We start from the raw sequence: 57,671 nt of genomic DNA on the forward strand, positions 1-57,671 counted from the left end.
CATCCACAGCGCGATCATTCCGCGGCCGAGCAGCGCCAGCGGGTTGAACCCGCCCCCGGCGGAGGTCCGCCGGCGCGGCGCCACCCGACGGGCCGGTGCGGTCTTCCGCGTGGTCTGCCGGGTCGGTTGGCGGGTGCGCTGGGTCGGCCGTCGAGCCGGTGTGGCCTTGGTGGCCGGGGCACGGCGACGGCTCGGCTGAGAGGTCCTGCCCGCCATAGGTCCCCACGGTAGCGGCGGATCTACAGCGAGACAGTTTCGACTCGCCGCCGCAGGTGCCGCCGGTAGAGATAGGCACCCACCCATGACCCGACCACGGTGACGCCGGCGAGCACCTGCAGCACCAGCGTGAACCGCTCCGGGTACAGCACGCCCTCGATGTACCGGTCGATGAACCCGGCCGACTGCTCCGTCTGCCCCGCCTGCCGGCGCGCCCAGTTCTCCGCCGTGGTGAGCGGACAGGTCAACGGAATCCCGACGACGGCGAGTCCCCAGGCGGCGGCCGCGAGGTGCACCCAGAACACCCGCGGCCACCGCCACACCAGAAACCCGCCGAACACGACAAACGCCAGGTAACCGAAGTGCACGACGAGAATCACACTGACGAGCGCCTCGTACCCCATGCCTATAACTGTCGCAGCCCGCTGGTATGACCTGGATTGTGATCGCGACCGAAGACGGACTGCGCAGGTCGATGTTTACGCACCTCGACCGGTTGGCGGCCGCACATCCCGATGGCATCCCGTCGAGCCTGATCAACTCGTTCATCTATGCGGGCCAACCGCAGCGGCTGATCGTGCAGCCAGGAATCTGGAAGCCGAAGCACCTCTCGGCAGCCCTGAGCATTCGTACGACGTTCGCCCGCTCTCCTGCCGACCGCCCGTACCAAGACGAGGTCGGCGCAGACGGGCTCATGCGATACAAGTACCGGGGCACCGACCCCAACCATGCCGACAACCGAGCGTTGCGGTCGGCCCTGCAGCAGGGTGCGCCGCTCGTCTACTTTGTCGGTGTTGCGAAGAGCGTCTACCAGGCGATTTACCCAGTCTTCTTGTTGACCGAAGAGGCGGCAGAACACCAGTTCGTGGTGGGCATCGACGAACAGCAGGCCCTCCTGCCGGCTCTACGGGGACCCGAACCGGCTGCCGCCCGCAAATATGCACAGCGGTTGTTGAAACTTCGGCTCCATCAGCCGATCTTTCGGGCGCGAGTGCTGCGGGCCTACGGCTCGTCCTGCGCGATGTGCGGCCTGCATCTGCCACAACTGGTCGAGGCCGCGCACATCTTGAGCGACAGCCATCCTCGCGGCGAACCCGTCGTTCCCAACGGCCTGGCGCTCTGCAAGATCCATCACGCCGCCTTTGACGCCAATATCCTCGGAGTCCGGCCGGACCTCATCATTGAGGTCCGGCCAGACATCCTCAGCCAGACCGGCGGCCCGATGTTCAAATACGGCCTTCAGGAGACGCACGGTACGCGTCTTCAGGTGCCGCATCAGGTCTCCGCACGGCCTGACCCCGCTCGGCTTGAAGAGCGCTATCTCGAATTTCGCCGTCAGCCGAGTGTTACGACAGCAGTTGCTCGATGGGGTCCCGCAGGAAGTAGATGACGAAGAGCGCCGCCGCGCCCCACATCAGCGGGCTCACCCGGCGTGCCTTGCCCCGTACCGCCTGGAGCAGGACGTACGCGATGAACCCGGCGCCGATGCCGGTGGAGATGGAGTACGTGAACGGCATGAGCACGATCGCCAGGAACGCGGGGATGGCGATCTCGTAGTCGGTCCAGTCGATGGAGCGGACGGCCGTCATCATCAGGAAGCCGACGACGACCAGCGCGACCGACGCGGCCTCGAACGGCACGATCTCGACGATCGGCGCGAAGAACATCGCCACCAGGAACAGCCCGCCGGTGACGAGGTTGGCCACGCCGGTGCGGGCGCCCTCGGCGACGCCGGACGCCGACTCGATGTACGACGTGTTCGACGAGGTGCTCGCCGCTCCGCCGGCCGCCGCCGCGATCGAGTCGACCAGCAGGATCTCCCGCGTGCGGGGCGGGGTGCCGTCCTCGTTCAGGAGCCCACCCTGCGGACCCGCCTCGTAGCCGACCGCGACCATCGTGCCCATCGTGTCGAAGAAGTCGGTCACCAGCAGGGTGAACACGAACATGATCGCGACCAGCGTCACACCCGAGTCCCAGGCGCCGAGCACGCTGAAGTGCCCGAGCAGCCCCAGGTCGGGCAGGTCGAAGATCTTGTCGGGCAGTTCGGGGACGTTGAGGTTCCACCCGTGCGGGTTGGTCTTCTCCGGTGAGATGAACGTCGGGCCGATCTTGACGATCGCCTCGACGATCACCGCGAGCACCGTGCCGAACGCGATCCCGAGCAGGATCGCGCCCTTCACCCGGCGCACCACGAGGACCAGCGTGACCAGCAGCGCGATCACGAACACCAGCGACGGCCAGCCCACCAGCCGGTTGCCGAGGCCGAGCTGCACGGGTGGCGCACCGGTGCCGGTCGAGCGGACGAACCCGGCGTCGACCAGCCCGATCATCGTCAGGAACAGGCCGATGCCCACCCCGATCGCGATCTTCAACTGGGCCGGCACGGCCCGGAACAGCGCCTCGCGCAGCCCGGTGAGCACGAAGATCGTGATGAGCACGCCCTCGATGACCACGAGGCCCATCGCGTCGGCCCAGGTCATCGTCGGCGCGATCTCGTACGCGACGAGCGCGTTGACGCCGAGGCCGGCCGCCAGCGCGAGCGGGAACCGGGCGACGACGCCCATCAGGATGGTCATGACGCCGGCCACCAGGGCGGTGGCGGCCGCGACCTGCGTCATGTTCAGGTGCGCGCCGTTCTTGTCGGCGCCGCCGCCCAGAATCAACGGGTTGAGGACCACGATGTAACTCATCGTGAAGAAGGTGGCCAGGCCACCCCGGATCTCACGACCCAGGGTGGAGCGGCGCGCGCTGATCTCGAAGTAGCGGTCGAAACCGTTGCGTGGGGGTGCGGGGGGTTCCGGGTCGGGGCCCGGGGGCAGGTCGGAGGCTGCCTCGGTGTGCGCCATGGATTGAAGTTAAGGAACCCCTGTTACAGCCGGATCTCAGACCTCGACGACATTCGGCACGATCATCGGCCGGCGGCGGTACTTCTCGTTCACCCACCGGCCCACCGTGCGCCGCACGAGTTGCTGCAACTGGTGCGGATCGTGGGTACCCTCCTCGGCCGCCCGCAGCAGCGTCTCGGTGATCAGCGGTAACACCGCGTCGAACGCCGCCGGGTCCTCCGAGAAGCCCTTCGCCGAGATCGCCGGCCCGCCGACGACCTTGCCGGTGACCGAGTCGATCACCACCGTGGCCGCGATGAACCCGCCGTCGCCGAGGATCCGCCGCTCGGTGAGCAGCGACTCGCTGACGTCACCCACGGCGAGCCCGTCGACGTACACGTACCGCGAGCGGATGTGCCCCACCAGCCGGGCCACGCCGTCGACCAGGTCGACCACGTCGCCGTCCTCGCACAGCACCACCTGCTCGCGCGGCACGCCCGACTCCACCGCGAGTTCGGCGTGCGCCCGCAGGTGCCGCCACTCCCCGTGCACCGGCATGAAGTTGCGCGGCTTCACCACGTTGAGCAGGTACCGCAGTTCGCCGGCCGGCGAGTGCCCGCTGACGTGCACCTTCGCCACGTCCTTGTGCACCACCACGGCACCGGCGCGGGACAGCCGGTTGATCACCCGGTAGACCGCCGACTCGTTGCCCGGCACCAGCGACGACGCCAGCACCACGGTGTCGCCGGGTGCGATCGTGACGTGCCGGTGGTCGCCGTTGGCCATGCGGCCCAGCGCGCTCATCGGCTCGCCCTGGGAGCCGGTGGACATCATCACGATGCGCTCCGGCGGCAGGTTCAGCGCCTCGTCCATGCCGACGACCAGCCCGGCGGGGATGCGCAGCAGGCCGAGGTCGCGGGCGATGCCCATGTTGCGCACCATCGAGCGTCCGATGAGCGCGACGTGCCGGCCGTGCGCGTGTGCCGCGTCGAGCACCTGCTGCACGCGGTGCACGTGCGACGCGAACGACGCCACGATCACCCGGCCGGAGGCGCCGGCGAAGATGCGGTCGAGCACCGGGCCGATCTCCCGCTCGGGGGTGACGAACCCGGGGATCTCGGCGTTGGTGGAGTCGCTGAGCAGCAGGTCGACGCCCTGCGCACCGAGCCGGGCGAACCCGGCCAGGTCGGTGAGCCGCCCGTCGAGGGGCAACTGGTCCATCTTGAAGTCGCCGGTGTGCAGCACCGTGCCGGCCGGGGTGGTGATCGCCACCGCCAGCGCGTCGGGGATCGAGTGGTTGACCGCGAAGAACTCGCACGTGAACGGGCCCAGCCGCTCGGTCTGCCCCTCGCGCACCGTGAGCGAGTACGGGGTGATCCGCCGCTCGGCCAGCTTCGCCTCGACCAGCGCCAGCGTGAACTGCGAGCCGACCAGCGGGATGTCGGGCTTGTGCGCCAGCAGGTACGGGACGGCACCGATGTGGTCTTCGTGGCCGTGGGTGAGCACGATCGCGTCGACCGCGTCGAGCCGGTCGAGGATCGACTCGAAGTCGGGCAGGATCAGGTCGACCCCGGGCTGGTCGACGTCGGGGAACAGGACCCCGCAGTCGACCACGAGCAGGCGCCCGCCGAACTCGAACAGCGTCATGTTGCGGCCGATGGCGCCCAGTCCGCCCAGCGGGGTGACCCGCAGCCCGGTGGCGGGCAGCGGTGGTGGTCCGTCGAGCTCGACGTGTGCCGCCGTCACCGATCCGCACCCGGGTGCAGATGGGCCATCTGGTCGGCGTCACCGAGAGTCAGCCCGGACGCCGCGCAGTCCTCCCGGATCCGCGCGATCTCCGCCGGGGTCGCCTGGCACAGCGGCAGGCGCACCGGCCCGGCCGGCTTCCCGGCGAGCCGCAGGGCCGCCTTCGTCATGATGACGCCCTGCGTGCGGAAGAACCCGCAGTACGCCGGCAGCAGCTTGTGGTGAAGCGCGAGCGCGCCGGCGACGTCGCCGCTCTCGTACGCCTCGATCATCCGCTTGGTGGGCGGACCGAACAGGTGGGTGGGCACGCCCACCACGCCGACCGCGCCGATCGCCAGCAGCGGCATGGTGACCTTGTCGTCGCCGGAGTAGACGGCGAGGTCGGTGCGGCGGGTGACCCACGCCGTCCCCTCGAAGTCGCCCTTGGCGTCCTTCAGCGCGACGATGCGCGGATGCTCCGCGACCCGGACCAGGGTTTCGGTGGTGATGTCCATGCCGGTGCGACCCGGGATGTCGTAGAGCATCACCGGCAGCCCGGTGGCGTCGGCGGCCTCCGTGAAGTGGTGGATCAGGCCGGCCTGCGGCGGCTTGTTGTAGTACGGGGTCACCACGAGGGTGCCGTGCGCGCCCGCCTTCTCGGCCGCCTTCGCCAGCTCCACCGTGTGGCGGGTGTCGTAGGTACCCACACCGGCGATCACGAACGCCCGGTCGCCGACCGCCTCGAGGACCGCCCGCAGCACGGTGTCCTTCTCGGCGTCGGTGGTGGTGGCCGACTCACCGGTGGTGCCGTTGATGACCAGGCCGTCGTGGCCCTGCTTGTCGACCAACCAGGTGGCGAGCGTTGCGGCGCCGTCGGCGTCGAGAGAGCCGTCGGCGCGGAACGGCGTGACCATCGCGGTGATCAGCCGGCCGAAAGGCCGCCGCGGGTCGGAACTCGTGCGCGTCATACAGACAACCTATCGCCCGCCGATAGCGGTTACGGTCACGACTCCCAGGCGAAGGCGCTGGCCGCGATCTCGGTGCCGTCGGCGAGGGTGGATATCGTGAAGTCGGCGAACACGTTTCCGGCGACCTTCTGCAGTTGCCGCAACGTTTCCACCGCCAGCGCCCGGATCTCGACATCGGCGTGCTCGGTGGCCCGCATCGCGATGAAGTGCCGCCACGCACGGTAATTTCCGGTGACGACGATGCGCGTCTCGGTCGCGTTCGGCAACACGGCACGGGCGGCCTGGCGGGCCTGCTTGCGACGCAGCGTGGCGCTGCCCGCGCCGGCGAACTTCTCCTCCAGCTTCGCGAGCAGGTCGGTGTACGCGTCGACGCTGGCCTGGGTCGCCTGCACGAACAGCTCGTGCAGCTCCGGGTCGGCCGCGATCACGTCGGGCTCGACCATCGCGGCGTCGCGCTCGGGCACGTACCGCTGCGACAGCTGCGAGTACGAGAAGTGCCGGTGCCGGATCAGCTCGTGCGTGAGCGAGCGGGAGATGCCGGAGATGTAGAAGCTGACGGTGCCGTGCTCGAGCACCGACAGGTGCCCGACCTCCAGGATGTGCTTGAGGTACCCGGCGTTCGTGGCCGTCGCCGGGTTCGGCTTGTTCCACGACTGGTAGCAGGCGCGGCCGGCGAACTCGGCGAGCGCCTCGCCACCCTCGGCGTCGGTCGTCCAGGGGACGTCTTCCGGCGGCGCGAAGTGCGTCCATCCGATCATCTGAACCTTGGGGGGCACGATCTCTGGCATGGCGTCACTCTAACCAACCGGCGACCCGTCGCTGAGCAGGTGCTACGGGCGCAACACTTCCAGCTGCAGGTCGGGCTTGAGCCGCCTGATCTCGTCGACCACGGGGTCCGACTTCGGCGACAGGACGATGAGGCGGATCGGCACACCCGGACGGGCCAGCGAATCGGCGATGTTCTGCGTCTCGTCGCTGAACAGGCCCGCGCCGTAGTACATGACCTTGTCGGTGGTGCCGGAGGTCCGCTGGAGCATCGAGAAGAACAGCGAGCTGGTGTACGTCACGTAGAAGTTGTCGGAGAGCACGATCGTCGTGGCGCCCGGGGTGGGCGGGTACTTGCGGTTGAGGTCCATGAGCGTCTTCGCCCACGGCCCGGCCGTGGTCTTCGGCGCACCGGAGTGCCACAGCCGGGCATGCTTCTCGGCCGTTCCCGGCCGCGACGGCATGTCGTCGAGAACCACACCGGCACCGACCGCGATCGCGGCCGACACGAGGACCGCCGGCACCGAGGCCGCGATCAGCTGCCGTCCCCGGAGCCGGGCCGTGTGCCTGCCGACGACCAGGGCGACGGCCCCGAGGCCGACCAGCGCCACGATCAGAACGGAGTGCAGCGCCTTCTCGAAGTAGTAGGGCGACTTACCGCCCGTGGCGGCAACGTATGCCCGCAGGGCGATGGGCAACGCGAGCACGGCGCCCATGAACAGGACGTACGACCGCCACACCCGCAGCCGCCGGACCAGCATCAGGAGGGCGGCGGCCAGCACCAGGCCGAGCGTCAGCAGCATCGCGCGGCTCGCCGCGGACACCGGACCCGGCGCTGAGATGAGGGCGCCGTGCCGGCCGTAGAGCGTGCCGAGGGTGATCGGCACGATGGCCAGCCCGCCGGCGACGACGCCCACGACGAGCGCGAACACCAGATGCGGACGCACCAGCCGGCGCCGGTAGAGCAGCCACCCGCCGGCGGCCAGCGCGGCGGAGGGAAGGAACAACTCGTAGCTGAACCCGATTCCGACCAACAGCGCGCCGATCAGCACCATCTGCTCACGCGGCCGCGACGGGCGCCGGACGATCACGGCGGCGAGGAGCGCCAGCAGGGCCAACCCGAAGATCTCGCTCGGGAAGCCGAAGATCACCATGACCGGGATGTCGCTGTAGATGAGCTCGGTGCCGAGGAACGCGATCAGCGGCAGCCGCCAGGGGCCGAGCAGCGGGCCGGCGATCCATTGGGCGGCCCAGATGATCGCCAGCGCGAGGAAACCGTATGCGGCCAGGAAGAACCAGACGAAGTGGTCCATGGAGCTGACCATGTCGCCGGTACCGGACGACGAGCGGACGAAGCTGTCGAGGACGCCCGCGCTCAGGTGCCACCCGGACGGGTAGTAGCGGAGCAGTTCGAAGAGGTCGGGCACGTCCTGCGGCGTCTGCCAGTACGCGAATCCGCCGATCCGGCGCAGCGTGTCGAAGATCGAGACGTGCCGGGAGACGTCCTCTCCACCGGCTACCAGCATCGCGAGCCGGCCGGTGGAATCGGTGCGGATGTACGGTATCGCCACGTACGCGGCGACACCCAGGGCCGCCACCACGGTGATGCCGTCGGTGAGCGCGGGGCGGGGCAGCCGCGGCCGGCGGCCGGTGAGCACGCTGATCGCGCCGAGCACCGTCAACCCGGTGCCGGCGATCGGGATCGGCTGGAACCCGAACGGCCACGCGGTGAAGAGCAGGCCGGCCGCGCACAACGTGCCGATCAGCAGGGCGGACGCCAGCATGAGCCGGTCGAGCAGGGTGCGCCCGCCGCGCAGCAGGCTCGCGGTGGTGACCAGGACCAGCGGGGGCAGCAGCCAGTCCACCGACAGCAGGTGGGTGACGACCGGAAGCAACCACGCGACGGCGAGCCAGGCACCGACGTGCCGCACGTCGATCCGTCGGCCCTTCGGCGACTCCTGCACGTCGGTTGCGACCTCCGGCGGTCCATCGACCGGTGACCCGACCTGCCGTGACGTAGTCGTCAACTGAACCTTCCTTCGCCCGGATGAGTCCCGTCAACGGCCAACGGTCCAAAGCCAGTACGGGGTCGCAGTTCGCGGATACCGTACACCCCGCGCGCGGGCGCGATCGGCCGCTCCCGGTGCCATGTAGCGTGACCCGGTGCAGCGCCAGATCATCCACCCGTTCTCCCGGGACGAATTCGACGCCATCTACGCGCGGGTGCCACGGCTGACCGTCGAGGTCCTGCTGGAGCTACCCGACGGGCTGGTGCTGGTCCGCCGCGACATCGAGCCGTGCGCCGGGCAATGGCACATTCCGGGCGGCACGGTCCATTTCGGCGAGTCGATGGTTGCGGCCGTCCGCCGGGTCGCGGCGGTCGAGCTCGGCCTCGATGTGACGCCGGGAGAGCTGGTCGGCTACATCGAGTACCCGCAGATGCACGCGAACGGCTACCCCGGCTGGCCGGTGGGGATGGCGTTCACCGCCACGCGTGTCGGCGGCGACCTCCACGGCAGCGACATGGGCGCCGAGGTCGCCTGTTTCCGCCCCGAGCCCGCTTCCGTCCCCGACGACATCATCGCCGAGCAGGGCATATTCCTCCGGCAGTGGTTCGCGCAGCGCGGCTGACATCATTTCGACTTGACGCGACGTCACCATGACGCCATGATGGTGTCATGGACCTCACGCCGTACCTGGAATCGCTTCGCCGCGATCTCGCTGCCGCGGCCGCACCCGCGGGTGAAGCGGCGGCCCGCAGCGCCGAACTGCTGTCGTCCGCGTTGGAGTCGGCGGCCCGGCTGAGCCTGCTCGAGGCGCTGTCCGACGCCGCGGCGGAGATCACCACGAAGCTCGACGGGTCGAGTGTCGAGGTACGGCTCCGCGGTCGCGACGCCGAACTGGTGGTCACCGACGGCGCGCCGGCACAGAGCTCGGCGCCACCGCCGCCACTCGCCGACAGCGGCGGCGACGTCGCCCGCATCACCCTCCGGTTGCCGGAGGTGCTCAAGGAACAGGCCGAACGCGCGGCCACCGAGGAGGGCATCTCGGTGAACGCCTGGCTGGTTCGCGCGGTCGCCGCTGCCCTCCAGGGCTACGGCGGCTGGCCCGGCCCGCCCGGTGCGCCGCCGCCCCCTGGCCCGCCGATGCCACCCGGTCCCGGGTTCTTTCCCGGTCCGGGCGGTCGCGGCCGGCGGCCCCGTCGGATGACGGGCTTCGCACAGGCCTGAGGTCCCACGGCGTTTGTTTCCAGGCCGTCGGCGCGCTCCGGCGTGACGGCCCGACTTTCCGACCCCGAAGGAGCAACCATGCACGAGTTCCAGACCAAGGGCCCGATCGCGCTCTCGCTGCGGCTGAGCGGCGGCGCCGCCACCGTGACGGCCGAGGAGCGCGACACCGCCGTCGTCACGGTCGAGCCCAACGACAACTCCGAAGCGTCTCGGAAGCAGGCCGAAGAAACCCGGGTCGCGCTGGAGGGCGACCGGCTGATCATCCACACGCCCGAGGGCGGCTGGATCTGGCGGCGGGGCAGCGTACGGGTCACCGCGCAGGTGCCCGTCGACAGCGCCTTCCAGTGCACCGTCGCGTCGGCCGACGCGATCCTGGGCGGGCGCTGGCGGGAGGGCAACGCCAACAGCGCGTCCGGCGACCTGGAGATCGGCGCGGTCACCGGGAGCCTCTCGGTGGTCACCGCCAGCGGCGACGTGCGCATCGAGGCGGTCGGCCGCGACCTGAACGTGAAGAGCGCGTCGGGCGACGTCGAGATCGGCTCGATCGGCGGCGACGCGTCACTCACCAGCGCCAGCGGTGACCTGACCGTTCACGACACCGGCGGTTCGGCCACGGCGCGCACCGCGTCGGGCGACATCGAGCTGTCGCGGGCCCGCACCGGCGAGGTCCGGGCTCAGACCGCGTCGGGCGACGTGCAGATCTCGGTGCTGCCCGGCACCGGCGTCTACATGGACGTGAACACGCTGTCCGGCGGCACCCACAGCGACCTCCACGTGGGCGACGCCCCGTCGCCGACCGGCACGTCGAAGACCACGCTGTCGGTGCGGGTGCACACGGCGAGCGGCGACGTGTCGGTGCTACGCGCCCACGCGGCGAACGGCGATGCCCAAATGACCGCGTAGGTCAGACGTAGAACCAGTTGAACGGCTCGAACGGCAGGTTGCGCAGCACCGAGAACGCGGCCCACACGGCCAGCGCGATGCCGAGGGCCCGGAACGACAGGCGCAGCTTCGGCAGTTGCTTGTTGAAGAGCGCGCCGGCCGCCCAGGTCGCGTACGCGTAGAGCAGGAACGGCAGCGCGAACACGAACAGCAAGTGGTGCTGCGCGGCGGCCGCGACGTCGCCGTGCAGCAGGTACCAGGCGGCCCGGGTGCCCCCGCAGCCGGGGCAGTCGAACCCGGTGGTGAGCCGCACCAGGCAGCTCGGCATGTCGCCGGCCCCGCCGTCGGTGGGATTGCTCCACAGCACGTACGCCGACGCGGCGGCGCAGCACCCGGCCAGCACCACCGGCGCGATCCACTTCGGCGTGCGCCGGTTCACCTTCCCGAAGAACGCGGTGACCTTGTCGGGCTCGGCGTAGTACGCCTGGTACGGCCCGTACGGGCTGCCGGGCTGACCCGCGGGCGGGTAGGCGGGAGCCTCGATCGGAGCGCTGCCGATGTTCTCGGGTGCCGCCGGAGCGGGCGGAACTGCGGAGGTCACGGCATTCACGGTACACGGATCTCGGTACCGGGTTGAGCCGCCAACGCGCGGTCGAGATCTGCGGCGAGGTCGCCGGCCACCGGGGTCTCGACGGCGGACAGGCCGAGCCAGCCGGCCAGCCGGCGCAGTTCGGCGGCGAGGGCCTCGGCGACCGCACCGGGTGACGGGTCGGTGCGGGCCGTCGCCGGTTCCAGCCAGGCGGCCGGCACCCGCAGCACGCCGGCCTTGCGGTCGGCCTTCAGGTCGACGCGCGCGGCGAACCGGTCGCCCAGGAGGAACGGGAGCACGTAGTACCCGTGCACCCGCTGCGGCGCCGGCACGTAGATCTCGATGCGGTAGGTGAACCCGAACAGCCGCTCGACCCGGTTGCGCTCCCAGATCAACGGATCGAACGGGCTGAGCAGCGTGGCCGTCGTGACCCGGCGCGGGATCTTCGCCGCCTCGTGCAGGTAGGCCGGCGCCTTCCAGCCCTCCACCCGCACCGGGCGCAGTTCGCCGGCCTCCACCAGTTCGGCGACCGCCGTGCGGGCGGCGGCCAGCGGCAGGCGGAAGTAGTCACGCAGTTCCGGCTCGGCCGCCACGCCCAAACTGGCCGCCGCGCTGCGCACCAGGTCGCGGAACGCCTCGTCGTCGGAGGGCGTGGGCGCGTTGAGCACCGCCGCCGGCAACACCCGCTCGGTGACGTCGTACAGCCGGGCCCACGCCGAGTTGCGCGACGCGGCGGCGACCTCACCCGCGAAGAACAGGTACTCCAGGGCGGTCTTGACCTCGTTCCAGTTCCAGCCCCAGCCGAAGGGCTTCACCCGCTGGGTCGGGTCTTCGATCTCCGCGGCCGCGATCGGGCCGCGTTCGCGGACCTCCTCGAGCACCCGCTTGATCAGCTCCGGCTTCTCCTTCGCCAACCGCGCCGGCGGCCCCCACGAGTGCCCGCGCGCCATCCGCCACCGCATCACCGGATGCAGCGCGACCGGCAGCAGCGACGCCTCGTGCCCCCAGTACTCGAACAACTCGCGCGGTGCCCGGTAGGCCGCCCGATCGAGGAGCGCGACGGGATACGGCCCGAGCCGGCTGTAGAGCGGCATGTAGTGCGCCCGCATGAGGACGCTCACCGAGTCCATCTGCAGCAGCCCCACGCGCCGCAGCACCCGGCGCAGGTGCCGCACGTCGGGCACCCCGCCGGGAGCCGGATCGGTGAACCCTTGCGCGGCCAGGGCGATACGGCGGGCCTGCCGTAGAGAGATCGTGTCCATCGCGAAACACCTTATGACCCGGGTACGACAATTCCCCGGGTCACAAGGTCACGATGACTGTGCCTCGACCGTTACGCCTCAACCAGGCGACGGTCTTCCTGGGCCGGAACCCGGACCGACTTGGTGACGTCGGCCAGCTCCCGGTCGAGCCCGGTGAGTTCGGGCTCCTCGGCCTTCGCCGTGGCCGGCACGGGTGCCAGCGGCACCGCGACCAGCATGATCAGGCTCAGCCACACGTAGGCGTTGCTGCCCAGCCAGCCGTACCACGTCTCGAACTTGCCGTTGAAGGCCCACACCAGCCGGCTGCACATCACCGCGTAGGTGACCGCGGCGAGGCCGAGCAGCCAGTTGCGGCGCCGCTTCGACAGGCCCTTCACCAGCCCCCGGTCGACCAGCAGGATCATCGCCGGCAGCACCCACACGAGGTGGTGCACCCAGGTGATCGGGCTGATCAGCACGCCGACGATGCCGGTGAGCGCCAGGCCCATCGCCTCGTCGCCGCGCCGGGCGGCCTGCCGCGACCGCCACGCCCACACCGCGAGCGTCGCGAGCACCAGCAGCCCCCACGTCGCCGTGGACGGCTGGACGGAGTCCCACCGGTGCACGACACCGTTGAGCGACTGGTTCGACACGAACGAGTTCTCACCGACCCGGCTGGTGTTCCACAGCGCGTCGGTCCAGAAGATCCGGGACGCGTCGGGCGCCACCGCACCGGCGAGCACGGTGGCCGCCATCATGGTGCCGCTGGCGACGGCCGCGGCGCGGAACCGCTTCGTGATCACCAGGTAGATGATGAAGATGCCCGGCGTGAGCTTGATCGCGGTGGCCAGACCGATGCCGACGCCCGCGACGCTGCGGTTGTACCGCACCAGGAACAGCACGTCGGCCGCGACGAGCACCAGCAGGATCGCGTTGACCTGGCCGAAGAGGAACGTCTCGCGCATCGGCTCGAACGCGACCGCGAGCGCCGCCGCGATGCCCAGCACGAACCACGGCGACCAGCCGTTGCGGCGCGCCATCGGCTCGACCAGCCAGTAGATCACCGCGAGCGCGGCGCCGACCGTGAGCAGCAGGCTGATGACGATCGCGACGTGCCAGCCGACGTAGGCCATCGGCAGCATGGTGAGCGCGGCGAACGGCGGGTACGTGAAGCCGTACTTGGTGCCCGGCAGCAGGTAGTCGTAGATCTCGCCGTTGCCGGCGACCCAGTGGTTCATCGCGCCGAAGTAGACCCGAAGGTCGAAGAAGCCGTGCCGCACCGCGAACGCGGCGTCGAACGCCACCGCGGCGACGAACAGCCCGAAGACGATCGCCGCCTGACGCGTGCCCCGGCGCCTCGTCCACTCAGGCAGCCGGGCAGGCAGCTGCCGCAGCCGTGCCGGCATCGGAGCCGACCGCTGTGCAACCTGTTCCCGCGTTGACACGCCTGTGCCCTCCTCGTTGCGACCGTCTCTGACTGCCCACAAAAACAACGACCGAATCACATTCGTCGCCGTCCGCGTCAAGGGTGGGGCGCGGCGCGCCACCCTGCACGTCTCGTTACGAAACCGGTACGTACCCTTTGCTTTGTGGTGCTGTGTTACGTCCGGGTTGCGACACCCGAAGATTCGGGCGAAATTGCCCGTATCCAACTAACGACCTGGCAGGTCGCCTACAACCGTTTCATACCACGCACAGTGATCGATGAACTTGAACTGGACTGGATCACACGGCAATGGGAAGCCGCAGTGACATCTCCTCCAACATCACAGCATCGTGTGCTGGTCGCGGTTGAGCAGGCGGAAAAGCCTGGCACGAAACCGGGAACAGCCTACCGTGCGGGGTTTGCCGCGTCAGGCCCGGCGGACCCGTCGGCCCTCGCCCCTGACGAGAATCACAACGCGCTGAGTGACGGAACAGTTGCGGTCACCGAGTTGATGGTCGAGCCGCGATGGGGGCGCCGGGGGCACGGCAGCCGGTTACTCAGCGCATCTGTGGATCACTGGCGGCAGGACGGATACGACACCGCCGTGGCCTGGGTGTTCAGGGACGACGCGGCCACGGTGAGCTTTCTCACCGCGGCCGGTTGGGCACCCGACGGGGCGGCCCGTGCGCTGGACGTGGACGACCTTCTCGTCCCCCAGATTCGATATCGAACCCGTCTCTAATGGCTCCGAAAATTCACAGGAGAGAATTCAGCCCCACCGTCAGTCCGGGGCGGTTGCGGACGGCGCGCACCGCCAGCAGAACCCCGGGCATGAATGAGACCCGATCGTAAGAATCGTGCCGCAGGGTCAGCGTCTCGCCGGTGCCGCCGAACAGCACCTCCTGGTGCGCCACGAGGCCCGCTGAGCGCACCGAGTGCACCCGCACCCCGCCGACGCTCGCCCCGCGGGCGCCGTCGAGCTCGTCGGTGGTGGCGTCCGGGATCGGGTCGCACCCGGCGGCCTCCCGGGCGGCCGCGATCAGTTCGGCGGTGCGCACCGCGGTGCCGCTGGGCGCGTCGACCTTCTTCGGGTGGTGCAGCTCGACGATCTCCACCGAGTCGAAGTAGCGCGCGGCCCGCTCGGCGAACTCCATCATCAGCACCGCGCCGACGGCGAAGTTCGGCGCGACCACCACGCCGAGGCCGGGCTTGTGCGCCAGCCACGACGCGACCCGGTCGAGCCGGGCCTGCGAGAAGCCGCTCGTGCCGACGACCGCGTGCACGCCCTGCTCGACGCACCAGTGCAGGTTGTCCATCACGATGTCGGGGGTGGTGAAGTCGACGACCACCTCGGCACCGGCGTCGGTGACGATCGACAGCCCGTCGCCCTGGTCGACCATCGCGACCAGTTCCATGTCGGGCGCGGCGTCGACGGCCCGGCACGCCTCGGTGCCCATCCGTCCGCGCGCGCCCAGTACCCCGACCCGCAGTGGTTCAGTAGTCACCGCAGTAATTTACCGGTCAGGCAACGGCGGAGCTGAAGTCCCGGTCGTCGAAGGGACCGATGACCGCCAACGACGGCCGGCAGTCCAGCAGTTCGGCGGCGATCACGGCGACCTCCTCGGTGGTGACCCCGTCGACGCGCGTCAGGATCTCGTCGACCGACAGCAGGTCGGGGTGCAGCAGTTCGCCCTTGCCCAGCCGGCTCATCCGGGACCCGGTGTCCTCCAGCCCGAGCACCAGCGAGCCCTTCAACATCCCCTTGCCGCGGGCGACCTCGGACTCGGTGAGACCGCTCGCCGCCACCTTCGCCAACTCGTCGCGGGTGATCGCGAGCACCTCGTCGACCTTGCCCGGGGCGCAGCCCGCGTAGACGCCGAAGAGCCCGGCGTCGGCGTACAGCGACGTGAACGAGTAGACCGAGTACGCGAGCCCGCGCTTCTCCCGGATCTCCTGGAACAGCCGGCTCGACATGCCGCCGCCGAGCACGTTGTTCAGCACGCCGAGCGCGAACCGCCGCTCGTCACGGCGCGCCAGACCGGCACAGCCGAGCACCAGGTGCGCCTGTTCGGTGTCCTTGTCGAGCAGCACGACCTGCCCCGTACGGGCCACGACGAGCGGGGAGTCCGCCCGGGTGGGTGCCGCTGCGCCCGTCCCCTCGAACCCGCGACGGCCCGACAGCCCCGCGACCACGCCGGCCACGACGGTGTCGTGGTCGAGATTCCCGGCGGCGGCGATGACGATCGACGGCCCGGTGTAGCGGGCCCGGTAGAAGTCGTTGATCTCGTCGCGGGTGAGCGCGCCGATGGTGCGGGCCGACCCGCTGATGCGCTGGCCGAGCGGGTGGTCGGCGAACACGGCCTCGGTGAACAGGTCGTGGACCTCGTCACCGGGCTCGTCGTCCTGCATCGCGATCTCTTCGAGGATCACGCCGCGCTCGGTCTCGACGTCGCCGGCCGCGAGCACCGAGTTGGCCACCACGTCGCACATGACGTCGACCGCGAGCGGCAGGTCGGCGTCGAGGATGCGCGCGTAGTAGCAGGTGTACTCCTTGGTGGTGAACGCGTTGGTCTCGCCGCCCACCGCCTCGATCTGGCTGGAGATGTCCATCGCCGAGCGCTTCTCGGTGCCCTTGAAGAGCAGGTGCTCCAGGAAATGCGAGACGCCCGACTGCGCCGGCCCCTCGTCGCGGGCGCCGACACCCACCCAGACCCCGACCGCCGCGCTGCGCATCGTCGGGATCGCCTCGGTGAGGACCCGCACGCCGTTCGGAAGGACGGTGCGGCGCATGGAATCAGTCTCGTTCAATGTTCCTGCTCGGGGGTGAAGGGGATGGGAGACGCCGGGGCGCCCCGAATGTAGTCGAGGCGCCCCGGGTCGTGCCTGTCGTGCCTGTCTTGCCTGGCTCGCGGGGCTTCCGCGAGCAGGACGGTCAGTCGCGGCGCTGACGCCGACGGCGGAACTCGCCGCCCTCGTCGCCGCTGCCGCCTTCGCCGCCGGCCTCACCACCGGTGGGGGCAGCGGTGGGGCCGCCGCCCTCGCCGGCCGGCGCGTCCGTGGCGGCGGCGCGCGGAGCACCGTCACCCCGGTCGCTGCGCTCGCGGCGCGGACCACGGTCGCCGCCGCGGTCGCCACGGTCGCGCGGGCCACGGTCGCCACGGTCGCGGCGCGGGCCACGGTCGCCGCCGCGGTCACCGCCCCGGTCGCCGCCGCCACCCTCGGCCGCCGGAGCGACCTCGCCGTCGGCGCGCACCTTGTCGAGGTAGACCTTGCCGCGGGCGTCGATGTCGGCGATCTGGACCTCGACCTTGTCGCCGACGTTCAGGAAGTCCTCGACCCGCTCGACCCGCTTGCCCTCGCCCACCTTGGAGATGTGCAGCAGGCCGTCGCGGCCGGGCAGCAGCGAGACGAACGCGCCGAACGCGGCCGTCTTCACCACTGTGCCGAGGAAGCGGTCGCCCACCTTCGGCAGGGTCGGGTTGGCGATCGCGTTGATCCGCTCGACCGCCGCCTGCGCCGACGGGCCGTCGGTGGCGCCGACGTAGATCGTGCCGTCGTCCTCGATGGTGATGTCGGCGCCGGTCTCGTCCTGGATCGCGTTGATCATCTGACCCTTCGGGCCGATGACCGCGCCGATCTTGTCGACCGGAATCTTGACGGTGGTGACGCGCGGCGCGTAGTCGGACATCTCCGCCGGCGCCGCGATCGCCTCCTCCATCACGTCGAGGATGGTCTGGCGCGCCTCGTGTGCCTGCTGCAGCGCGGCGGCGAGCACGTCGGACGGGATGCCGTCGAGCTTGGTGTCGAGCTGCAGCGCGGTGACGTACTCCCGCGTGCCGGCGACCTTGAAGTCCATGTCGCCGAACGCGTCCTCGGCACCGAGGATGTCGGTGAGGGTGACGTACTGCGTCTTGCCCTCGACCTCGTCGGAGATCAGGCCCATCGCGATGCCGGCGACGGCCGCCTTCAGCGGGACACCCGCCGACAGCAGCGCCATCGACGACGCGCAGACCGAACCCATCGAGGTGGACCCGTTGGAGCCGAACGCCTCCGACACCTGCCGGATCGCGTACGGGAACTCCTCGCGGCTCGGCAGCACCGGGATCAGGGCCCGCTCGGCGAGCGCGCCGTGCCCGATCTCGCGCCGCTTCGGCGCGCCGACCCGGCCGGTCTCGCCGACCGAGTAGGGCGGGAAGTTGTAGTTGTGCATGTACCGCTTGGACTTCGCCAGGCCGAGCGTGTCGAGCGTCTGCTCGAGGCGGAGCATGTTCAGCGTGGTGACGCCCATGATCTGGGTCTCGCCGCGCTCGAACAGCGCCGAACCGTGCACCCGCGGCAGCACGCCGATCTCCGCGGTGAGCGGACGGATGTCGCGCGGGCCACGCCCGTCGATGCGGACCTGCTCGCGCAGGACGCGGGCGCGCACCTCGTTCTTGGTGAGCGACCTGATCGCCGCGGAGAGCTCCTTCTCGCGCCCCTCGAACTGGGCGCCGAGCTGCTCGATGGCGGCGGCCTTGACCTTGTCGAGGGCCTCCTCGCGCTCGGCCTTCGGGGCGATCTTCAGCGCCTCGGCGACCTGCGCCCGGACGGCGCCGGCGACGGCCTCGTAGGCGTCGTCGGCGTACTCGTGGAAGGTCGGGTACTCCTGCACCGGCTTCGCCGCGACCTCGGCCAGCTCGCTCTGCGCGCGGCACAACTCGCGGATGGCCGGCTTCGCGGCCTCCAGGCCGGCGGCCACCACGTCTTCGGTGGGTGCCGCGGCACCGGCGGCGACCAGAGCGATGGTGTGCTCGGTGGCCTCGGCCTCGACCATCATGATCGCCACGTCACCGTCGGGCAGCGCGCGCCCGGCGACGACCATGTCGAACGTGGCCTTGGCGATCTCGTCGTTGGTGGGGAACGCGACCCACTGGCCCTCGACGTGCGCCATGCGGGTGGCACCGACCGGGCCGCTGAACGGCAGGCCGGACAGCTTCGTCGACATCGACGCGGCGTTGATCGCCACGACGTCGTACGGGTGCTGCGGGTCGAGCGCCAGCACCGTCTCGACGACCTGGACCTCGTTGCGCAGGCCCTTCACGAACGTGGGCCGCAGCGGGCGGTCGATGAGCCGGCAGGTGAGGATCGCGTCTTCGCTCGGCCGGCCCTCGCGGCGGAAGAACGAGCCGGGGATCCGCCCGGCCGCGTACATCCGCTCCTCGACGTCGACGGTGAGCGGGAAGAAGTCGAACTGCTCCTTCGGCGCCTTGCTGGCCGTGGTGGCCGAAAGCACCACGGTGTCGCCCAGCTGGGCGAGCACCGAACCGGCGGCCTGACGAGCCAGGCGACCGGTCGAGAAGATCACTTCGCGGGTGCCGCGCGCACCGTTGTCGATCACTGCGCGGGATTGGTGGGTGCCGAGAGTGGTCGGCTGGGTCATGTGGGTGTGTACTCCTTCGATCAGTTCTTCGAAAGGTGCCCCACCCAGAGCGACCGGCCGCCGGTCTTCGATCGAAGCTCGCGGGTCCTACGTTTCAAGGTCCGAAAGCCACTACCGAGGACCGGTGCACCGTCGCTCACGGGGCGTAAAGCACCAGTGTTACAGAAAACAAGAGGGAGCGGCGAGTTACGCCGCTCCCTCGAGGCCTATCGACGCAGGCCAAGCCGCTCGATGAGCGACCGGTACCGGGCGATGTCGGTCTTCTGAAGGTAGTTCAGCAGCCGGCGACGGCGGCCGACCAACAGGAGCAGGCCGCGGCGGCTGTGGTGGTCGTGCTTGTGCTCCCGGAGGTGGTCGGTGAGGTCGCGGATCCGCTTGCTCAGCATCGCGACCTGAACCTCCGGCGAGCCGGTGTCGCTTTCGCCGGTCTTGTACTCCGAGATGATCTCGGTCTTCTGGGCGGTGTCGAGCGCCATGTTCTCCCTTAAATCTGTTTACCGGGTGTGCCCGGGCCCGCGGCGTCGGGCAGGCATCCGGGCTTCGCGCCATCTCAGAAGGCACGACGAACCGCCGGATCAGCCGGCGGACTCCTCCACGGTACCAGGTTCACTGAGGAGACTTCTGGTGCGGGCGACGTCGTCGTTGATCTGTTCCACCAGCGGCGGCAGCGAGGTGTAGGTGCGCTGCTCGCGGAGCCGTTCGACGAAGTCGAGCGCGATCCGTTCGCCGTAGATGTCGGCGTCGAAGTCGAGGATGAACGCCTCCACGCGCCGCTCCCGGCCGGAAAAGGTGGGGTTCGTCCCGATCGACACGGCACCCACCCGGTTGGTGTCGCTGGGCGTGGGGTGCCCGATCGCGACCCGCGCGGCGTAGACGCCGTCGGCCGGCACGGCCGCGTACTGGCTGCTCATGAGGTTCGCGGTCGGGAAGCCGAGTTGGCGCCCCCGCTGGTCGCCGCGGACCACCACGCCCTCCAGGCGATGGGGGCGCCCGAGCGCGGCGGCCGCCGCGCCCACGTCACCCGCCGCGATCAGCGAGCGGATGTAGGTGGACGAGAAGACGGTGTCACCGGCCGCCACCAGCGGCGCCTCCTCGACCCCGAACCCGAACGTCCGGCCGAGCCGGCGCAGCAGGTCGACGTCGCCGGCGGCCTTGTGGCCGAAGCGGAAGTTCTCCCCCACCACCACGAAGCCGGCGTGCAGGGTGTCGACGAGCACGTCGTGCACGAAGCCCTCGGCCGACAGCTTGGAGAAGTCCAGCGTGAACGGGATGACGCAGAGGGCGTCGACGCCCAGCCCGGCGATCAGTTCGGCCTTACGGCTGGGCTCGGTGAGCACCGCCGGATGCGACCCGGGCCGCACGACCTCGGCCGGGTGCGGGTCGAACGTCATCACGACGGCCGGCACGCCGGTCTCCCTGGCCCGCTTCACGGCGTGCCCGATGATCTGCTGGTGCCCGCGATGGACACCGTCGAACACGCCGATGGTGACGACCGACCGGCCCCACCCGCCCGGCACCGAGTCCAGACCCCGCCACCTGAGCATCAGTCTCCTCCCACGAGCACGACCTCGGGACGGGCCCGCCCGTCCCGCTCGGACACCACGGCCAGCACCTCGCCGGCCGGATCGAACACGGCGTACGGGCCGGCGATGCCGACCGTCGCCAGCGGACCGCCATGTCGCAGCGTGCGCGTCTCCGCCTCGGTGGCGTCGCGGCGCGGCAGGAGCCGGGCGGCGGCGGCCGAGATGTCGAGGTTGATCGGATTCTCGGCCAGCTCCTCGAGCGTGGCCGCCTCGGCCAGCGTGAAGCCGCCGACGGCGGTGCGCCGCAACGCCGTGAGGTGCCCGCCGGTCTTGAGGTCGGCGCCCAGGTCGCGGGCGAGCGCCCGGATGTAGGTGCCGGACGAGCACTCGACGTCGACGTCGAGGTCGATCACGCCGTCACCCCGGCGGGTCGCCAGGAGGTCGAACCGCGACACCGTGACCGGCCGCGCGGCCAGTTCGACCGCCTCGCCCTTGCGCACCTTGGCGTAGGCCCGCACGCCCTTGATCTTGATCGCGCTCACGGCGCTGGGCACCTGCTCGATCGCGCCGGTCAGGGCGGCGATCCCCTGCGCGACAAGATCATCGGTGACGCCCGAAGCGTCGGCGCTCGACGTGACCTCGCCCTCGGCGTCGTCGGTGATCGTCGACTGGCCCAGCCGGATCGTTCCGAGGTACCGCTTGGTGCTGCCGACCACGTAGGTGAGCAGGCGGGTCGCCCGCTCGACCCCGAGCACGAGCACGCCGGTGGCCATCGGATCGAGCGTGCCGCCGTGCCCGACCCGGCGGGTACGGGCCAGCCGCCGAACCCGGGCGACCACGTCGTGCGACGTCATTCCGGCCGGCTTGTCGACGACGACGATGCCCCCTCTGCTCACGGGGTCACAGCGTGCCACACGGGGTTACACCGTCGCGCCCACCCTGGCCCAGCGACCGCTTCGCACCCGCAGCAGCATGCCGGCCAGGCGGGCCAGGATGAACAGGGTCAGCGCGGCCCACACCCCGCCCAGGCCGAGGTCGAGCCGGCCGGCCAGCAGCGCACCCGGCATGAACACCCCGAAACCGGCCACGATCGTCAGGTTGCGCAGGAACCGGGTGTCGCCGGCGCCGAGCAGCACGCCGTCGAGCGCGAACAGGAGGCCCGCGAACGGCTGCATGGCCACGAACCACGGCCAGGCCAGCAGCGCCTGGTCGATCACCGCCTGGTCGTCGGTGAACAGGCCGGGCAGCACCGCGGCGCCGGCGCCGATCACCACGGCGAAGCCCACGCCGGTGACGATGCCGACCAGCGCGACCCGTCGGGCCAGCCAGCGCGCGCCGTCGGCCCGGCCGCCGCCGAGCTCCGCGCCGACCAGCGACTGCGCGGCGATCGCCACCGCGTCCTGGGCCAACGTGCAGAACATCCACAACTGCAGCGCGATCTGGTGCCCGGCCACCGCCGCCGACCCGAAGCTCGCCGCGACCGCGGTGGCGCTGAAGAACGACCCCTGCATGGCGGCGCCGCGCAGCAGCAGGTCACGGCCCATCACGAGCTGGCCGCGCAGCACCGCGAGGTCGGGCCGCAGCGGCGCGCGCTCGCGCATCAGCGCCCGCAGGAACAGCAGGCCGCTGAGCGTCTGCGCGACGGCGTTCGCGATCGCCGAACCCACCAGGCCGAGCCCCGCCGGGTAGACCAGGATCGGGCAGAGCACCGCCGAGAGCAGGCTCGCCGAGAGCACGTAGTAGAGGGGACGCCGCATGTCCTGCACGCCGCGCATCCAGCCGTTGCCGGCGGTGGCCAGGAGCAGGCCGGGCGCGCCGAGCGCGGCGACCCGGAGCCAGGTGGTGGCGGCGTCGGCCACCTCGGCGTCCCCGCCGGCCATGGCCCTGCCCAGCGGACCCGCACCGATCTGCGCGACGAGCGCGACCAGCACGCCGAACCCGAACGCCAGCCACGATCCCTGCACGCCCTCGGCGATGGCCTCGGCCCGCTGGCCGGCGCCGAAGCGGCGGGCCACCCGGGCGGTGGTGCCGTACGAGACGACCGTGCCGAGCCAGGCCGCGATCGTGAGCGCGCTGCCGCCGATGGCCAGCCCGGCCAGCGGCACCCGGCCCAGGTGACCGACGACGGCGGTGTCGACCAGCACGTACGTCGGCTCGATGGCCAGCACCACGAGCGCCGGCAGGGCGAGCGCGGCCACCCGGCGCATGGTGGGCTCGGTGGTCATGCCCCCGATCCTGCCGGCACCCCGTAAGGCCTCACAACCCTTACAGCACTTACTGGGACGTGGCACCGGACACGCCTGTGGACGCCCACCGGCGGTGGGCGTCCACGATCAGGCAGATGTGTGTCTAGTAGCGGCGGTCCATCGAGGCCTGCAGCGCGGCGCGGGCACTCTCGCGCTCGGTGGGCTCGGGCTTGGGCTGCGGCTTCGGCTTTTCAGACATGGCGAAGTCTCCTTGGACGTCTCCGGTGACACGGGCGGTCGCGCGGCCGGCGCTGAAGGACGGCCGCTGAACACGGTGCGTGGTGACCGGGATCGCCGGTGCACTCACGGCGGGAGCGGGCCAGCCTGGTGGGCCGGCCATGGAGACCGAGATAGCGGTTGTGCACACCCTCGACTTGCTCCCCCTCGCGGCCAGCAGTGCATCCCGCGGCGGGGAGCTGGCCTGCTATGGGGAGCAGATCCCGCCGCGACGGCGAAGGATAAGTACGACGGTGCGCATGCGATCTAAACTATCGTTTAGTTCCACCATGTGCGCGCTGTTCCCGGCAACTGAGACACCGAAAGGGCGTCGGTTTCCCGACGCCCCCTCGATTTGACAGCTGGATCAGCCCTCGCGGGCGGCCGTCACCTCGTCGTCTTCCGACTCTTCGGTCTTGTAGGGGTTCGCGCCGGCCGCGTACTGCTTGCCGGCCGCGAGGCGCTGCACCTCGGCGTCGGCGGTGCGGGCGGCCGCGAGCAGCTCGTCGATCTCCTTGACGTGCTCCTGCACGTCGTCGTGCACGAACGCCAGCGACGGCGAGTGCCGCAGCCCCATCGCCTTGCCCACCGTGCTGCGCAGCAGCCCCTTCGCGCTCTCCAGGGCGGCTGCGGTGCCGGCCTGCGCGGCCGCGTCGCCGAACACCGTGTAGAAGACGGTGGCTTCGCGCAGGTCGGCGGTGATCCGGGCATCGGTGATCGTGATCATCCCGAGGCGGGGGTCCTTGATCTGGGTGCGAACGACCGAAGCAACCAGTTCGCGCACACGCTCCGCGTGGCGACGCACCTTGGCAGGGTCAGACATCTCCCTCACCTCCTGATCAGACGACAATCCGTACGGTTTACGAGCGTACCCAGCCCGGCGGATTAGTCATCGTCGCCGTGCAGGCGGCGTCGCACCGACAGCATTTCCACTTCCGGGCGCGCGGCCACCAACCGCTCACACCGGTCCAATACGTCACGAACGTGGGCAGGCTCGGCCGCGACCACCGCGACCCCGATGGCGGCCCGGCCGTGCAGGTCGAGCGAGTCGACCTCCGCGACCGCCACCTCGAACTTCCGCAGCGCGGCGATGATCGGCCGCACGTAGCCGCGCTTCTCCTTCAACGACCGGCTGTCACCCGGGAGCAGCAGGTCGAACTCGGCAGTACCGGTGAACAATCAATTCCCTCCGTGAGAGGCGACAAAGGCCCGGCCGAATGTACCGGCCGGGCCCTGTCACATCGATGTTATGCCCGAGGCTTCTCGCGCATCTCGAACGTGTCGATCACGTCGCCGACCTGGATGTCGTTGTAGTTACCCAGGTTGATACCGCACTCGAAGCCCTCGCGGACCTCGGTGGCGTCCTCGGTGAACCGCCGCAGCCCCACGACCGTGAGGTTGTCGGCGACCACCGCGCCGTCGCGGAGCAGGCGCGCCTTGCCGTTACGGCGGATGAGGCCGTTGCGCACCATACAACCGGCGATCGTGCCGAACCGCGACGAACGGTAGATCTCGCGCACCTCGGCACTGCCCAGCTCGACCTCTTCGAACTCGGGCTTGAGCATGCCCTTGAGGGCCGACTCGATCTCCTCGATGGCCTGGTAGATGACCGTGTAGTACCGGATCTCCACGCCTTCGCGCTGGGCGAGGTCCTTCGTACGGCCTTCCGCCCGCACGTTGAACCCGATGATGATCGCGTCGGACGCGCTGGCCAGGTTGACGTCGTCCTGAGTGACCGAACCGACGCCGCGGTGGATGATCCGCAGCGACACCTCGTTGGAGATCTCCAGCTTGACGAGCGCATCCTCCAGCGCCTCGACCGAACCCGAACCATCGCCCTTGAGGATGAGGTTGAGGCTGGTCTTCTCGCCGGCCTTGTAGTCGTCGAAGATCTCTTCCAGGGTGCGGCGACGTCCGCTGATCGCCATCTCGGCCGCGCGGCGGCGAGCCTGCCGCTGCTCGGCGATCTGGCGGGCGGTGCGGTCGTCGTCGGCGGCCAGGAACGTGTCACCCGCGCCGGGCACGGCCGTGAGGCCGAGCACCAGCACCGGCTGCGACGGAACCGCCGTCTCCATCGGACGCATGTTGTCGTCGAGCATCGCGCGGACGCGCCCGTGGGCCCGGCCGGCGACGATCGAGTCACCGATGTTGAGCGTGCCCTTCTGCACCAGCACCGTGGCCACCGGACCGCGACCGCGGTCGAGGTGGGCCTCGATCGCGATGCCCTGTGCCGGCCCGTCGATCGGTGCCCGCATGTCGAGCGCCGCGTCGGCGGTGAGCAGCACCGCTTCGAGCAGGCCGTCGATGTTGATCCGGCTCTTCGCCGAGATGTTCACGAACATCGTCTCGCCGCCGTACTCCTCGGCGACCAGGCCGTACTCGGTGAGTTGCTGCCGCACCTTGTCGGGGTTGGCGCCATCCTTGTCGATCTTGTTCACCGCGACCACGATCGGCACCTCGGCCGCCTGGGCGTGGTTGAGCGCCTCGATCGTCTGCGGCATGACGCCGTCGTCGGCCGCGACCACCAGGACCACGATGTCGGTGGCCTGGGCACCACGGGCACGCATGGCGGTGAACGCCTCGTGACCCGGGGTGTCGATGAACGTGATCGCGCGGTCTTCACCCTCGTGCTCGACGTGCACCTGGTACGCGCCGATGTGCTGGGTGATGCCGCCGGCCTCGCCCTCGACCACGTTGCTCGACCGGATCGCGTCGAGCAGCTTGGTCTTACCGTGGTCGACGTGACCCATGACGGTCACCACGGGCGGCCGGCTGACCAGCCGCTCCTCGTTGACCTCCGCGTCGAGGTCGATGTCGAAGCGGGCGAGGATCTCGCGGTCCTCGTCCTCCGGGCTGACGATCTGCACCACGAACCCGAGGTGCTCGCCGAGCAGCTGGAGCGTCTCGTCGGTGCACGACTGGGTGGCCGTCACCATCTCGCCGAGGTTGAACATCTCCTGGACGAGCGAGCCGGGGTTCGCCGCGATGCGGTCGGCGAAGTCGGACAACGACGCGCCGCGCGGCAGCCGGACCGTCTGGCCCTGGCCGCGGGGCGCACCCGAACCCATCGTGGGCGCGGAGAGGTTGTCGAACTCTTGACGCCTCTGCTTCTTCGACTTGCGACCGCGGGTGGGCCGGCCACCGGGACGCCCGAAGGCACCCGCGGCACCGCCGCCACGACCACGACCGCCACCACCCGGACGACCGGGAGCGCCGCCACCGGGGGCACCGCCACCGGGACGGAAGCCGCCGCCGGCACCAGCACCGCCACCGCCGCCGGGGCCGCCGCGGAAGCCACCGCCACCGCCGCCACCACCGGGACCGCCACGGAAGCCACCGCCACCGCCGCCACCGCCGGGACGACCGGCACCGCCGCCGCCACCACCGGGACCGCCGCGGAAACCACCGCCACCGCCACCGGGACGACCGGCACCGCCGCCGCCACCACCGGGACCACCGCCGGGACGCGCGGGCCGCTGGCTCGGCATCTGCGACGGGTTCGGCCGGGGGCCGCCCATCGACGCCGGGCTGGGCCGCGGCGGCATGGACCCCGGGTTGGGCCTGGGAATGGAGTTCGGCGTCGGCCGACCGCCACTGGCAGCCGGGTTGATGCCGAACGGGTTGTTGCCGCCCCGCGCCGGCGGACGCGGCGCGCCGCCGCCGGGACGCGGTGCGCCACCGGGTGCGGGTGTGCCACTGGCCGGACCCGGACGCGGGCCGGGCCGCGGAGCACCGGTGCCGGGCTGGCCACCGGACGGACGACGGGTCGTCTCGTGCTGCCGGGCCGCCTGCGCGGCACGGACAGCGGCCTCCTGCTCGGCCTTCAACGCCGCGGCGCGCGCCTCTGCGGCCGCCACCTCGATGTCGTGGGCACTCGCCGGCTTGACCACGGGTGCGGCCGGCGTGACCGGACGCGGCGGGCCGGGAACCGGGCCCCGACGGTCGCCGCCACCGCTGGGCCGGTCGGCCGGCCGATCGGTAGGACGCTCGCTGGGACGCTCGGCACCGTTGCCGGCCGGGCGCTTCGGTGGCGGCGGACCGGGACGCGCCGAGGTACGCGGCGGAGCCGGTGCGGCCTTGCCGTCGGCCCGGGGCGGACCCGGCTGTGCCGACTTGGCCGGCGGCGGTGCCGACGCGGCGGCCGGAGCCGCCGATCCCGCCACGAATGACGCACGCAGACGGCGCGCCACCGGCGCCTCTACCGTGCTGGAAGCTGATTTGACGTACTCACCGAGCTCTTGGAGCTTCGCCAGTACGGTCTTGCTTTCGACCCCGAGCTCTTTCGCAAGCTCGTGAACGCGGGCCTTCCCTGCCACTGCACTCCTCATCTCGAGGTCAGCAGCAGCTCCGTTTCCGGGCCCGCGCCGACCTCACTCGTGCACTTGAAGCCTTGTCATTTCAGGGACTTCATCGTGTGCTCATGTTGGTCGTCCTACCTTGCTTCTGCGGGTGGGCCGGTTGACCCACCGCCGACGGTGCCGACCCCGACTCGTCCTGGGACAGAGCCTCGGCCAGCTCACCCGTGTCGACGACACCGGTGACGCGCAACGAACGCCCGAAGGCGCGCCGCCGCTGCGCTAGTGCGAAACAACTCGGACCGGGATGCAGATGCGCCCCACGGCCGGGTCGTCTACGTGGCGGATCGGGAACCAGGCTGAACTGACCAGCGCCGGTCTCCACCGCCACGAAACGCAACAACTCGGATGCTGGTACGCGCTTCCGGCAGCCGATACAGGTGCGGACGGGATGAGCCGAAAGCACCGGCGGGGCGGCCGGTCGTGCGCGACGTACCACGGAAAGTCTACCCCGCGCTCTCCGCGCGTGCGCCGCCCGGTGCGGCCGGAGATCCGCCCGAGGCCTCGGTATCTGGACGGATATCGATGCGCCAACCGGTCAATCGGGCAGCAAGCCGGGCATTCTGCCCCTCCCGCCCGATTGCGAGCGAAAGCTGGAAGTCGGGCACGATCACCCGAGCGGTGCGGTTCGCGGCGTCGACAACATCGACGCGCAGTGCCTTCGCGGGCGACAGAGCGTTGCCGACGAACGCCGCCGGGTCGTCCGACCAGTCGATAATGTCGATCTTCTCACCATGGAGCTCGCTCATCACCGCGCGGACCCGCTGGCCCATCGGACCGATGCACGCGCCCTTGGCGTTGACCCCGGCCGCCGTCGACCGGACCGCGATCTTGGTGCGGTGGCCGGCCTCGCGGGCGATCGCGGCGATCTCGACGGTGCCGTCGGCGATCTCCGGGACCTCCAGCGCGAACAGCTTCTTCACCAGGCTGGGGTGCGACCGGGAGAGCGTGATCTGCGGCCCGCGGAACCCCTTCACCACGTGCACCACGATGCACCGCAGCCGGTGCCCGTGCAGATACTCCTCGCCGGGCACCTGTTCCGCCGGGGGCAGCATGGCCTCGACCTTGCCCAGGTCGACCGTGACGATGCCCTTCTCGGCCCGCGCCTCGTGCGCCTGCACCACGCCGGTGACCAGGTCACCGTCGCGCCCGGCGTACTCGCCGAAGTGCGCCTCGTCGGTGGCCTCCCGGAGCCGCTGCAGGATGACCTGCTTCGCGGTCATCGCGGCGATGCGGCCGAAGTCGTGCGGGGTGTCGTCGAACTCGCGCGCCACCGTGCCGTCCTCGGCCATCTCCTGCGCGAAAACGGCGGCGAACCCGGTCTTGCGATCGATCTCCACCCGGGCGTGCGAATGCGCGCCATCGGTATGGCGGTACGCGGTGAGTAGGGCGGTCTCGATGGCCGAGAGGATGGTCTCGAACGGGATCTCCCGTTCTCGCTCCAGGGCCCGGAGGGCCGCGAGGTCGATGTTCACTCCTCGTCCTCCTCGAAGTCATCGTCAGCGTCTTCGTCGTCGTACTCCTCGGCACCGGCGATCTCGTCGAGATCGTCGTCCGAGACGGTCTCCAGCCGGCTGAACTCCAGCTGGATCTTCCCCGTACCCAACTCCCCGTAGGCGAACGTGTGCTCGGTTCCGTCGACCGACAGTGTGACGCCGTGGTCGTCGGCCGCGGTCACCCGTCCGGTGATCTGCTTGTCGCCGGCCTTGACCTGCACCAACCGGCCGGTGTTGCGCCGCCAGTGCCGGGGCAGGCTGAGCGGCCGGTCGACGCCGGGCGAGCTGACCTGCAACTCGTACTCGCCCACGAAAAGCGTCTCGCCGCCGGCCTCCGCCGCGTCGAGCGCCGCCGATACCAGGCGCGACACGTCGGCGACCGCGTCGAGGTTCACCCCGCCGTCGCGGTCGACGGTCAGCCGGACGAGGTGGCGGCGCCCGGCCCGCGAGAGGGACAGCCCGTCGAGGTCGTACCCGGCCGCGGTGACGACCGGTTCGATCACCTCACGCACCCGCGCCCGGTTCGGGCTCGGACCGGCGGGAAACTCGCGCTGCGGCGGCGGCCCGCTGCGGTTCTGCGACCCCCCGCGGTTCTGGGCACCCGAGCGCGACCCACCAGCGCCGCGGCCTCCGCCACGCCCGTGCCGCTGCGCCATCCCGATGCCCTTCCCGCTGGTGATCCCGACAAGATCCCGCTCACGCCGATACGCCGCTCGCAAGACTGGCACGAGCGGCTTGCCCTGAAGCCTACGCGCCGTAACGGCGCTCGCCGGCACGGCGCTCCGAGTACGGGCGCGTTGCGCCGATGGTGTTGACTGTGGCGATGCCTTGGGGGTGGGGACGAACCGGGCGCCGTACCTTTATGGCCGCCGCGGCCGGCGCTGTCGGCGTCGCCCTGGTCGGCTGTGAATCGAACGACGACGGGGCCTCGGCCATTCCCGCGGCCGACGCCGCCGCGCTGCGCCAGGTCGCCGGCGAGGCGCTCGACCTGGCCAACCGCTACGACGCGGCGATCTCCCAGAACCCCGACCAGGCCGCCAAGCTCACCCCGATCCGCGACGCCCACCGCGAGCACGCCGCGGCGATCGGGCGGTCGCTCGACGCCTCGGTCTCGGCGGCGGCGCCCACTTCGTCCGGGAGCACGGGATCGGGCGGCGCGGGGTCGGGCGGCGCGTTGAAGGCGCTCGCCACGGCCGAGAAGGCCGCCGCCGAGCGCGCGGTCGCGGCCTGCGTCGCCGTCGCGTCCCATTACGCGCCGCTGTTGGGCGCGGTCGCGGCGGCCCGCGCGAGTCACGCCGAGGTCCTGCAGTGAAAGGCTCCGGGGTGAGAAGCGGGGAGACGCCGTGAGCACGGCCGAAGAGGCGTTCGCCGCTGCGCTGGTGGCCGAGCACGCGGCGGTGTTCGGGTACGGGCTGGTCGGCGCCCGGCTCGACAACAGCACCCTGGCCCTGGCCACGCAGGCCGAACTGGCCCACCGGGCCCGCCGCGACGTGCTGGTCGCGCGGCTCACCGAACGGGGCGCCAAGGCGCCGGCGGCCGAACCCGCGTACAGCCTGCCCGAACCGGTCACCGACCTGGCCGGCGCGTTGAAGTTGGCGATCGGCATCGAGGAGCGCACCGCCGCCGTGTGGCGGGCCGCGCTGCTGTCGACCGACGGCGACGACCGCCGCGTCGCCGTCGACGCCCTCACCGACTGCGCCGTCCGCGCGACCCGCCTCCGCCGCGCCGCGTCCATCACGCCGGCGACCGTCCCGTTCCCCGGCCGCCTCGGCTGAGGGATCAGGCGGCCCGTTCCACGGGTAGGCGGGCCCGCGTGAACAGGGCCGCGCCCAGCATCGCCGCCGCCGGGACCACCACCAGCGACACCAGGACGTTCAGCCACGGGACGACGTACGGCATCGGTGCCTCGAACGCGGGCCACGTGGAGGCCAGCGCCCGGTTCTGTCCGGTGATCACGGCGGCCGCCGCGCCGAGGCCGGCCAGCAGGCCGAGCAGTGAGCCGAGACCGGCCACGATTCCGGTGCGGCTCAGCGACAGCATCCGGCGCACCCCGGGCGAGGCGCCGACCGCGGCGAGCGTCGTCAGGTCGGCCCGGCCCTCGGCCGCGGCCAGCCCGGTGGCGATCCCGGCGGCGCCGATCGTCACGACGCCGGCGACGATCGCCAGCACCACCAGGAACGGCTCCTGCTCCGGTGTCGGCGGCTTCTGCGTGGTGATCTGCCAACTGCCGTCGACCTTGGCGGCGGCGGCCAGGAACGCGTCCTCCTCGGCCTGCGTCGGCCGGTGGTCGGTGACGCCGATGTAGCCGGCCGGCCGGCTGGTGAGGCCCAGCTTGGCGATGCCCTCGGGCGAGACGACGACGACCGGCGAGTCGGTCGGCGGCAGCACGAGCGCCGGCAGTTCGACCTTCCGGGGGTCGCCCTCCCGACCGCTGATGGCGATGGTCGTCCGGCCGCCGGCGACGGCGAACCGGTCGGCGACGAGCACGCCGCCCGCCCGCAGCATGGCGGTGGCCGCGTCGAGCGTCGCCGCGTCGAGGTCGACGAGCGTCCCGAGATCCTTCGAGTCGATCACGACCTCGTTGAACGACGGCCCGTACGACTCGCGCAGCGTCGTCTCGCAGCGCGGATCGTTGCGGGCGGCCCGCTGCTTCTCCCGGCTCAGGTTGCCCTGATTGATGTACGGGCACTCCTGGGCGGCGGGCCGTTCGGTGGCGAGATAGCAGACGGACCCGCCGGCGCAGACCGGGCGACCGATCGGCACCGTGGTGGTCACCGGCATCGTGGCCGTCATCGCGGCCGCGAGCGCGGGGAACGCGGCGGCCGGCGGTGGTGGCGGCGGCTCCTGGTTGGGGCCGGACGGCCACTCGTTCGCCTCCGCGGCCACCCACCCGGCCGGCATGACCAGCGGTCGGTCCGACTGGATGTAGCGGCCGGTGCCGCTGGCGATCGTCACCCCGGCCAGCGTGCTGACCGCCACCGCCGCGAGCACGGCGCTGATCGCGGGTGCGGCCGCGGCCCGGTTGCGTCCGACGTCGCGCAGCGCGATCCGGGCCGACAACGGGAACCGGCCGCCGAGCCGCGCGACGAGCCCGACCAGCGCCGGCGTGCACAGCACCAGGCCGATCTCGCCGATCACCATGCCGGCCATCGAGATCGTGTCGTCGGCCCGCGAGGCGCCGAACGCCGTTGCCGCGATGCCGAGCACGAGCGTCACCAGACCGAGCACCGCCCAGCGGCGGCGCAACCGGGTGACGGCGTACAGGCCGCGCAGCGCGGCGACCACCGGTTGGCGGGCCGCCGTCCACGCCGGCACGATCGCGGCGAGCACACCGGAGCCGATCGCCAGCAGCACGAGGCCGGCCAGCGCCGACGGGAACACGCGGAACGCGCCGGGCGTCTGGTTCATGACGTTGTCGTCGAGCAGGGGGCGCGTGGTGTAGGCCACGACGATCCCCAGCACCACGCCCAGCGCGGCGGCGAGCGCGCCCAGCACCACGCCGTCGGCCAGCACGATCCGGCGCAGGTGGGCCGGGCTGCCGCCGGCCGCCGCGACGAGCGCCAGTTCCCGCCGCCGGCGCCGGGCACCGACCGCGAACGCCGGCGCCGCCAGCAGCACCACCTCCAGGATCAGCGCACCCGCGAAGATCGTGCCGATCCGGAACGCCTCGCCGTTGTTCCCGTTCGGCGGCGGCATCGTGGCCGGGTCGTACGGCGGCGGGTCGATCATGACCACGCGCGAGTACCCCACCGCGCCGCGCTTGTTCAGCGCCACGACGTCGGCCCAGGTCATCGGCGCCGGCGTGTCGGCCAGCCACTCGCTGTACCGCTCGTTCGCCGCGATCGGCGCGGCGTCGGGCCGGAACACCACCTTCTGCCCGCGCAGGTCCATCGGGTCCTCGACCAGCCCGACGACCTTCCACGTGCGGGATCCCTCGGGGTTCGAGACCGTGCCGCCGACGCCGGCACCGAGGCGCTTGCCGGCCTCCCGGGTCAGCACCACCTCGTCGGCGTTCGCGGGCGCCCGCCCGGACACCTGCCGCAGCATGCCTCTGGCCAGCGGATCGGTGTAGTCGAGCTCCCAGATGACCAACCGGCCGCGGCCGGCCTTCGTCCGGAACCCGGTGACGCCCTCGGTGACCGGGATGATCCGGCTGCCGGCGGGCAGCAGCGACCTTGCGACGTCGCCCGTCAGCGGGACCGGCCCGCCGGTCTCGATCTGCGTGCCGATGCCGGTCGGTTCCTGCTTGACCGGCCCGTCGTACATCTGGGTGAGCTTGATGTCGGCCGTGCCGATCTCGCGGTCGACCTTCTCGGCCGCCGTGAGGTCGAACGTGTCGTAGGTGACCGCGAAGAACGTGAACGCCAGCACCGGCAACCCGATCAGCGCGAGCACCAACGCGCTGCGTCCCTTCGACCGCCGGGCCTCCCGCCGGGCGATCCGCAGCGCGACGAGCCAGGCCCTCACCGCGGCGCTCCGGAGAGGAGCTGGTCGGCCTCGCCGATCGGCCCGCTGGTGTCGACGATCACGCCGTCCTTGAGGAACACCACGCGATCGGCCCAGGCCGCGTGTCGGGCCTCGTGGGTGACCAGGATCGCGGCCGCGCCGGCGTCGACGCGGGCCCGCAGGACCCGCAGCACCGCCTCGCCGGTCTCCGAGTCGAGGGCACCGGTGGGCTCGTCGGCCAGCACGAGGCGGCGCTCACCGACCAGGGCGCGGGCGATCGCCACCCGCTGCTGCTGGCCGCCGGACAGCTGCTCCGGGAACCGCTTCGCGAGGTCACCGAGGCCGAGATCGGCCAGCGCCGCGAGGGCGAGCCGGCGGGCGGCGCGGATCGACCTGCCGTCGAGTTCGAGCGGCAGCGCCACGTTCTCCACTGCGGTGAGGCTCGGCAGCAGGTTCAGCTCCTGGAAGACGTAGCCGACCCGGCGCCGGCGCACCGCCGCGAGCTTGCGCCGGGACAGCGTGCCGAGCACCTGGCCCTCCACCGCGACCTCGCCCCGGGTCGGCGCGTCGAGCCCGCCGCACAGGTTGAGCAGGGTCGACTTGCCCGAGCCGGAAGGCCCCATGACGGCCACCAGCTCGCCGGCGCCGACGGAGATCGAGACCCCGCGCAGGGCGTGCACGGCCGTCTCGCCGGACCCGTGCACGCGGTGCACGTCACGCAGTTCGATGATGGTCATCGCGCCTGCTCCTTCTCGGTTTCGGCCACCGCGTCGCCGGTCGGCCGCGGCGCCGGAGCGTGCCGGACGATCGTGACCTCGCAGTGGTCGAGCCAGCGCACCTCGGCCTCCGCCTGGAAGATCATCGCGTCGAGAACCAGCAGCCAGGACAGGTCGGTCGGCGTCGCCGTGCGGGCCTTGAGCCGCGTGTACTCCTGCAGCGCGCGCATGGTGGCGGTCCGCTGGGCCTGGATGACCCGGGGCACGTCGACACCCGCGGTGGTGAGGGCGAGCGCGAGCTTGATCGCGAGTTCGTCGCGGGGACGCTCACCGCGCCGCACCGGCGTGGTGAACCACGCGTCGAGATCGGCCCGGCCGGCCTCGGTGATCGAGTACGGCCGTTGCCCGTTCTCGCTCTCCGGCAGGCCCACCGCCAGGCCGTCGCGCTCCAGCCGGGCCAGGGTCGTGTAGACCTGCCCGATGTTGAGCGGCCACGTTCCGCCGGTGGTCTCCTCGAACGCGACGCGTAGCTGGTAGCCGTACATCGGACCCCGCCGCAGCAGCGCCAGCAACCCGTACCTGATCGACATGGATACCGAGTATGCATACTCCGTATGCCCGTGACAAGAAAAAATCCCGGACGCCGTCGACGTCCGGGATCCGCTGTTCCGGTTACGGCAGGGTCAGGATCTCCACGCCGTCGTCGGTGACGAGGACCGTGTGCTCGAACTGGGCCGTCCACTTCCGGTCCTTCGTGACGACGGTCCAGCCGTCCTTCCACATCTCGTACCGGTGGGTGCCGATCGTGATCATCGGCTCGATCGTGAACGTCATGCCCGGTTCCATGATCGTGGTGAGGTCGGGCTTGTCGTAGTGCGGCACGTAGAGGCCGGAGTGGAACGTCTCACCGATGCCGTGACCGGTGAAGTCGCGCACCACGCCGTAGCCGAAGCGGCGGGCGTACGCCTCGATCACCCGGCCGACGGCGTTCAGCGGCCGCCCGGGCGCGACGGCGCGGATGCCACGCATCATCGCCTCGTGGGTCCGCTCGACGAGCAGCCGGTTCTCCTCGGTGACGTTGCCGACGCAGAACGTGGCGTCGGTGTCGCCGTGCACGCCGTGGATGAACGCGGTGACGTCGACGTTGATGATGTCGCCGTCCTCGATCACCGTCGTGTCGGGGATGCCGTGGCAGATGATCTCGTTGAGCGACGTGCAGCACGACTTCGGGAAGCCCTTGTACCCGAGCGTCGACGGGTAGGCGCCGTGATCGCACAGGAACTCGTGGACGACCGCGTCGACCTCGTCGGTGGTGACGCCGGGCTGGCAGTGCTCGCCGGCGAGCTGGGTGGCCTGCGCGGCCAGCCGGCTGGCGATGCGCATCTTCTCGATGATCTCCGGCGTCTGCACGTCGGAGCCGCGGTGCCTCTTGGGCCCCGGCCTGCCGACATACTCCGGACGGACGATGTTCGCCGGCACCTCCCGCCACGGGGACAGCGTGCCGGGCCGGAGTGGGGCGCGGGTCTGCATGAGGACGAGCCTAGCCGGTGGCCGGTACCGGTCAGGCGGCCTCCACCAGGGCACGGAACGGACGGGGGTCGCCGGCCATCTCCGGATGCCACTGCACGCCGAACACGAACCGGCGGCCCGGGTCCTCCACCGCCTCGATCACGCCGTCGTCGGCCCAGCCGGTGACGGTCAGCTTGCCGGGGTCGCTGACCGCCTGGTGGTGGTACGAGTTGACCTCGGCCGCCGGGCCGAACACGGCGGCGGCGATGCTGCCCGGCGCGAACGTCGCCCGGTGGCTGCCGTACACGCCGGGCGCCGGGGCATGTTTGTTCGCTCCACCGAGCACGTCGGGGAGGTGCTGGTGCAACTGCCCGTCGTAGGCCACCGCGAGCAGTTCCATGCCGCGGCACACCCCGAGCACCGGCAGGTCCACGTCGAGCGCGGCGCCGAGCACGGCCACCTCGCCCGCGTCGCGGTCGGGCCGGGTCACGGTGAGTTCGTGCGGCTCGGCGCCGTACCGCGCCGGCTCGATGTCGGCCCCGCCGGCGAGCACCAGCCCGTCGAGCCGGCGCACAAGGTCGGCAGCGCCAGCTGCGCCGCCGATGGAGTCGGGGGGCAGCACCACGGCGCGGCCGCCGGCTTCGGTCACCATGAGCACATAGGACTCCGGGACGAGCACCGCGCGCATTTCCCACACGCCCCACGCCGCGGGTTCGACGTACGCGGTGATCCCGATCAGCGGCCGCGTCACAGCGGTGTGACGTAGGCGCCGGTGATGCCACCGTCGACCACGAACGTGTTGGCGGTCATGAAGCTGGAGTCGTCGCTGGCGAGGAACGCCACCGCCGCGGCGATCTCGGCCGGGTCGCCGAACCGGCCCATCGGGACGTGCACCAGCCGCCGCGCCGCGCGCTCCGGGTCCTTGGCGAACAGCTCCATCAGCATCGGCGTGGCGATCGGCCCGGGGCACAACGCGTTGACCCGGATGCCCTCCCGCGCGAACTGCACGCCGAGTTCCCGGGTCATCGACAGCACGGCGCCCTTGCTGGCGGTGTAGGCGATCTGCGACGTCGCCGCGCCGAGCAGCGCCACGAAGCTCGCGGTGTTGATGATCGAGCCCTTGCCCTGCCGGCGCATGTGCGGCAGCACGTACTTGCAGCAGTAGTAGACGCTCGTCGCGTTCACCGACATGACGCGCTCCCACGCGTTGATGTCGGTGTCGAGGATCGAGTCGTCCTCCGGCGGCGAGATGCCCGCGTTGTTGAACGCGATGTCGACCCGGCCGTGCCGCTCGGCCACGCCGTCGAACAGCTCGCGCACCTGCTCCTCGTCGGCCACGTCGACCGTGACCGCTTCGCCGCCCACCTCCTCCGCGGCGGCCTTCGCGGCCGCGGGGTTCAGGTCGGCGGCGACCACGACGGCGCCCTCCGCCGCGAACCGCCGCGCCGTCGCCAGCCCGATGCCGCTGCCGGCGCCGGTGATCACGGCGACGCGTCCTTCCAACCGGTTCATGGTTCTCCTACTCGCTGCTGAAGAAGATGTTCTTGACCTCGGTGAAGGCCGCCACCGCGTCCGGGCCGAGCTCGCGGCCGAGGCCGCTCTGCTTGACGCCGCCGAACGGCGTCCAGTACCGCACGCTGGAGTTCGAGTTGACGCTCAGGTTGCCGGTCTCCACCCCCCGGGAAACGCGGATCGCCCGGCCGAGGTCGCTGGTCCAGATCGAGCCGCTGAGACCGTACTCGGTGTCGTTGGCCAGTTCGACCGCCGCCGCCTCGTCGTCGAACGGCAGCACCGACACGACCGGGCCGAAGATCTCCTCGCGCCAGTGCCGGTCGTTCTCGTCGTGGGCGAGCAGCACGGTGGGCGGGAACCAGAAGCCCTTTCCGGACGGCGCGCTACCGCGGAACGCGACGTCCGCACCGTCCACATAGGACGCGACGGACTCCCGTTGCGCGGCCGAGATGAGCGGGCCCATCTCAGCGTCGGAGTCGGCGGGATCGGTGCAGCGGAACGCCGTCACCGAGGTTTCGAGCAGTTCGAGGAAGCGGTCGAACACCGGGCGCTGCACGAGGATCCGCGATCGGGCGCAGCAGTCCTGCCCGGCGTTGTCGAACGCCGCCGACGGCGCGGCGGCCGCGGCCTTTTCGAGGTCGGCGTCGGCGAACACGATGTTGGCGCTCTTGCCGCCGAGTTCGAGCGTGAGCCGCTTCACCTGGTCGGCACAGCCGGCCATGATGCGCTTGCCCACCTCGGTGGACCCGGTGAAGCACACCTTGCGCACCAGGGGATGCGTGACGAACCGCTCCCCCACGACCGAGCCCTTGCCGGGCAGCACGGTGAACACACCCTCCGGGATGCCGGCCGCCAGCGCCAGTTCGGCGAGCCGCATCGCGGTGAGCGGCGTGACCTCCGCCGGCTTGAGCACGACCGTGTTGCCGGCCGCGAGTGCGGGCGCGAAGCCCCAGCCGGCGATCGGCATCGGGAAGTTCCACGGCACGATGACGCCCACCACGCCGAGCGGTTCGTGGAACGTGACGTTCATCCCGCCCGGCACCGGAATCTGGTGGCCCAGCAGGCGTTCCGGCGCGGCCGAGTAGTACGCGAGGACGTCGCGCACGTTGCCGGCCTCCCACCGGGCGTTGCCGATGGTGTGCCCGGAGTTGCGCACCTCCAGCCGCGCCAGCTCCTCGATGTGATCGTCCACGATGGACGCGAACCGCCGCAGCAACCGGCCCCGGTCACCCGGCGACATGGCCTTCCACGCCGGGAACGCCTCGTGCGCCCGGGCGATGGCGGCGTCGGTCTCCTCCATGGACGCGGCCGGAACGGACGCGACCACCTCTTCGGTGACCGGGCTCAGAACCTCTGTCATTACAGCCTCTCGAAGCCTCGTACCAGTTCCCAGTCGGTGACCGCCGCGTCGAACGCGGTGAGTTCCACCTTCGCGTTGTTGGCGTAGTGGGCGACCACGTCCTCCCCGAACGCGTTCCGCGCGATCTCGCTGCCCTCCCACAGGGCCAGGGCGTCGCGCAGCGTGGCCGGCACGTGCGGCGCCGTCTCGTCGACGTAGGCGTTGCCGACGTACTCGTCCTCGAGCGCCAGGTCGTTCTCGATGCCGTGCAGGGCACCGGCGACGAGGCCGGCGACGGCGAGGTACGGGTTGACGTCGGCGCCGGGAACCCGGTTCTCCACCCGCATCGAGGCGGGGCCGTGGCCGACGAGGCGCAGCGAGCAGGTGCGGTTGTCGGTCCCCCAGCGCACGGCCGTCGGCGCGAACGAGCCGGCCACGTACCGCTTGTAGGAGTTGATGTTCGGCGCGAACAGCAACGTGAACTCGCGCATCGTGGCGAGCATTCCGGCCATCGCGGCACCCATCACCGGTGACGTATGACCGGGCCCGTCGCCGTACGCCACCGGCTTGCCGTCGCGAACGCCGCGCAGCGAGAAGTGGATGTGGCACGAGTTGCCCTCGCGCGCGTTCGGCTTGGCCATGAACGTGACCGACATGCCCTCCTGCGCGGCGATCTCCTTCGCGCCGTTCTTGTAGATGACGTGGTTGTCGCAGGCGGCCTGCGCCTCGTCGTACTTGAACGCCACCTCGTGCTGGCCGAGGTTGCACTCGCCCTTGGCGCTCTCCGGGGTGAGCCCGGCGCCGAACATGTCGTTGCGCAGCCGGCGGAGGAACGGTTCGACGCGGGCGGTCTGCAGCAGCGAGTAGTCGGCGTTGAAGATGTTGCCGGGCGTGAGGTCGCGGTAGCCGCGGGCGTACGCGTCCTCGTAGGAGTTCTTGTAGAGCACGAACTCCAGTTCCGTGCCGGCGTAGGCGCGGTAGCCGGCGTCGGCGAGGCGGGCCAGCTGCTTCTGCAGGATCTGCCGCGGCGACGCGGGCACCGGGGTGTGGTCGTGGTCGAGCCAGTTCAGGTCGGCGATCACGAGCGCGGTGCCGGGGTGCCACGGCATCGGGCGCAGCGTCGAGAAGTCGGGCGTCATCGCGAAGTCGCCGTAGCCGCGCGACCAGCTCGACATTTCGTAGCCCTCGACGGTGTTCATCTCCACGTCGACGGCGAGCAGGTAGTTGCAACCCTCGGTGCCGTTGGCCACCACCTCGTCCATGAAGTGCCGGGCGTGGAACCGCTTGCCCTGCAGGCGCCCCTGCATGTCGGTGATCGCCACGACCACGGTGTCGATATCCCCGCGGTCGACCTGCGTCGCCAGCTCCTCGAGCGTCAACATCTGACCTCCGCCGTAATGGTCTAACAATAGCCCTTTTTCATCCCAGCAGACCGCGCAGCAGTTCCGCCGTGCCGTCGCAGTGCTCCTCCATACCCACCCGGGCGACCTCGGGATCGCCGGCCAGGATCGCGTCGACGATCATCGTGTGCTGGGCGTCGGAGTGGTCGAGATTGCGGCGGATCACCGGGATCGCGGCGAGCAACTGGTCGAGCCGCAGTTGCACGTCGGCGACCGCCGCGGCCACCGACTCGCTGCCGCTGGCCGCCGCGATCGCGAGGTGCAACCGGGAGTCGTTGACCCGCCGGGTGGTGGGGTCGCGGTCGCGCGACGCGGTGAGGCAGGCCACCAGCCGCGACCGCTGCGCGGCCGACAGCGGCCGGCCGGCGGCCAGCGCGGCGGCGCCCGGTTCCAGCACCCGACGGAAGTCGAGCGCGTCGTGCAACTGGTCGCCCATCTCGCGGGCGAGCGTGCCGGCGTCGAGCGCCGGCCCGGAGTTCGGTCCCGAGTGGACGACGAACGTGCCGCCCGCCCGGCCCCGGCGCGACTCCAGGTACCCCGCCTCCCGGAGCGCCGCGATCGCCTCCCGCAGCGTCACCCGGGACACCCGCAACTGCTCCGCCAGTTCCCGCTCGGGTGGCAACCGCTCGCCGACCGCGACCAGGCCGAGCCGGATGGCCTGGGCCAGCCGCGCGACCGTGATCTCGAAGGCGTTGCCGCCCCGGACCGGTCGCCACACTGGCACTTCCGTCAGATCGGCCGCCACCGTCTGCCTCTCATAGGCGGCCGCCGGCGCTGAACGCCGGCGGCCGACACTTGTCTACTTGTTCAGCACCGGGTCGTCGATCGTACGGCGCATGCCGGTGAAGTGCTTCCGCCCGTCGACGAACCACATGACGACGATGACCACACCCGCGAGCAGCAGCACCAGCGGGGCGTAGTTGACCGCCTTCCAGTCGAAGCCGTCGTTGCCGGGAACGCCGGCCGGGCTGATCGGCAGGATGAAGTAGATCGAGATGATGACGATCTCGACCGCCGCGATCCAGCCGATCACCTTGTACTTGCGGCCGAGCGTCCACGGGCCCGGCACGAACCGGTCGCCCATCCGCAACCGGAGCACGATCGGGATGAGGAACGCCACGTACAGCCCGATCACCGCCACCGAGACCACCGCGTAGAACGCGACCGGAACGCCGTTGGGCGCCTCGTAGAGGGCCGGCAGGGTGAGGATCAGGCCGGCGACCGTGCCGAAGATGATGCCGGCGACGGGCGTGCCGTTACGGTCCACCTTGGACAGTGTGCGCCAGGCCGGCAGGCCGCGGTCGCGGGCGAACGCGTACGTCATGCGCGACATGCTCGTCACGCAACTCATCCCGCAGAAGAACTGGCCGATCGTGGAGATGATGATGACGGCCTTGAAGAAGCCCGACGACAACGCGCCGTCGAGTAGCACGGACACCGCGCCGCCGCCCTCGGTGACGGCCGCCGGGTCCTGGACGGCGAACAGGAACGCCAGCAACAGGATCCAGCCGCCGATCGCCGAGTACGCGATCGACTGCCACAACCCGTTCGCCGCCGCCCGGGACGCGCCCTTGGTCTCTTCCGAGACGTGCGCGCACGCGTCGAACCCGGTGATCGTGTACTGCGTCAGCAGGAAGCCCAGCGGCAGGATGTAGAGCCAGTACATGCCGCCGCTGTCGGAGCCGTCGGCGAACCCGGAGTTGTTCAGCCGCTCGCCGAACACCCATCCGGCGCCCTGGTGCGTGTCGGGCACGAAGATCAGGATGCCGACGATGACGGCCGCGCCGAACACGTGCCACCACACCGAGACGTTCTGCAGGTGGTTGATGATCGACTGGCCGAACACGTTGATGAGCGCGTGCAGCGCCAGGATGACCACGAACAGCAGGAACACCTGGGTCAGCGTGCCTTCCCAGCCGTCGACCATGTTCACCAGCACGATGTTGAGGAACGTCGCGCAGCCGTAGTCGACCGACGCGGTCACGGCGATCAGACCGATCAGGTTCAGCCAGCCGGTGACGTATCCGGACAGCGGGCCGCCCATCTTCGACGCCCACCAGTAGATGCCACCGGCTGTCGGGTACGCCGACACCAACTCCGACATCGCGAAGCCGATGAGCAGGATGAAGATGGAGATGAGGGGCCAGCCCCAGGAGATCGCGACCGGTCCGCCGTTGTTCCAGGCCTGGCCGAACGTCGTGAAACAGCCGGCCAGGATCGAGATGATGCTGAAGGAGATGGCGAAGTTGGAGAACGCGCTCCATTTCCGCCTGAGCTCCTGCTTGTATCCGAGTTCGGCGAGCAGCCTTTCGTCGTCGCCAGGATCGTGTACCCGCTGCGATGCCGTTGCCATGGCACCTCTTTTCGGTTCAGGGGCGATGCGCGGGCCGTCGACCCGCTGCGGTGTCGAGCAACCGGCCGAAGTCGGTGGCGGTCAGGTCGCGCACGGCCTGCCCCCACTTGTCGGCCGCTTCCCCGGCATAGTCGAATCCACTGTCCCCCTTGGTGATCAATCCACAGTGGACGGCGAACCACAGCGTCCACGTCACGTTGGACGCGATGAGGTTCAGCCGAACGCGGGCCAGGAGCGCTGCGTTGTGCTCCGGCCCGAAATAAGCCGCTGCCAGCCGACCCGCCTGATCGGGGTCGAGATCGGCCTCCGCCGCTATGTCACCCAGCTCGAAAGCCGGGTCGTTGTTGCCGGACAATTGATAATCGATGATCCTGACGCGGCCGTCGGGCGCCTGGATGAAGTTCTCGGGTAACAGGTCGTTGTGGCACGGCACGGTCGGCAGCGGAGCCGCCGCCAACGTCGCCCGCAACCGGCCGACCGCGTCGTCGTGGTCGTGGTAACCGGCGGGCACCGGCAGGTCGTGCCGCGCGCACAGGTCCAGCAGTTCGTCGCGTTTGGCGAAGATGTCGAAGTCGTTGCCGAACCGCTCGCCGGAGTGCAACGCGCGGCAGGCGGTCGCGATCGGTTCGGCCCGGTCCGGGTCACGCACGTCGGCCGCACCGAGGGTGCGGCCGGGCAGGAATTCGAGCAGAAGCGCGGGGACGTCGGGCAGCACCTCGACCACCCGGGCGCCGATGCCGGTTCGCGCCGCGGCGAGCGTGTTCTCCACCTCCGCCGCGGGCGGCACCCCGAGCCCGGCGGCGGAGACGGCGGGCTCCAGGACCCGGAGCACGTACCGGTCGGCGTCGGCGGTGACGAGGTAGATGTGGTGACTCAGCCCGCCGGCGAGCGGCTCATACGTCACCTCGCGCCCGGCCACGGACGCAACCCGTCCCAACAGGGCGTCGACCGCCGGCACACCGCTCATCCCGCGAGCCCTCCGCCTTACTTGACGGGGTTGATCAGCGCAGTTTGGGCCGGGCCGACGCCAGCCGTCAATACCCACTCACGGAAATATTGGAATGCGGGCAGACCTTTATCTCGACGTCCGGCGGTGCTATGAACCCCCCGTGGAGATCACTGTTCCCGATCGGGCCCGCGCGGTCGTCGTCGGCGGTGGCGTCGCGGGCTGCAGCATCGCCTACCACCTCGCCCGGCTCGGCTGGACCGACATCGTGCTCATCGAGCAGCACGGGCTCACCGAGGGCACGACGTGGCACTCGGCCGGCTTCGTGGGCCAACTCCGGTCCACGATCACCCAGACCAAGATGATCATGTACTCGTCGGCGCTCTACGCCGAGCTCCGGGAGCGCACCGGCCTCGATCCGGGCTGGCGTGGCGTCGGCGGCCTGCGGCTGGCCACCACGCCGGATCGGGTGGACGAGCTGCGCCGGCAGGTCAGCTCCGCGACCACGTACGGGCTCGACCTGCACCTGCTCGACCGGGCCGAGACGGCCGCCATGGCACCGGCGCTCGACGTCGACGACGTGCTGGCGGCCGGCTGGCTGCCCGGCGACGGCTTCCTCGAACCGGCTCGCCTCGCCGAGGCGCTCGCCGCCGGTGCGCGCGGGCTCGGGGCGACGCTGCTCACGGCCGTCCGCTTGGAAGCCGTCGAAACGGTGGACGGTGCGGTGCGCGCGGCCGTGACCACGCACGGACGCATCGAAACCGATGTCATCGTGAACGCCGCCGGCGCCGCCGCGGGTACCGTCGGGCGGCTCGCCGGGGTCGCGATCCCGGTGGTGCCGATCAAGCACCAGTACGTGGTGTCGTCCGGGGGTCCTTTCGCCGACCTGCCGACGGTGCGCGACCCCGACCACATCGTGTACTTCCGCCCGGACGGCGACGGGCTGCTCGTCGGCGGCTACATCCGCGACACCGAAACCTGTTGGGACGCTTCGTCTCTTTCCAGCCCCCGGCAGCTCTTCGAGCCTGATCTCTCTCGATTCGCGGAATCCTGGACCAACGCGCGGCGCCGGGTTCCCTCCCTCCGGTCGGCTTCCATCGCCAAGGTCGTGCACGGGCCGGAGGCGTTCACCCCCGACGGCGAGTTCCTGCTCGGCGAGACGGCCGTGCGGGGTTTCTGGGTGGCGGCGGGCTTCTGCGTACACGGCCTGGCCGCAGCCGGCGGCGTGGGCAAGGTGATCGCCGAGTGGATCGTCGACGGGCTCCCGGAGTGGGACATGTCCACAATGGACGTCCGCCGGTTCGGCGCTCATGCCGCTTCGCGGTCGTGGGCCACCGAGAGGGCGCTCGACGCCTACTCCCGCTACTACGACATCGTGTACCCGTACCAGGAGTGGACGGCCGCCCGTCCGCTGCGCCGCTCACCCGTGTGGCCGAGACTGTCCACATTGGACGCGTCACTCGGCGAGAAGGCCGGCTGGGAACGCGTCAACTGGTTCGGCTGGGGTTCTTCCTTTGCCGCTCCCCGGCCACGCGGCTGGGCCGGGCACAACTGGTCGCCGTCCATCGCCGCCGAGTGCCGGGCCACCACCGAGGCGGCCGGCCTGTTCGACCAGTCGTCGTTCGCGAAACTCGACGTACGCGGCCCGGACGCGGCGCGCTTCCTCTCCTGGGTCTGCGCCGGCCGCGTCGACCGCGCTCCGGGCACCGTGACGTACACCCAGTTGCTGAACGAGCGGGCGGGAATCGAGGCCGACCTGACGGCGACCCGCCTTGCGTCCGACCACTACCGCCTGGTGACCAGCACGGCCAGCGGCGTACGCGACGCACAGTGGCTGCGCTCCCGTTCCGACGGCTTCGACGTGTCCATTGTGGACGTGACGGGTGCCTACGGATGCCTGTGCCTGTGGGGCCCGCAGGCCCGGGACGTGCTGGCCCCGCTGACCGACGACCCCCTCGACTTCGGCTTCATGACGGCCCGGTCGTTCCTGGTGGGCGCCGTTCCGGTGCTGGCTCAGCGCGTGACGTTCGTCGGAGAATTCGGCTGGGAGCTCTACGCCGGCGCCGAGTACACCCTCACCCTGTGGGACCTGCTCCTCGACTCGGGGGTGGCAAAGCCCGCCGGCTACCGGGCCATCGACTCGATGCGCCTGGAAAAGGGCTACCGCGTCTGGGGCTCCGACATCACCCCCGAAACCACCCCCACCGAGGCCGGCCTGTCGTTCGCCGTCCGTCGCGACGGCGACTTCCTGGGTCGCGATGCCCTCCTCGCCGCGGGTCCGCCCAGCCGCCGCCTGCGCTGCCTGACCCTGTCCGACCCCCTGACCGTCTGCCTGGGTTCCGAACCGGTGCGGGTGGACGGCGAACCGGTCGGCCGGGTGACGTCGGGTGGCATCGGCTACCGGGTGGGAGCGTCGATCGCGTACGCGTACCTGCCCGCGGACGTCGAGGTGGGCGCCGAGGTGGAGGTGGGAGTCTTCGGCGAATGGGAGCGGGCCACGGTCGTCGACGAGCCTCTCTACGACCCGGACAACACCCGCGTCCGCGGTGCGGCGGGGACCACCCGATCGCGTCCGGTCCGCTTCGCCTCGTAGAGGCCCGTGTCGGCCGCGTCGAGCAGGTCGCGGTAGTTGTCGCCGGACCCCCGGCCGGCGACGCCCATGCTGATCGTGACCGTCAGCCCCGCGCACACCGAGGCCCAGTCGTACGCGCTCACGAGGGTCCGCAGGGTGTCGCACCGGGCGAGCGCGGCGTCCGGTTCGGCACCGGGCAGCACGATGACGAACTCCTCACCGCCGAGGCGGGCCACGAACGCCGGCTCCGCCAGGCCGGCGCGCAGCACCGCGGCGACGTGACGCAGCACCTCGTCGCCGATCAGGTGCCCGAAGTCGTCGTTGACCCCCTTGAACCGGTCGATGTCGGCGATCGCGATGGTGAACGGCGCGTCCGCCTGCTCGGCCGCGGCCAGCAACTGCGGCACGGTGAGGTCGGCCCAGCGCCGGTTGGCGAGGCCGGTCAGGGAGTCCTCGTGCGCGTACCGGTCGAGCTCCACCGTGCGCAGTTCGAGCTCGTGACTGCGGACGCGGTGCAGCTCGGCCTCCAACCGGGCGTTGTCCGCTTCGAGGCGGGCATGGTCCAGCTCGAAGTGATGCGTCATCAGACGCGCCCGGGCCGCCGCCACGTCGCTGCGCGCCTCCTGTTCCATCTCGTGGTAGCTCCGGTAGTGCTCCAGGGCACGGCGGAAGTCGCCGTTCTGCTCGTAGGCGTCACACAGCTCCTTGTGCGCGGTCATCATCAGGGGCTTCTCCCCGACCGCGCCGACCCGGGCCAACACCTCGACCAGGCCGTCGATCGCCTTCTCGGCGTCGCCGGCCAGCCGGTGCACCCGCGCGACGTTCAACAACGCCGACAGCTCCAACGACCGGTAACCCCGCTCGACCGACAGCTGCCGCGACTGCTCGACGGCGGCGAACGCCTCCGGAAAACGACCGGCCAGGCCGAGCACCATGGCAAGGTTGTCGAGGCTCATCGCGGTGCGAAACGGGTGCGACGCGGCCCGGGCCAGCTCCAGTGCCTGTTCGGCGTGTCCGAGCGCGGCCATCAGGATCGGCTCGGCTTTGTTCTGCGCGGTGCTGCCCTGCGCGCGCAGCAGCCCGACCGCGTTGTCGGCCAGATTGTTGAGGATGCAGAAGCGTGCCTCGGCGTCCATGTCGGTCGACAGCTCCAACGCCTGCAACAGCAGGGTGTTGCCCTGGTGGTAGTTGCCCATGGTGCTGTGCACCACGCCGGCCCGGTTGTGGACCCAGTACAGCAGCCCCCGATCGCCGCACTTCAGGGCCAGGTCGCGGGCCCGGTTCAGCTCGTCGAGGGCCTCTTCGAAGAGTCCGAGCTCCGAGTACGCGAACGCCAGAGCCGTCTGGTCCCAGCAGATCCCGGCGTCGTCGCCGAGCTCTTCCAGGATGCTGATGGAGTCCCGGCAGGCGCGCACGGAGTCCTCGAGCTCACCGAGCCGGAGCTGCTGGTTGGCAAGCGAGCGCAGGGCCCGCGCCCGGCCGGCCGGAGTGCCGGCAACGGCGACACCCTGGCGTGCGAAGGCCGCTCCGGTGCGGTAGTCGCCGCACAGGCGCGCCTCCTCGGCCCGCTCAAGGAGCGACTCGAGCGGGTCGGCGTGCACCCTCAACTCCGTCACATGGCCAAGTGTCACGAGCCCGGAATCGGCTCGACACCGACGGCAGTGAAGCCAAACACGTCACAACAATCCGAACGGCCGACAGCCGGCCGCGGGACGCACGGTAAGCGGCACCACCACGGGGCCTCCGTCCCGCAGCGGCCGAGGAACACTTCAGCCCCGGCCGCTCGCAGGTCATCCTCGCGTCACTCACCTGGTCGGAACTGTCCAGCGCCAAGATCCGCACTCCGGCGTGTGCCAGGCACGCGACTCGGCCAGTCGCCGGCCAGCCTGATCGACGCCGGCCCGGGTCAACGTGACACCGCGCTACCGCCAGGGCATATGTGACCGGGGCCGTCTCGCCCCACCTGGGCGGCGAGATATGACAAACGATCCCTGCTCACGGCTCGCCCCACCCACGCGGGGCTTCCGGGGGCTCGGCCCCCGGAACCAACAAAACGAGAGGGCCTGGGTTCGCGCTTTCCGCGAACACAGGCCCTCGCCATCTGGTGGAGGTGCCGGGAATCGAACCCGGGTCCTTCGCCGCCTTGTCAGGGCTTCTCCGAGCGCAGCTCGCTGTGCCTCTACTCGGCCCCTCCGCTCACGCGAGCAAGTCGGAGTGACGGGCCCAGCCACATTTAATCTCACCGCCCGAACGCCGTGACCGCGTTCGCTTGGCCAGCCTTCTAGCTGATGCCGGGATCTAGGCCGAAGGCGTTCCTAGGCCGACAGATCTCATTACCCTCGCTGACTAGGCAGCAAGAGCGAGATCAGAGCGCTTAACATTGGCGCTTATTACTTTCCGACGAATGATTCACGAGACAACGTCGGCTTCCTCGGCTCGCTTCCCCTGCCGCAACGTACGAAGTCGAAACCAGTCACCCCCTGCGTGGATCTCTCCAGATCCCCAACGTTACCAGTCCAACCCGCTATTCCCCGACCCCGGAGCAGCGCTGGCCGTCGACGACGGTGCAGGTGGCGGGCTTGCCCACGCCGTCGACCTCGAAGGTGAAGCTTACCGACGCGCTCGGCGCCACGGCGCGGGTGGCCTCGACGGGCGCGAAGGTGACCTTGTCGCCCTCCTGTTTCAGGGTCGCGCCGATCGGGTCGCGTACCACGGAGCCGATCAACGGTAACGACACCGTCTCCCGCAGCGTCATCAACACGGTCCACCCGGAGACCGTGACCGGCCCGGGATTGGTCAGCGTGATCTTGCCACGGTAGCCGCCGATCCGCGGGCCCTCCTCGCTGTAGGCCGCCGCCAGCGCGAGGCCGCCGGCGCCCCCCGGTGGAGAGGAGGCGCTGCCGGGCGAGGGCGCCGTCGATCCGCTGCGGCTTGCTCCGGCAGACGCGGACAGCGCGGGACGTCCGGGCAGTTCGGCGTAGCCCGACCTGCCCTCCGGGCTGCCGACCTGGGGATCGCTGGCCGGGATCATGATCGTGGCGGCAGCGACGATCGCCAGCACCACGGCCAGCACGAGCATCAGGATCGCGCCGATGGCCACCGAACGGGCCCGCGCGTCCTCGGTCTGCGGAGCTGGCCGGGCCACCGTGGTGCCGATGGAGGCGAGCAGATCGGTGATCCGCTCGCGGGTCCGGAAGAGCCTGGCCCGGAAGACCCGCGAGCGCTCCGACGGGGGCTTACGGCGTCCACCGGAACGGTTTGCCCGGCGCCGGCCCGGCAGCGCCGCGACCGCGATGGCCAGCGTCGATTCCAGGCTCAACGGCCGCGTGACGTGCACCCGCCCGACGGCGCGCAACCGGCGCCCCAGCGAGTTCCGCCGGCGGAACGGGCGGGCGACGTTGCGCCGGCCGGCGGCGTCGTTGGCGCGGGCGCGTTGGGCCCGGCGGCGGGCCAGGGCCGAGCCGACCGCGCCGCTCGGGCTGCGCCGGCCCTCCTCGGCGGCGAGCCGGTCGAGCACGTCGGGCAGGCGCCGGCCCAGCATCTCGGTGTAGACGCGGTGCAGGACCCGGCGGCGCAGCAGCCCCTGCATGCCGAAGAAGCCGCTCTGCCGCAGGGTGAGCCGACTGCCGCCGGCGACCCGCACCAGGCTGAACGTGACCCGCGCGTCGAGTTCGGGGGCGAGCCAGCGCATCGCCAGCCGCTTCGGCGGGTCGACCTCGAGCACCTCGGCGTCGATCGGCTCGACGAACCCCGCCTCTCCGGCCGGGGTTATGCGGAACCGGTGACCCACGACGGCGTTCAGTTCATTGGGGAAGAACCAGTCGGCGAGGGTGTCCGGCTCGACGAGTGCCCGCCAGATGCGCTCCGGCGGGTGCTCCAACTCGACGTCGAGCCGAATTTCGGTCACTCAGTGACTTTACGCCAGCATCATGATCACCATGAGTCACCCCATACCCTTGCCTCGCCGGCCGGCCACCCGGGCGATCTCCCGGTCGGCGTCGCGCTTGGCGAGGTCCTGCCGCTTGTCGTAGGTGCGCTTGCCGCGGGCCAGCCCGAGTTCGACCTTGGCCCACCCGTCGTTGAAGTACACCGCCAGCGGCACGAGTGTGTTGCCGGCCTCCTTGACCTTGCCCACCAGCTTGTCGATCTCGGCCCGCTTGAGCAGCAGCTTGCGGACGCGACGCGGCTCGTGGTTGGTCCAGGTGCCCTGGGTGTACTCGGGGATGTGCATGTTGAGCAGGAACACCTCGCCGTGGCGCACCTCGGCGAACGCGTCGACGAGGTTGGCCCGGCCCGCCCGCAGCGACTTGACCTCGGTACCGGTGAGCGCCATGCCGGCCTCGTAGGTATCGAGAATCGTGTAGTCGTGGCGGGCCTTGCGGTTGGAGGCGACGACCTTGCGGCCCTTCTCGCGCGGCATGTGCGTCGACCCCTCTTCCGATACCCGGTCGACAATGCTAACGCGTCAGCAGAGGCAGGACGGAAGCCATCTCGCCGGGTCCACCGGGTTGCCGTCGAGGCGCACCTCGAAGTGCAGGTGGGGCCCAGTCGACGTCCCGGTGCTGCCGACCCGTCCGATCAACTGGCCGCGGCGGACCTGCTGGCCCGGGTGCACCAGGATCTGCGACTGATGGGCGTAGCAGGTGGAGATCGCGTCGCCCTGGTACCGCCCGTGGTAGACGCACGTGTAGTTGCCGGAACCGCCGCTGTAGCCGGCGCGCACCACCTCGCCGTCGGCGGCCGCCACGATCGCGGCGCCCATGCCGGCACCGAGGTCCATCCCGGTGTGCAGCCGCCAGTAATGGAAGAGCGGATGGAAGCGCCGGCCGAAGTTACTGGTCTTGCGGCCGTGCACCGGCATCGTGAGAAAAGCTCCTGAGGTGACGACGGGGAGCGCGCCGCCACCACCCGACGGCCCGGCCGACGGGGGCTTCCGGGCGGCCACCGCACGCAGTTCCGCCGCGACCCGGGCGCTCTCCTCCTGCAGTTGGTTGTACTTGGCCAGCACGGCGCCGCGCTCCTCGTTCGCCGCCGCCACGGCGGACTCCCGCTGCGCGATCAGGCCCTTGACCCGCTCGGTGGCGGCCGCCGCGGCCGCCGCGGCGGCCTTGCTGCGCTCCAGCGCCCGTTCGGCCGCCTCGGCCGCCTCTTGGGCCCGGTGACTGGCCAGGCCGGCCACGCCGCGCTGCTCCCGGGCGACGCCGCGGGCCCGCACGAGCGCCTCGACAGCGGTGTGCCGGTTCTCCGCGACCTTGTCGAGGTAGCCGATGCGCACCGCGAACTCGTTCGGCGAGTGGGCCGTCACCAGCGAGTCGAGCAGGGCGACGCCGCCGCCCCGGTAGGTCGCGTTGACGAACTGGGCCACCCCGCCCCGGGCCTCGTCGACGCCGGCCGCCGCGGCCGCCAGCACGGCGTCCGCTTTCGCCTGTTCGCTCCGGGCGGCCTCGACCTCGCGCTGCGCCCGCCGCGCCGCCGCCTCGGCCGCGACCACCTGGCCGGCCGCCTCCGCCGCCGCCGTCTCCGCCGCCGGCAACGACCCGACGGCGATGGCGTAGTCGGTGGCCGCCTTCTGCGCCTTCGCCGTGGCGGTCGTCAGGTCCTCCGACGCGGCGGACAGCTCCCGGTCGACCCGTGCCTTGTCGTCATCCGGATTCGCGGCGGCCGGTGCCGCGAGGAGCACGGCACCGGCCACGACGATCAGTAGCGCACGTAGCACGCTTCGACGATATAGGCGGTTTTACCGGAAGCGGGCGATTTGCGGCCAATTCCCAGCTAGACGCGGACGTAGAACCTGAGGGTGACCCATCCGGTGACCGCGCTGACGATCGCACTGATCCCGCACAGGATGGGCAACATGAGCAGGATGTCCTGCCATCGCACCGGGGTCAGGACGGTCTCCAGCGATTCGAGCCTCCCCCCGCCGGAGAACATCACCCACCAGCCCACGAACAGGAACGCGAACGCCAGGATCGCACCGATCAGACCGGCGAACACCGCCTCCAGCACGAACGGTGCCTGGATGAACCAGTTGGAGGCGCCGACGAGTTTCATGACGGCCACCTCCCGCCGTTTGCTGTAGGCGGCCACCTGGATGGTGTTGGCGACCAGGAGGAGCGCCGCGACCCCTTGGAAGATCGAGAGAATCAGCGCGCCGGACTGGATCGAGCCGAGGATGCTGAAGACCCGACCCAGGAGTTCCTTCTGGTCGACGATGTCGTCGACCCCGGCCTTGTCCTGATATCGCTCGGAGATCTCCTTGAACTTCTCCGGGTTCTTCAGCTTGACCCGGAACGACTCCGGCAGCGTGTCGGGCTTGACCGACTCCACCAGGTCGGGCGAGTCGGCGTACAACTTGGTGAAGTTCTCGTAGGCCTGCTTCTTGCTCTCGTACTCCACCTTGTCGACGAGCGGGTCTTGGTCCAGTTCGCCCTGGAGCGCGTTGCGCTGGTCGTCGGTGATGTCGGCCTTGAGGAAGATCGAGACCTCGACCCGGGCGAAGAAGAACTTCTCCATCCGGTCGACCTGCCAGAACAGCAGCAGACCGCCGCCGAGCATGCCGAGCGACACCGCCATCGTGATGATCATGGCGATGGTCATGGTGACGTTGCGCCAGAGCCCGGTGAAGACCTCGGACAGGACGTATTTGACGCGCATTGAAAGAAAAATCCTCTCCGGGGCTCAGCCGTAGACGCCGCGCGCTTGGTCGCGCACGATCCGGCCGTTCTCGATTTCGATGACCCGGCGCCGCATCTGGTTCACGATGTTGGAGTCGTGAGTGACCATCACAACCGTGGTGCCGGTGCGGTTGATGCGGTCGAGGAGGCGCATGATCTCGATCGAGGTGTCCGGGTCGAGGTTACCGGTCGGCTCGTCGGCGAGCAGAATCAGTGGCCGGTTGACGAACGCGCGGGCGACGGCCACCCGCTGCTGCTCACCACCCGACAGCTCCTGGGGGTAGCGGTGCTCCTTGCCGCCGAGGCCGACCAGTTCGAGCACCTCGGGCACCACGCGACGGGCGACGGCGGTGGACTTGCCGATCACCTCCAGCGCGAACGCGACGTTCTCGTACGCCGTGCGGTTGGGCAGCAGCCGGAAGTCCTGGAAAACGCAGCCGATCGAGCGCCGGAAGGCGGGGATGCGCCACGACCTCATGGCGGTCACGTCACGGGTATTGACGATGACCTTGCCCTTTGTGGGGGTGACTTCGTGCAGGAGCAGCTTGATGATCGTGGACTTCCCGGACCCGGACGGGCCGATGAAGAAGACGAACTCGCCCTTGTCGATGGATACGGATACGTCATCCAGCGACGGCCTGGACGCTTTGGGGTAGGTCTTCGTCACGCGTTCGAGCTGAATCACGGGGCGTCAGTCTACGCGTAGGTACGGATTCGCCAAGACCGGCGTGTGCGACGTTGCCCGATTCGCGGTTAATGTACGGAGAAACGCAGCACGAACCACGAGGCCACGCAAGCTAAATTATGTAACTGTGATGTGCGCCGCATCACAAGCAGTCACGGAACGTGTAACTTACTCAGCCGCCCGCTGTCGGCGCCACCGGATGCCGGCCTCGATGAACTGGTCGATCTCCCCGTCGAACACCGCCGACGGGTTGCCGGTCTCGAACTCGGTGCGCAGGTCCTTCACCATCTGGTACGGGTGCAGCACATATGAACGCATCTGGTCGCCCCATGAGCCCTGCACGTCACCGCGGATCTGGTCGATCTTCGCGGCCTCCTCGGCCTGCTTCAGCGCCAGCAGCTTGGCCTTCAGAACGCCCATCGCGGTCGCCTTGTTCTGCAGTTGCGAGCGCTCGTTCTGGCAGGACACCACGATGCCGGTGGGCAGGTGGGTCAGCCGCACGGCCGAGTCGGTGGTGTTGACGCCCTGCCCGCCCGGACCGGACGAGCGGTAGACGTCGACGCGCAGATCGTCGTCGTTGATCTCGATCTGGTCGGTCTGCTCGACGACCGGAACCACCTCGATCGCGGCGAAACTGGTCTGCCGGCGGCCCTGGTTGTCGAACGGGCTGATCCGCACCAGCCGGTGCGTGCCCGACTCGACCGACAGCGTGCCGAACGCGTACGGCGCCTTGACGGCGAACGTGGCCGACTTGATGCCGGCCTCCTCGGCGTAACTGGTGTCGTAGACCTCGGTGCTGTAGCCGTGCCGCTCGGCCCAGCGCAGGTACATGCGGAGCAGCATCTCGGCGAAGTCGGCCGCGTCGACGCCGCCGGCGCCCGACCGCACCGACACCAGCGCCTCCCGCGAGTCGTACTCGCCGCTGAGGAGCGTGCGGACCTCGAGCTCGTCGATCTGCTTGCGTAACGCGCCGATCTCCGTGCCGACCTCGTCGACCGATGCGGCGTCGCCCTCGGCCTCGGCCATTTCCAGGAGGAGGCGCGCGTCGTCGAGCCGCGAGCGCAGCTTCTCGACACGGTTGATCTCACCCTGGACGTAGGACAGCCGGGAGGTCACGACCTGAGCCTTGGCCGGTTCGTCCCAGAGGTCGGGCGCCGACGCCTGCTCCTCGAGAGAGCCCTTTTCCTTGCGCATCCGGTCGAGATCGAGCACCGCCTCGATGTTCCGCAGGGTGGAGTCGAGCGCGGTGAGAGCTTCGGAGTGGTCGGCGACAGTCACTCTCTAACTGTAGGCGCTTATTTCGTCGGAGCGTTCTTCAGCCAGGCGAGCGCGGCGCGGTGGTAGGCCGCCGCCAGTTCGAGCGACGCGGTGCCGAACTCGTCGCCGTCCTTCTTCGCGTCTTTGGCCAGGTCGCGCGCCTCGTTGAGGGCACCGGTGTGGTAGTCGGTGGCCTCCGCGTAGGCCTGCTGCAACTGCGCCGCCGACTGGTGCGCGCCGAACGCCACCCGCAACGCGAGCGGGCTTCGCATCACCTCGCGGGCCGCCGGCTCACTCAGCCACCGGACGAACGCACGCTTGCCCGCGGGCGTGATCGAGTACGGCTGGCTGGACCGGGCCCCCGGCTTACCGAGCTTCACGAATCCGGCCTCGGCGAGCGCCGGCAGTTCCCGGTATACCTGGCTGCGCGTCATCGACCAGTACGAGCCGAGCCGCTTCTGCGCGGAGACCATCAGCTGCCCGCCGGTCATCGGCCCGTCGTGGAGCAGACCGAGCAGCGCCGCCGCGGTGGGGTTGAGTCCAGAATCGGCCATGCCACCAAATTGCCACTTCAACGGCCGACAGTCCAGGATTTTCCGGGATTTCACCGCCAGCAGACTCCACTGTGCACTGTCCCGACCGGACAGTCGCGAGTGGACGTCCGATCGGGACAGTCACATGTGGTCAGTCCAGATCCGTTGTGCCGTAAGGCTATCGGCGCGGCGGAGTGGGCATCGGTGGGAGCGGATCACCGATGCCGCCGGGGAAATCGGGGACGTCGGCGCCGCCGCCGTTGTCTCCGCCCGTCCCGTTGCCGCCGTTTCCGTTGCCGTTCCCCGTGTTTCCGTCTCCGGTTCCGTTTCCGCCGTCGTTTCCACCGGTTCCGTCGCCCGTGCCGGGGCCGCCGCTGCCGTCCGTCGTCGACGGAGCCGACGACGACGGAGCACCGCTCGGCGACGCCGGCGCCGACGGCGTGCCGTCCTGACCGGGTGCCTCGCCGACCGATCCGGTCGGCCGCTTGTCGCCGTCGAACACGTTGGTGGCCAGGAAAACGCCGGCACCGATCATCAGAAGGATCAGCACCGCGGCCGCGAGGCCGGCGAGCACCGGCGTGCGGCGGCGCGACCGGTCGTGGTTCGGCGCCGGGGAGACCGGTGCCGGGCTGACCGGCGGCAGGATGTCGGGCGCGTCCGGCGGCGCCGCACCGAACATCGGGAACGGCGCGGCGACACCGGGACCGGGCGACACGGGACCGCCGGACACCGGACCACCCGACACCGGACCGGCCGCCATCGGGCCGCCGCTCGACATCGGCACCGGCGACACGGGGCTTCCGGAGACCGGGCCGCCCGAGATCGGCGGACCCGAGACCGGTTGCTCCAGCGTGGGCGGGTCGGGCTTGCGGGTGTCGACGGTCCGCTCGTTCGCGGGAACCGACCCGGCTTCCAGCGTGACCGGTTCGGCCCGCGCCTCCAGAGCGACCGGCGGAACCGGAACGGGCACCGGCGCCACCGACGACGGCGGTGCCGAAACGCTCGACGCCGCGCCCGGCGGCGGAACCAGGCCGGCCGCCGACGCGGCCACCGGTCCGGCGGCCGGCACGACCCCCGGCCCGGCCTCCTGAGCCGCGGCCCCCTGAGCGGCGGCCTCCGGCGAGTCGACCGGAACGGCCACGAAGCGGGCCGCGTCGGTACCCGCCGGCGACACCGGAGCGGCGGCCAGCGGCACCCAGGCGACCTTCGGCAGGGCGGCCGTCATCGGTGCGGTCACCTCGGCCGAGCGCGGCCAGTACGTCACGGCGCCAGCCGGCAACGGCGAGAGCGCGGGGTGGTCGGCCAGGCCGGCCTCGGCCACCCGCAGCCGCGAGGCCACGGTCTCCGGGGTCGGCCGCAGCCGCGGATCGAGCTGGATGCACGCGTCGGCGATGTCCCACAGCGCGGTCGGCATGCCCGACGGCGGCACCGGGACGCACGCGGCGTGCCGGCGTAGCACGTCGCTGGGCGGACCGCCGCGGTACGGGCTGCGGCCGCACAGAAGTTCGTAGATGACGATGCCCAGCGCGTACATGTCGGCCGCCGGCACCGGCGGGTCACCGGCGACCACCTCGGGCGACACGTACTCGGGGGTGGCGAGGATCGGGCCGGCGGGCTGGCCGGAGCGGCGGGCCACGCCGAAGTCGGCGAGCCGCACCGGGCCGCCGTCGTCGGGAAGCAGGACGTTGCCGGGCTTGACGTCACCGTGGGTGATGCCGAGGGCGTGGATGTAGCCGAGCGCGTCGGCGACCTGTGCCACCACCGCGGCCACCCGCTGGGCGGGTAGCGGGCCACCCGTGCGCAGCCGGCGCCGCAGGTCCGGACCGGACACCAGGTCCATGACGAACGCCGTCACGCCGTCGGCGGTGATCAGGTTGCGGACCCGGACGATGCCCGGGTGGTCGAGCCCGGCAAGGATCTCCGCCTCGGCGAGGAAGCCACTGACCAGGTCGGGAGCGGCGGCCGCCTCCGGGCGGAGCAGCTTGATCGCAACCGCTTCGCCGGTGGTGATGTCGACCGCCCGCCAGACGACGCCGATCGCGCCGCGCGCGATCTCGGCGTCCAGACGGTACCTGCCGTCGAGCACCTGGCCATCCATGAGTACGCCTCCCGTTGCAGTCCTATCGAAAGGAGACGCTACGTGCGCAAGGTCGCCAGGAATCGAAGCCGCCCGAACCGTGGCACGAATCGGGGACACCTCCTCGGTCAAGAGTTTTGTCGTACACACGGCGTAACCTCAGAGCTTGTGCAAGCCCATTCGATGTCCCGTTGGCTCCGTGGCCTCGCGCCCGCCGAGCTGGCCGGCATCCTGGTGCGGCGCCCCGAGTCGGCCGCCGCCCCCACGCTGCGCGACCTGAGCGACCTTGCCGGGCGGCTCAGCCAGCACCATCACGTTCACGCGACGCTGCGTGGGCTCTGCGCGCCGGCCGTCCAATTGGCCGAGGCCGCGCAGGCGATGCTGGCGCCGGGTGCCGGTTCCGTGGCGCGAGACGACCTCGCGAACCTGCTCGGCTGCGCCGGCGACGATCCGGAGTTCACCGCCGCGCTCGAGGTTCTGTACCAGCGCGCCCTGGCCTGGCCGGTCGGCGATCAGGTGGTGCTGGTCGG

General features: G+C 70.8%; 52 protein-coding genes and 1 other RNA gene (2 of these 53 running past the window's edge). 9 read left to right on the forward strand and 44 right to left on the reverse strand.

The window, feature by feature from the left end:
* Both Vau01_RS02195 and Vau01_RS02200 read right to left on the reverse strand, forming a co-directional pair.
* Positions 1–216: the start of an FtsK/SpoIIIE family DNA translocase gene (locus tag Vau01_RS02195; RefSeq protein ID WP_203986434.1), read on the reverse strand. The gene continues 2,328 nt to the left of window position 1, outside the view; only the first 216 of its 2,544 coding nucleotides appear in the window; the start codon lies at positions 214–216; its stop codon lies off the left edge, out of view.
* Between the two features lie 23 nt (positions 217–239).
* On the reverse strand, positions 240–620 hold the full coding sequence (locus tag Vau01_RS02200) for a DUF2784 domain-containing protein (protein ID WP_203986437.1): 381 nt from the start codon (positions 618–620) through the stop codon (positions 240–242).
* Positions 621–646: 26 nt separating this feature from the next.
* Here Vau01_RS02200 and Vau01_RS02205 point away from each other — a divergent pair, with 26 nt between their 5' ends.
* The gene (locus Vau01_RS02205) at positions 647–1,606 is read left to right on the forward strand and encodes an HNH endonuclease (protein WP_203986441.1); all 960 of its coding nucleotides are present in this window, start codon (positions 647–649) and stop codon (positions 1,604–1,606) included.
* On the opposite strand, the gene Vau01_RS02210 is transcribed toward Vau01_RS02205, so the two are convergent.
* The 5 genes from Vau01_RS02210 to Vau01_RS02230 are packed head-to-tail and all read right to left on the reverse strand — an operon-like array spanning position 1,563 to position 8,526.
* Positions 1,563–3,062, reverse strand: coding sequence for an NCS2 family permease (locus tag Vau01_RS02210; RefSeq protein WP_203986443.1), 1,500 nt, complete (start codon positions 3,060–3,062; stop codon positions 1,563–1,565). The two genes, Vau01_RS02205 and Vau01_RS02210, sit on opposite strands and share 44 nt — an antisense overlap.
* 36 nt (positions 3,063–3,098) lie before the next feature.
* Entirely contained in the window at positions 3,099–4,787 is a 1,689-nt protein-coding gene (locus tag Vau01_RS02215; RefSeq protein ID WP_203986445.1) for a ribonuclease J, read from the reverse strand.
* Positions 4,784–5,734, reverse strand: coding sequence for a 4-hydroxy-tetrahydrodipicolinate synthase (dapA, locus tag Vau01_RS02220; protein ID WP_203986446.1), 951 nt, complete (start codon positions 5,732–5,734; stop codon positions 4,784–4,786). Before dapA ends, Vau01_RS02215 begins: the two co-directional genes overlap by 4 nt.
* A gap of 35 nt (positions 5,735–5,769) precedes the next feature.
* A complete protein-coding gene (gene thyX / locus Vau01_RS02225) occupies positions 5,770–6,522 on the reverse strand; it encodes an FAD-dependent thymidylate synthase (RefSeq protein WP_203986447.1) in 753 nt (250 codons plus the stop codon).
* A 42-nt stretch (positions 6,523–6,564) separates the two neighbouring features.
* Complete coding sequence (locus Vau01_RS02230) at positions 6,565–8,526, reverse strand: hypothetical protein (RefSeq protein WP_203986448.1); 1,962 nt, start codon at positions 8,524–8,526, stop codon at positions 6,565–6,567.
* A gap of 136 nt (positions 8,527–8,662) precedes the next feature.
* Here Vau01_RS02230 and Vau01_RS02235 point away from each other — a divergent pair, with 136 nt between their 5' ends.
* The 3 genes from Vau01_RS02235 (at position 8,663) to Vau01_RS02245 (ending at position 10,632) form a co-directional block, all read left to right on the forward strand.
* Positions 8,663–9,130, forward strand: a complete 468-nt coding sequence (locus Vau01_RS02235) for an NUDIX hydrolase (protein ID WP_203986449.1) — start codon at positions 8,663–8,665, stop codon at positions 9,128–9,130.
* A 47-nt stretch (positions 9,131–9,177) separates the two neighbouring features.
* On the forward strand, positions 9,178–9,729 hold the full coding sequence (locus Vau01_RS02240) for a toxin-antitoxin system HicB family antitoxin (protein ID WP_203986451.1): 552 nt from the start codon (positions 9,178–9,180) through the stop codon (positions 9,727–9,729).
* 78 nt (positions 9,730–9,807) lie between these two features.
* The gene (locus tag Vau01_RS02245; protein WP_203986453.1) at positions 9,808–10,632 is read left to right on the forward strand and encodes a DUF4097 family beta strand repeat-containing protein; all 825 of its coding nucleotides are present in this window, start codon (positions 9,808–9,810) and stop codon (positions 10,630–10,632) included.
* 1 nt (position 10,633) lies between these two features.
* Here the strand turns inward: Vau01_RS02245 and Vau01_RS02250 are convergent, their stop codons facing one another.
* From Vau01_RS02250 to Vau01_RS02260, 3 genes are all read right to left on the reverse strand, one after another.
* Complete coding sequence (locus tag Vau01_RS02250; protein WP_203986456.1) at positions 10,634–11,212, reverse strand: DUF2752 domain-containing protein; 579 nt, start codon at positions 11,210–11,212, stop codon at positions 10,634–10,636.
* A 5-nt stretch (positions 11,213–11,217) separates the two neighbouring features.
* On the reverse strand, positions 11,218–12,462 hold the full coding sequence (locus tag Vau01_RS02255; RefSeq protein WP_203986459.1) for a winged helix-turn-helix domain-containing protein: 1,245 nt from the start codon (positions 12,460–12,462) through the stop codon (positions 11,218–11,220).
* Positions 12,463–12,533: 71 nt separating this feature from the next.
* Positions 12,534–13,847 carry a glycosyltransferase 87 family protein gene (locus tag Vau01_RS02260; protein WP_203986462.1) on the reverse strand — a complete coding sequence of 438 codons (1,314 nt, stop codon included), beginning with the start codon at positions 13,845–13,847 and terminating at the stop codon, positions 12,534–12,536.
* A gap of 183 nt (positions 13,848–14,030) precedes the next feature.
* Between Vau01_RS02260 and Vau01_RS02265 the strand changes: the two genes are divergently transcribed.
* Entirely contained in the window at positions 14,031–14,609 is a 579-nt protein-coding gene (locus tag Vau01_RS02265) for a GNAT family N-acetyltransferase (RefSeq protein WP_203986465.1), read from the forward strand.
* A gap of 13 nt (positions 14,610–14,622) precedes the next feature.
* Here Vau01_RS02265 and dapB read toward each other — a convergent pair whose 3' ends face one another.
* The 13 genes from dapB to rimP all read right to left on the reverse strand — a co-directional run bounded on the left by dapB (position 14,623) and on the right by rimP (position 29,778).
* The gene (gene dapB, locus Vau01_RS02270) at positions 14,623–15,381 is read right to left on the reverse strand and encodes a 4-hydroxy-tetrahydrodipicolinate reductase (RefSeq protein WP_203986641.1); all 759 of its coding nucleotides are present in this window, start codon (positions 15,379–15,381) and stop codon (positions 14,623–14,625) included.
* 7 nt (positions 15,382–15,388) lie between these two features.
* Complete coding sequence (locus Vau01_RS02275; protein ID WP_239151234.1) at positions 15,389–16,675, reverse strand: M16 family metallopeptidase; 1,287 nt, start codon at positions 16,673–16,675, stop codon at positions 15,389–15,391.
* A gap of 124 nt (positions 16,676–16,799) precedes the next feature.
* Positions 16,800–19,286 carry a polyribonucleotide nucleotidyltransferase gene (locus Vau01_RS02280; RefSeq protein WP_203986470.1) on the reverse strand — a complete coding sequence of 829 codons (2,487 nt, stop codon included), beginning with the start codon at positions 19,284–19,286 and terminating at the stop codon, positions 16,800–16,802.
* Positions 19,287–19,492: 206 nt separating this feature from the next.
* A complete protein-coding gene (gene rpsO, locus Vau01_RS02285) occupies positions 19,493–19,762 on the reverse strand; it encodes a 30S ribosomal protein S15 (RefSeq protein ID WP_203986472.1) in 270 nt (89 codons plus the stop codon).
* Between the two features lie 99 nt (positions 19,763–19,861).
* Entirely contained in the window at positions 19,862–20,830 is a 969-nt protein-coding gene (locus tag Vau01_RS02290; RefSeq protein WP_203986474.1) for a bifunctional riboflavin kinase/FAD synthetase, read from the reverse strand.
* Positions 20,830–21,663 (reverse strand): tRNA pseudouridine(55) synthase TruB, encoded by an 834-nt coding sequence (truB, locus tag Vau01_RS02295; protein ID WP_239151245.1) that lies wholly within the window; start codon positions 21,661–21,663, stop codon positions 20,830–20,832. Before truB ends, Vau01_RS02290 begins: the two co-directional genes overlap by 1 nt.
* Positions 21,664–21,729: 66 nt before the next feature.
* Entirely contained in the window at positions 21,730–23,034 is a 1,305-nt protein-coding gene (locus Vau01_RS02300) for an MATE family efflux transporter (protein WP_203986478.1), read from the reverse strand.
* Between the two features lie 604 nt (positions 23,035–23,638).
* On the reverse strand, positions 23,639–24,094 hold the full coding sequence (rbfA, locus tag Vau01_RS02305) for a 30S ribosome-binding factor RbfA (protein WP_203986480.1): 456 nt from the start codon (positions 24,092–24,094) through the stop codon (positions 23,639–23,641).
* 62 nt (positions 24,095–24,156) lie between these two features.
* Complete coding sequence (locus Vau01_RS02310; protein ID WP_203986482.1) at positions 24,157–24,450, reverse strand: DUF503 domain-containing protein; 294 nt, start codon at positions 24,448–24,450, stop codon at positions 24,157–24,159.
* Positions 24,451–24,518: 68 nt separating this feature from the next.
* Complete coding sequence (gene infB / locus Vau01_RS02315) at positions 24,519–27,587, reverse strand: translation initiation factor IF-2 (RefSeq protein WP_203986486.1); 3,069 nt, start codon at positions 27,585–27,587, stop codon at positions 24,519–24,521.
* Between the two features lie 91 nt (positions 27,588–27,678).
* Positions 27,679–28,065, reverse strand: a complete 387-nt coding sequence (locus tag Vau01_RS02320) for a YlxR family protein (RefSeq protein ID WP_373320150.1) — start codon at positions 28,063–28,065, stop codon at positions 27,679–27,681.
* Between the two features lie 7 nt (positions 28,066–28,072).
* Positions 28,073–29,101 carry a transcription termination factor NusA gene (gene nusA, locus Vau01_RS02325; RefSeq protein WP_203986489.1) on the reverse strand — a complete coding sequence of 343 codons (1,029 nt, stop codon included), beginning with the start codon at positions 29,099–29,101 and terminating at the stop codon, positions 28,073–28,075.
* Entirely contained in the window at positions 29,098–29,778 is a 681-nt protein-coding gene (rimP, locus tag Vau01_RS02330; protein WP_203986492.1) for a ribosome maturation factor RimP, read from the reverse strand. Before rimP ends, nusA begins: the two co-directional genes overlap by 4 nt.
* 206 nt (positions 29,779–29,984) lie before the next feature.
* On the opposite strand from rimP, the gene Vau01_RS02335 reads away from it, so the two are divergent.
* Positions 29,985–30,434 carry a hypothetical protein gene (locus Vau01_RS02335; RefSeq protein ID WP_203986494.1) on the forward strand — a complete coding sequence of 150 codons (450 nt, stop codon included), beginning with the start codon at positions 29,985–29,987 and terminating at the stop codon, positions 30,432–30,434.
* 31 nt (positions 30,435–30,465) lie between these two features.
* Positions 30,466–30,897 carry a ferritin-like domain-containing protein gene (locus Vau01_RS02340; RefSeq protein WP_203986496.1) on the forward strand — a complete coding sequence of 144 codons (432 nt, stop codon included), beginning with the start codon at positions 30,466–30,468 and terminating at the stop codon, positions 30,895–30,897.
* Positions 30,898–30,901: 4 nt separating this feature from the next.
* On the opposite strand, the gene Vau01_RS02345 is transcribed toward Vau01_RS02340, so the two are convergent.
* The 11 genes from Vau01_RS02345 to Vau01_RS02395 form a co-directional block, all read right to left on the reverse strand.
* On the reverse strand, positions 30,902–33,589 hold the full coding sequence (locus Vau01_RS02345) for an ABC transporter permease (protein WP_203986498.1): 2,688 nt from the start codon (positions 33,587–33,589) through the stop codon (positions 30,902–30,904).
* Complete coding sequence (locus tag Vau01_RS02350; protein ID WP_203986500.1) at positions 33,586–34,305, reverse strand: ABC transporter ATP-binding protein; 720 nt, start codon at positions 34,303–34,305, stop codon at positions 33,586–33,588. The genes Vau01_RS02345 and Vau01_RS02350 overlap by 4 nt, the downstream gene beginning before the upstream one ends.
* The gene (locus Vau01_RS02355) at positions 34,302–34,874 is read right to left on the reverse strand and encodes a PadR family transcriptional regulator (RefSeq protein ID WP_203986502.1); all 573 of its coding nucleotides are present in this window, start codon (positions 34,872–34,874) and stop codon (positions 34,302–34,304) included. The genes Vau01_RS02350 and Vau01_RS02355 overlap by 4 nt, the downstream gene beginning before the upstream one ends.
* A gap of 82 nt (positions 34,875–34,956) precedes the next feature.
* Positions 34,957–35,814: a type I methionyl aminopeptidase gene (gene map, locus Vau01_RS02360; protein WP_203986504.1), complete on the reverse strand. Its 858-nt coding sequence runs from the start codon at positions 35,812–35,814 to the stop codon at positions 34,957–34,959.
* A 31-nt stretch (positions 35,815–35,845) separates the two neighbouring features.
* Positions 35,846–36,544, reverse strand: a complete 699-nt coding sequence (locus Vau01_RS02365) for a gamma-glutamyl-gamma-aminobutyrate hydrolase family protein (RefSeq protein WP_203986507.1) — start codon at positions 36,542–36,544, stop codon at positions 35,846–35,848.
* Positions 36,541–37,305: a 3-oxoacyl-ACP reductase gene (locus tag Vau01_RS02370; RefSeq protein WP_203986510.1), complete on the reverse strand. Its 765-nt coding sequence runs from the start codon at positions 37,303–37,305 to the stop codon at positions 36,541–36,543. The genes Vau01_RS02365 and Vau01_RS02370 overlap by 4 nt, the downstream gene beginning before the upstream one ends.
* Before the next feature lie 7 nt (positions 37,306–37,312).
* Positions 37,313–38,665 carry an aldehyde dehydrogenase family protein gene (locus Vau01_RS02375; protein ID WP_203986513.1) on the reverse strand — a complete coding sequence of 451 codons (1,353 nt, stop codon included), beginning with the start codon at positions 38,663–38,665 and terminating at the stop codon, positions 37,313–37,315.
* On the reverse strand, positions 38,665–40,026 hold the full coding sequence (locus Vau01_RS02380; RefSeq protein ID WP_203986516.1) for a glutamine synthetase family protein: 1,362 nt from the start codon (positions 40,024–40,026) through the stop codon (positions 38,665–38,667). Before Vau01_RS02380 ends, Vau01_RS02375 begins: the two co-directional genes overlap by 1 nt.
* Positions 40,027–40,063: 37 nt before the next feature.
* Positions 40,064–40,762, reverse strand: coding sequence for a FadR/GntR family transcriptional regulator (locus Vau01_RS02385; RefSeq protein WP_203986518.1), 699 nt, complete (start codon positions 40,760–40,762; stop codon positions 40,064–40,066).
* 81 nt (positions 40,763–40,843) lie between these two features.
* Positions 40,844–42,397 carry an amino acid permease gene (locus Vau01_RS02390; RefSeq protein WP_203986520.1) on the reverse strand — a complete coding sequence of 518 codons (1,554 nt, stop codon included), beginning with the start codon at positions 42,395–42,397 and terminating at the stop codon, positions 40,844–40,846.
* A gap of 16 nt (positions 42,398–42,413) precedes the next feature.
* Positions 42,414–43,364 carry a choline/ethanolamine kinase family protein gene (locus Vau01_RS02395; RefSeq protein WP_203986522.1) on the reverse strand — a complete coding sequence of 317 codons (951 nt, stop codon included), beginning with the start codon at positions 43,362–43,364 and terminating at the stop codon, positions 42,414–42,416.
* Between the two features lie 142 nt (positions 43,365–43,506).
* On the opposite strand from Vau01_RS02395, the gene Vau01_RS02400 reads away from it, so the two are divergent.
* Complete coding sequence (locus Vau01_RS02400) at positions 43,507–45,936, forward strand: GcvT family protein (RefSeq protein ID WP_203986524.1); 2,430 nt, start codon at positions 43,507–43,509, stop codon at positions 45,934–45,936.
* Here Vau01_RS02400 and Vau01_RS02405 read toward each other — a convergent pair.
* The 10 genes from Vau01_RS02405 to Vau01_RS02450 all read right to left on the reverse strand — a co-directional run bounded on the left by Vau01_RS02405 (position 45,861) and on the right by Vau01_RS02450 (position 57,162).
* Entirely contained in the window at positions 45,861–47,531 is a 1,671-nt protein-coding gene (locus Vau01_RS02405; protein ID WP_203986526.1) for a tetratricopeptide repeat-containing diguanylate cyclase, read from the reverse strand. The genes Vau01_RS02400 and Vau01_RS02405 overlap by 76 nt on opposite strands.
* Before the next feature lie 486 nt (positions 47,532–48,017).
* Positions 48,018–48,396: a transfer-messenger RNA gene (gene ssrA, locus Vau01_RS02410) on the reverse strand.
* A 43-nt stretch (positions 48,397–48,439) separates the two neighbouring features.
* On the reverse strand, positions 48,440–49,822 hold the full coding sequence (locus Vau01_RS02415) for an SRPBCC domain-containing protein (RefSeq protein ID WP_203986528.1): 1,383 nt from the start codon (positions 49,820–49,822) through the stop codon (positions 48,440–48,442).
* A 36-nt stretch (positions 49,823–49,858) separates the two neighbouring features.
* On the reverse strand, positions 49,859–50,335 hold the full coding sequence (gene smpB / locus Vau01_RS02420; RefSeq protein ID WP_203986530.1) for an SsrA-binding protein SmpB: 477 nt from the start codon (positions 50,333–50,335) through the stop codon (positions 49,859–49,861).
* Positions 50,336–50,380: 45 nt separating this feature from the next.
* A complete protein-coding gene (locus Vau01_RS02425; protein ID WP_203986534.1) occupies positions 50,381–51,631 on the reverse strand; it encodes a M23 family metallopeptidase in 1,251 nt (416 codons plus the stop codon).
* A 56-nt stretch (positions 51,632–51,687) separates the two neighbouring features.
* Positions 51,688–52,569 (reverse strand): permease-like cell division protein FtsX, encoded by an 882-nt coding sequence (ftsX, locus tag Vau01_RS02430; protein ID WP_203986537.1) that lies wholly within the window; start codon positions 52,567–52,569, stop codon positions 51,688–51,690.
* A 24-nt stretch (positions 52,570–52,593) separates the two neighbouring features.
* Positions 52,594–53,274 (reverse strand): cell division ATP-binding protein FtsE, encoded by a 681-nt coding sequence (gene ftsE / locus Vau01_RS02435; protein ID WP_203986540.1) that lies wholly within the window; start codon positions 53,272–53,274, stop codon positions 52,594–52,596.
* A 168-nt stretch (positions 53,275–53,442) separates the two neighbouring features.
* Entirely contained in the window at positions 53,443–54,552 is a 1,110-nt protein-coding gene (prfB, locus tag Vau01_RS02440; protein ID WP_203986543.1) for a peptide chain release factor 2, read from the reverse strand.
* Between the two features lie 17 nt (positions 54,553–54,569).
* Positions 54,570–55,085, reverse strand: coding sequence for a PadR family transcriptional regulator (locus tag Vau01_RS02445; RefSeq protein WP_203986546.1), 516 nt, complete (start codon positions 55,083–55,085; stop codon positions 54,570–54,572).
* A 157-nt stretch (positions 55,086–55,242) separates the two neighbouring features.
* Positions 55,243–57,162 carry a serine/threonine-protein kinase gene (locus tag Vau01_RS02450; protein WP_203986549.1) on the reverse strand — a complete coding sequence of 640 codons (1,920 nt, stop codon included), beginning with the start codon at positions 57,160–57,162 and terminating at the stop codon, positions 55,243–55,245.
* 162 nt (positions 57,163–57,324) lie between these two features.
* On the opposite strand from Vau01_RS02450, the gene Vau01_RS02455 reads away from it, so the two are divergent.
* Positions 57,325–57,671, forward strand: partial view of a helicase-associated domain-containing protein gene (locus Vau01_RS02455; protein ID WP_203986551.1) — the beginning only. Its footprint extends 1,900 nt past the window's final position; the window shows 347 of its 2,247 coding nt (coding positions 1–347); the start codon lies at positions 57,325–57,327; its stop codon lies beyond the right edge, outside the window.

Source organism: Virgisporangium aurantiacum (assembly GCF_016863635.1).
GTDB classification, from domain to species: domain Bacteria; phylum Actinomycetota; class Actinomycetes; order Mycobacteriales; family Micromonosporaceae; genus Virgisporangium; species Virgisporangium aurantiacum.

Excerpts from the sequence above, each read along its gene's own strand:
- Vau01_RS02200 (WP_203986437.1), bottom strand. The coding sequence starts at position 620 with ATGGGGTACGAGGCGCTCGTCAGTGTGATTCTCGTCGTGCACTTCGGT.
- Vau01_RS02205 (WP_203986441.1), top strand. The coding sequence starts at position 647 with ATGACCTGGATTGTGATCGCGACCGAAGACGGACTGCGCAGGTCGATG.
- Vau01_RS02210 (WP_203986443.1), bottom strand. The coding sequence starts at position 3,062 with ATGGCGCACACCGAGGCAGCCTCCGACCTGCCCCCGGGCCCCGACCCG.
- dapA (WP_203986446.1), bottom strand. The coding sequence starts at position 5,734 with ATGACGCGCACGAGTTCCGACCCGCGGCGGCCTTTCGGCCGGCTGATC.
- thyX (WP_203986447.1), bottom strand. The coding sequence starts at position 6,522 with ATGCCAGAGATCGTGCCCCCCAAGGTTCAGATGATCGGATGGACGCAC.
- Vau01_RS02240 (WP_203986451.1), top strand. The coding sequence starts at position 9,178 with ATGGACCTCACGCCGTACCTGGAATCGCTTCGCCGCGATCTCGCTGCC.
- Vau01_RS02245 (WP_203986453.1), top strand. The coding sequence starts at position 9,808 with ATGCACGAGTTCCAGACCAAGGGCCCGATCGCGCTCTCGCTGCGGCTG.
- Vau01_RS02255 (WP_203986459.1), bottom strand. The coding sequence starts at position 12,462 with ATGGACACGATCTCTCTACGGCAGGCCCGCCGTATCGCCCTGGCCGCG.
- Vau01_RS02260 (WP_203986462.1), bottom strand. The coding sequence starts at position 13,847 with ATGCCGGCACGGCTGCGGCAGCTGCCTGCCCGGCTGCCTGAGTGGACG.
- Vau01_RS02280 (WP_203986470.1), bottom strand. The coding sequence starts at position 19,286 with ATGACCCAGCCGACCACTCTCGGCACCCACCAATCCCGCGCAGTGATC.
- rpsO (WP_203986472.1), bottom strand. The coding sequence starts at position 19,762 with ATGGCGCTCGACACCGCCCAGAAGACCGAGATCATCTCGGAGTACAAG.
- Vau01_RS02290 (WP_203986474.1), bottom strand. The coding sequence starts at position 20,830 with ATGCTCAGGTGGCGGGGTCTGGACTCGGTGCCGGGCGGGTGGGGCCGG.
- truB (WP_239151245.1), bottom strand. The coding sequence starts at position 21,663 with ATGACGTCGCACGACGTGGTCGCCCGGGTTCGGCGGCTGGCCCGTACC.
- Vau01_RS02300 (WP_203986478.1), bottom strand. The coding sequence starts at position 23,034 with ATGACCACCGAGCCCACCATGCGCCGGGTGGCCGCGCTCGCCCTGCCG.
- rbfA (WP_203986480.1), bottom strand. The coding sequence starts at position 24,094 with ATGTCTGACCCTGCCAAGGTGCGTCGCCACGCGGAGCGTGTGCGCGAA.
- rimP (WP_203986492.1), bottom strand. The coding sequence starts at position 29,778 with ATGGCGCAGCGGCACGGGCGTGGCGGAGGCCGCGGCGCTGGTGGGTCG.
- Vau01_RS02335 (WP_203986494.1), top strand. The coding sequence starts at position 29,985 with ATGGCCGCCGCGGCCGGCGCTGTCGGCGTCGCCCTGGTCGGCTGTGAA.
- Vau01_RS02350 (WP_203986500.1), bottom strand. The coding sequence starts at position 34,305 with ATGACCATCATCGAACTGCGTGACGTGCACCGCGTGCACGGGTCCGGC.
- Vau01_RS02355 (WP_203986502.1), bottom strand. The coding sequence starts at position 34,874 with ATGTCGATCAGGTACGGGTTGCTGGCGCTGCTGCGGCGGGGTCCGATG.
- map (WP_203986504.1), bottom strand. The coding sequence starts at position 35,814 with ATGCAGACCCGCGCCCCACTCCGGCCCGGCACGCTGTCCCCGTGGCGG.
- Vau01_RS02370 (WP_203986510.1), bottom strand. The coding sequence starts at position 37,305 with ATGAACCGGTTGGAAGGACGCGTCGCCGTGATCACCGGCGCCGGCAGC.
- Vau01_RS02375 (WP_203986513.1), bottom strand. The coding sequence starts at position 38,665 with ATGACAGAGGTTCTGAGCCCGGTCACCGAAGAGGTGGTCGCGTCCGTT.
- Vau01_RS02380 (WP_203986516.1), bottom strand. The coding sequence starts at position 40,026 with ATGTTGACGCTCGAGGAGCTGGCGACGCAGGTCGACCGCGGGGATATC.
- Vau01_RS02390 (WP_203986520.1), bottom strand. The coding sequence starts at position 42,397 with ATGGCAACGGCATCGCAGCGGGTACACGATCCTGGCGACGACGAAAGG.
- Vau01_RS02395 (WP_203986522.1), bottom strand. The coding sequence starts at position 43,364 with ATGAGCGGTGTGCCGGCGGTCGACGCCCTGTTGGGACGGGTTGCGTCC.
- smpB (WP_203986530.1), bottom strand. The coding sequence starts at position 50,335 with ATGCCGCGCGAGAAGGGCCGCAAGGTCGTCGCCTCCAACCGCAAGGCC.
- ftsX (WP_203986537.1), bottom strand. The coding sequence starts at position 52,569 with ATGCGCGTCAAATACGTCCTGTCCGAGGTCTTCACCGGGCTCTGGCGC.
- Vau01_RS02445 (WP_203986546.1), bottom strand. The coding sequence starts at position 55,085 with ATGGCCGATTCTGGACTCAACCCCACCGCGGCGGCGCTGCTCGGTCTG.
- Vau01_RS02450 (WP_203986549.1), bottom strand. The coding sequence starts at position 57,162 with ATGGATGGCCAGGTGCTCGACGGCAGGTACCGTCTGGACGCCGAGATC.